62 protein-coding genes (2 of these 62 running past the window's edge) are annotated in these 55,945 nt (G+C 46.6%); 19 read left to right on the top strand and 43 right to left on the bottom strand.

The features are described 5' to 3' along the window. On the bottom strand, window positions 1–522 hold the 5' portion of the coding sequence (locus ACT6NU_RS09830) for a 7-carboxy-7-deazaguanine synthase QueE (RefSeq protein ID WP_445381497.1). The gene continues 111 nt to the left of window position 1, outside the view; 522 of the gene's 633 nt are visible here — the first part of the coding sequence; it begins with the start codon at window positions 520–522; its stop codon lies off the left edge, out of view. A gap of 106 nt (window positions 523–628) precedes the next feature. On the opposite strand from ACT6NU_RS09830, the gene ACT6NU_RS09825 reads away from it, so the two are divergent. The 5 genes from ACT6NU_RS09825 (at window position 629) to ACT6NU_RS09805 (ending at window position 5,287) form a co-directional block, all read left to right on the top strand. Then, entirely contained in the window at window positions 629–2,155 is a 1,527-nt protein-coding gene (locus tag ACT6NU_RS09825) for a helicase HerA-like domain-containing protein (protein WP_445383851.1), read from the top strand. Window positions 2,156–2,189: 34 nt separating this feature from the next. After that, complete coding sequence (locus ACT6NU_RS09820) at window positions 2,190–2,735, top strand: hypothetical protein (RefSeq protein ID WP_445381496.1); 546 nt, start codon at window positions 2,190–2,192, stop codon at window positions 2,733–2,735. A 91-nt stretch (window positions 2,736–2,826) separates the two neighbouring features. Next, window positions 2,827–3,786, top strand: coding sequence for a YybH family protein (locus ACT6NU_RS09815; RefSeq protein WP_445381495.1), 960 nt, complete (start codon window positions 2,827–2,829; stop codon window positions 3,784–3,786). A gap of 149 nt (window positions 3,787–3,935) precedes the next feature. Continuing rightward, entirely contained in the window at window positions 3,936–4,784 is an 849-nt protein-coding gene (locus ACT6NU_RS09810) for an alpha/beta fold hydrolase (protein ID WP_445381494.1), read from the top strand. A gap of 80 nt (window positions 4,785–4,864) precedes the next feature. Then, window positions 4,865–5,287 (top strand): VOC family protein, encoded by a 423-nt coding sequence (locus tag ACT6NU_RS09805; protein ID WP_445381493.1) that lies wholly within the window; start codon window positions 4,865–4,867, stop codon window positions 5,285–5,287. Here ACT6NU_RS09805 and ACT6NU_RS09800 read toward each other — a convergent pair. The 3 genes from ACT6NU_RS09800 to ACT6NU_RS09790 all read right to left on the bottom strand — a co-directional run bounded on the left by ACT6NU_RS09800 (window position 5,256) and on the right by ACT6NU_RS09790 (window position 7,935). After that, window positions 5,256–5,468 (bottom strand): hypothetical protein, encoded by a 213-nt coding sequence (locus tag ACT6NU_RS09800; protein WP_445381492.1) that lies wholly within the window; start codon window positions 5,466–5,468, stop codon window positions 5,256–5,258. The two genes, ACT6NU_RS09805 and ACT6NU_RS09800, sit on opposite strands and share 32 nt — an antisense overlap. A gap of 99 nt (window positions 5,469–5,567) precedes the next feature. Continuing rightward, a complete protein-coding gene (locus ACT6NU_RS09795; RefSeq protein ID WP_445381491.1) occupies window positions 5,568–6,191 on the bottom strand; it encodes a DUF2306 domain-containing protein in 624 nt (207 codons plus the stop codon). A gap of 13 nt (window positions 6,192–6,204) precedes the next feature. Then, on the bottom strand, window positions 6,205–7,935 hold the full coding sequence (locus ACT6NU_RS09790; protein ID WP_445381490.1) for an alpha/beta hydrolase-fold protein: 1,731 nt from the start codon (window positions 7,933–7,935) through the stop codon (window positions 6,205–6,207). 181 nt (window positions 7,936–8,116) lie between these two features. Between ACT6NU_RS09790 and ACT6NU_RS09785 the strand changes: the two genes are divergently transcribed. Beyond that, window positions 8,117–8,239 (top strand): hypothetical protein, encoded by a 123-nt coding sequence (locus ACT6NU_RS09785; RefSeq protein ID WP_445381489.1) that lies wholly within the window; start codon window positions 8,117–8,119, stop codon window positions 8,237–8,239. On the opposite strand, the gene folD is transcribed toward ACT6NU_RS09785, so the two are convergent. The 3 genes from folD to ACT6NU_RS09770 all read right to left on the bottom strand — a co-directional run bounded on the left by folD (window position 8,233) and on the right by ACT6NU_RS09770 (window position 12,962). Further along, the gene (gene folD / locus ACT6NU_RS09780) at window positions 8,233–9,108 is read right to left on the bottom strand and encodes a bifunctional methylenetetrahydrofolate dehydrogenase/methenyltetrahydrofolate cyclohydrolase FolD (RefSeq protein ID WP_445381488.1); all 876 of its coding nucleotides are present in this window, start codon (window positions 9,106–9,108) and stop codon (window positions 8,233–8,235) included. The genes ACT6NU_RS09785 and folD overlap by 7 nt on opposite strands. Window positions 9,109–9,150: 42 nt before the next feature. Then, a complete protein-coding gene (ffh, locus tag ACT6NU_RS09775) occupies window positions 9,151–10,479 on the bottom strand; it encodes a signal recognition particle protein (protein WP_445381487.1) in 1,329 nt (442 codons plus the stop codon). 173 nt (window positions 10,480–10,652) lie between these two features. After that, on the bottom strand, window positions 10,653–12,962 hold the full coding sequence (locus tag ACT6NU_RS09770) for a helix-turn-helix domain-containing protein (protein WP_445381486.1): 2,310 nt from the start codon (window positions 12,960–12,962) through the stop codon (window positions 10,653–10,655). A 311-nt stretch (window positions 12,963–13,273) separates the two neighbouring features. Here ACT6NU_RS09770 and ACT6NU_RS09765 point away from each other — a divergent pair, with 311 nt between their 5' ends. The 5 genes from ACT6NU_RS09765 to ACT6NU_RS09745 all read left to right on the top strand — a co-directional run bounded on the left by ACT6NU_RS09765 (window position 13,274) and on the right by ACT6NU_RS09745 (window position 21,065). Further along, entirely contained in the window at window positions 13,274–16,492 is a 3,219-nt protein-coding gene (locus tag ACT6NU_RS09765) for a SusC/RagA family TonB-linked outer membrane protein (RefSeq protein WP_445381485.1), read from the top strand. 10 nt (window positions 16,493–16,502) lie between these two features. Then, complete coding sequence (locus ACT6NU_RS09760) at window positions 16,503–17,924, top strand: SusD/RagB family nutrient-binding outer membrane lipoprotein (protein WP_445381484.1); 1,422 nt, start codon at window positions 16,503–16,505, stop codon at window positions 17,922–17,924. A 176-nt stretch (window positions 17,925–18,100) separates the two neighbouring features. Then, window positions 18,101–19,402 (top strand): hypothetical protein, encoded by a 1,302-nt coding sequence (locus ACT6NU_RS09755; protein ID WP_445381483.1) that lies wholly within the window; start codon window positions 18,101–18,103, stop codon window positions 19,400–19,402. After that, window positions 19,403–20,350 (top strand): hypothetical protein, encoded by a 948-nt coding sequence (locus ACT6NU_RS09750; protein ID WP_445381482.1) that lies wholly within the window; start codon window positions 19,403–19,405, stop codon window positions 20,348–20,350. Window positions 20,351–20,708: 358 nt separating this feature from the next. Next, window positions 20,709–21,065, top strand: a complete 357-nt coding sequence (locus ACT6NU_RS09745; protein WP_445381481.1) for an InlB B-repeat-containing protein — start codon at window positions 20,709–20,711, stop codon at window positions 21,063–21,065. Window positions 21,066–21,236: 171 nt separating this feature from the next. Here the strand turns inward: ACT6NU_RS09745 and ACT6NU_RS09740 are convergent, their stop codons facing one another. Continuing rightward, entirely contained in the window at window positions 21,237–23,000 is a 1,764-nt protein-coding gene (locus tag ACT6NU_RS09740; protein ID WP_445381480.1) for a hypothetical protein, read from the bottom strand. 159 nt (window positions 23,001–23,159) lie between these two features. On the opposite strand from ACT6NU_RS09740, the gene ACT6NU_RS09735 reads away from it, so the two are divergent. The 5 genes from ACT6NU_RS09735 (at window position 23,160) to ACT6NU_RS09715 (ending at window position 29,766) form a co-directional block, all read left to right on the top strand. Continuing rightward, the gene (locus tag ACT6NU_RS09735; protein WP_445381479.1) at window positions 23,160–23,657 is read left to right on the top strand and encodes an RNA polymerase sigma factor; all 498 of its coding nucleotides are present in this window, start codon (window positions 23,160–23,162) and stop codon (window positions 23,655–23,657) included. 81 nt (window positions 23,658–23,738) lie between these two features. Beyond that, window positions 23,739–25,406, top strand: a complete 1,668-nt coding sequence (locus ACT6NU_RS09730; protein WP_445381478.1) for a formate--tetrahydrofolate ligase — start codon at window positions 23,739–23,741, stop codon at window positions 25,404–25,406. Window positions 25,407–25,631: 225 nt separating this feature from the next. Then, on the top strand, window positions 25,632–26,144 hold the full coding sequence (locus ACT6NU_RS09725; RefSeq protein ID WP_445381477.1) for a hypothetical protein: 513 nt from the start codon (window positions 25,632–25,634) through the stop codon (window positions 26,142–26,144). A gap of 159 nt (window positions 26,145–26,303) precedes the next feature. Next, on the top strand, window positions 26,304–27,215 hold the full coding sequence (locus ACT6NU_RS09720; RefSeq protein ID WP_445381476.1) for a FecR family protein: 912 nt from the start codon (window positions 26,304–26,306) through the stop codon (window positions 27,213–27,215). After that, the gene (locus ACT6NU_RS09715) at window positions 27,196–29,766 is read left to right on the top strand and encodes a TonB-dependent receptor (protein WP_445381475.1); all 2,571 of its coding nucleotides are present in this window, start codon (window positions 27,196–27,198) and stop codon (window positions 29,764–29,766) included. Before ACT6NU_RS09720 ends, ACT6NU_RS09715 begins: the two co-directional genes overlap by 20 nt. On the opposite strand, the gene ACT6NU_RS09710 is transcribed toward ACT6NU_RS09715, so the two are convergent. Next, window positions 29,763–30,650: a Brp/Blh family beta-carotene 15,15'-dioxygenase gene (locus tag ACT6NU_RS09710; protein ID WP_445381474.1), complete on the bottom strand. Its 888-nt coding sequence runs from the start codon at window positions 30,648–30,650 to the stop codon at window positions 29,763–29,765. The two genes, ACT6NU_RS09715 and ACT6NU_RS09710, sit on opposite strands and share 4 nt — an antisense overlap. Before the next feature lie 99 nt (window positions 30,651–30,749). On the opposite strand from ACT6NU_RS09710, the gene ACT6NU_RS09705 reads away from it, so the two are divergent. Then, window positions 30,750–31,478 carry a bacteriorhodopsin-like gene (locus ACT6NU_RS09705; RefSeq protein WP_445381473.1) on the top strand — a complete coding sequence of 243 codons (729 nt, stop codon included), beginning with the start codon at window positions 30,750–30,752 and terminating at the stop codon, window positions 31,476–31,478. A gap of 59 nt (window positions 31,479–31,537) precedes the next feature. Here the strand turns inward: ACT6NU_RS09705 and argS are convergent, their stop codons facing one another. Then, window positions 31,538–33,322, bottom strand: coding sequence for an arginine--tRNA ligase (gene argS / locus ACT6NU_RS09700; protein ID WP_445383850.1), 1,785 nt, complete (start codon window positions 33,320–33,322; stop codon window positions 31,538–31,540). A 231-nt stretch (window positions 33,323–33,553) separates the two neighbouring features. On the opposite strand from argS, the gene ACT6NU_RS09695 reads away from it, so the two are divergent. Beyond that, window positions 33,554–33,982, top strand: coding sequence for a hypothetical protein (locus tag ACT6NU_RS09695; protein WP_445381472.1), 429 nt, complete (start codon window positions 33,554–33,556; stop codon window positions 33,980–33,982). A 36-nt stretch (window positions 33,983–34,018) separates the two neighbouring features. Beyond that, entirely contained in the window at window positions 34,019–35,446 is a 1,428-nt protein-coding gene (locus ACT6NU_RS09690; protein ID WP_445381471.1) for an SDR family oxidoreductase, read from the top strand. Between the two features lie 9 nt (window positions 35,447–35,455). Here ACT6NU_RS09690 and ctlX read toward each other — a convergent pair whose 3' ends face one another. The 33 genes from ctlX to rplD all read right to left on the bottom strand — a co-directional run. Next, complete coding sequence (ctlX, locus tag ACT6NU_RS09685) at window positions 35,456–36,388, bottom strand: citrulline utilization hydrolase CtlX (protein ID WP_445381470.1); 933 nt, start codon at window positions 36,386–36,388, stop codon at window positions 35,456–35,458. Between the two features lie 125 nt (window positions 36,389–36,513). After that, entirely contained in the window at window positions 36,514–37,428 is a 915-nt protein-coding gene (locus ACT6NU_RS09680; protein WP_445381469.1) for a dimethylarginine dimethylaminohydrolase family protein, read from the bottom strand. Between the two features lie 73 nt (window positions 37,429–37,501). Further along, window positions 37,502–38,785 carry a citrate synthase gene (locus ACT6NU_RS09675; protein ID WP_445381468.1) on the bottom strand — a complete coding sequence of 428 codons (1,284 nt, stop codon included), beginning with the start codon at window positions 38,783–38,785 and terminating at the stop codon, window positions 37,502–37,504. Between the two features lie 110 nt (window positions 38,786–38,895). Next, window positions 38,896–40,431 carry a glycogen synthase gene (locus ACT6NU_RS09670; protein ID WP_445381467.1) on the bottom strand — a complete coding sequence of 512 codons (1,536 nt, stop codon included), beginning with the start codon at window positions 40,429–40,431 and terminating at the stop codon, window positions 38,896–38,898. Between the two features lie 74 nt (window positions 40,432–40,505). Next, window positions 40,506–41,798, bottom strand: coding sequence for a phosphopyruvate hydratase (gene eno, locus ACT6NU_RS09665; RefSeq protein WP_445381466.1), 1,293 nt, complete (start codon window positions 41,796–41,798; stop codon window positions 40,506–40,508). 84 nt (window positions 41,799–41,882) lie between these two features. After that, window positions 41,883–43,010 (bottom strand): glutamine-hydrolyzing carbamoyl-phosphate synthase small subunit, encoded by a 1,128-nt coding sequence (carA, locus tag ACT6NU_RS09660; protein WP_445381465.1) that lies wholly within the window; start codon window positions 43,008–43,010, stop codon window positions 41,883–41,885. Window positions 43,011–43,112: 102 nt separating this feature from the next. Next, on the bottom strand, window positions 43,113–43,745 hold the full coding sequence (gene rplQ / locus ACT6NU_RS09655; protein ID WP_445381464.1) for a 50S ribosomal protein L17: 633 nt from the start codon (window positions 43,743–43,745) through the stop codon (window positions 43,113–43,115). Between the two features lie 51 nt (window positions 43,746–43,796). Beyond that, entirely contained in the window at window positions 43,797–44,789 is a 993-nt protein-coding gene (locus tag ACT6NU_RS09650) for a DNA-directed RNA polymerase subunit alpha (protein WP_445381463.1), read from the bottom strand. 18 nt (window positions 44,790–44,807) lie between these two features. Beyond that, entirely contained in the window at window positions 44,808–45,413 is a 606-nt protein-coding gene (gene rpsD / locus ACT6NU_RS09645) for a 30S ribosomal protein S4 (RefSeq protein WP_445381462.1), read from the bottom strand. 92 nt (window positions 45,414–45,505) lie between these two features. After that, entirely contained in the window at window positions 45,506–45,907 is a 402-nt protein-coding gene (gene rpsK, locus ACT6NU_RS09640; RefSeq protein WP_445381461.1) for a 30S ribosomal protein S11, read from the bottom strand. Window positions 45,908–45,977: 70 nt separating this feature from the next. After that, the gene (gene rpsM / locus ACT6NU_RS09635) at window positions 45,978–46,352 is read right to left on the bottom strand and encodes a 30S ribosomal protein S13 (RefSeq protein WP_445381460.1); all 375 of its coding nucleotides are present in this window, start codon (window positions 46,350–46,352) and stop codon (window positions 45,978–45,980) included. 2 nt (window positions 46,353–46,354) lie between these two features. Further along, the gene (ykgO, locus tag ACT6NU_RS09630; RefSeq protein WP_010519235.1) at window positions 46,355–46,471 is read right to left on the bottom strand and encodes a type B 50S ribosomal protein L36; all 117 of its coding nucleotides are present in this window, start codon (window positions 46,469–46,471) and stop codon (window positions 46,355–46,357) included. A gap of 13 nt (window positions 46,472–46,484) precedes the next feature. Next, window positions 46,485–46,700 carry a translation initiation factor IF-1 gene (infA, locus tag ACT6NU_RS09625; protein WP_015753973.1) on the bottom strand — a complete coding sequence of 72 codons (216 nt, stop codon included), beginning with the start codon at window positions 46,698–46,700 and terminating at the stop codon, window positions 46,485–46,487. 3 nt (window positions 46,701–46,703) lie between these two features. Then, on the bottom strand, window positions 46,704–48,044 hold the full coding sequence (gene secY / locus ACT6NU_RS09620; protein WP_445381459.1) for a preprotein translocase subunit SecY: 1,341 nt from the start codon (window positions 48,042–48,044) through the stop codon (window positions 46,704–46,706). 11 nt (window positions 48,045–48,055) lie between these two features. Further along, the gene (gene rplO / locus ACT6NU_RS09615; RefSeq protein ID WP_445381458.1) at window positions 48,056–48,508 is read right to left on the bottom strand and encodes a 50S ribosomal protein L15; all 453 of its coding nucleotides are present in this window, start codon (window positions 48,506–48,508) and stop codon (window positions 48,056–48,058) included. A 12-nt stretch (window positions 48,509–48,520) separates the two neighbouring features. Further along, window positions 48,521–48,700 carry a 50S ribosomal protein L30 gene (gene rpmD, locus ACT6NU_RS09610; RefSeq protein WP_445381457.1) on the bottom strand — a complete coding sequence of 60 codons (180 nt, stop codon included), beginning with the start codon at window positions 48,698–48,700 and terminating at the stop codon, window positions 48,521–48,523. Between the two features lie 11 nt (window positions 48,701–48,711). Beyond that, entirely contained in the window at window positions 48,712–49,236 is a 525-nt protein-coding gene (gene rpsE, locus ACT6NU_RS09605; RefSeq protein ID WP_445381456.1) for a 30S ribosomal protein S5, read from the bottom strand. A 3-nt stretch (window positions 49,237–49,239) separates the two neighbouring features. Continuing rightward, on the bottom strand, window positions 49,240–49,596 hold the full coding sequence (gene rplR / locus ACT6NU_RS09600; protein WP_445381455.1) for a 50S ribosomal protein L18: 357 nt from the start codon (window positions 49,594–49,596) through the stop codon (window positions 49,240–49,242). Between the two features lie 11 nt (window positions 49,597–49,607). After that, the gene (gene rplF, locus ACT6NU_RS09595; protein WP_445381454.1) at window positions 49,608–50,150 is read right to left on the bottom strand and encodes a 50S ribosomal protein L6; all 543 of its coding nucleotides are present in this window, start codon (window positions 50,148–50,150) and stop codon (window positions 49,608–49,610) included. A 27-nt stretch (window positions 50,151–50,177) separates the two neighbouring features. Then, on the bottom strand, window positions 50,178–50,576 hold the full coding sequence (gene rpsH, locus ACT6NU_RS09590; protein ID WP_445381453.1) for a 30S ribosomal protein S8: 399 nt from the start codon (window positions 50,574–50,576) through the stop codon (window positions 50,178–50,180). 19 nt (window positions 50,577–50,595) lie between these two features. Then, window positions 50,596–50,865: a 30S ribosomal protein S14 gene (gene rpsN / locus ACT6NU_RS09585; RefSeq protein ID WP_445381452.1), complete on the bottom strand. Its 270-nt coding sequence runs from the start codon at window positions 50,863–50,865 to the stop codon at window positions 50,596–50,598. Between the two features lies 1 nt (window position 50,866). Then, window positions 50,867–51,418 (bottom strand): 50S ribosomal protein L5, encoded by a 552-nt coding sequence (gene rplE, locus ACT6NU_RS09580; protein WP_445381451.1) that lies wholly within the window; start codon window positions 51,416–51,418, stop codon window positions 50,867–50,869. Between the two features lie 2 nt (window positions 51,419–51,420). Next, window positions 51,421–51,732, bottom strand: a complete 312-nt coding sequence (gene rplX, locus ACT6NU_RS09575) for a 50S ribosomal protein L24 (protein ID WP_445381450.1) — start codon at window positions 51,730–51,732, stop codon at window positions 51,421–51,423. Between the two features lie 11 nt (window positions 51,733–51,743). Beyond that, window positions 51,744–52,112, bottom strand: coding sequence for a 50S ribosomal protein L14 (gene rplN, locus ACT6NU_RS09570; RefSeq protein ID WP_445381449.1), 369 nt, complete (start codon window positions 52,110–52,112; stop codon window positions 51,744–51,746). A 2-nt stretch (window positions 52,113–52,114) separates the two neighbouring features. After that, window positions 52,115–52,372, bottom strand: coding sequence for a 30S ribosomal protein S17 (gene rpsQ, locus ACT6NU_RS09565; RefSeq protein ID WP_445381448.1), 258 nt, complete (start codon window positions 52,370–52,372; stop codon window positions 52,115–52,117). A 13-nt stretch (window positions 52,373–52,385) separates the two neighbouring features. Continuing rightward, the gene (gene rpmC / locus ACT6NU_RS09560; RefSeq protein WP_445381447.1) at window positions 52,386–52,577 is read right to left on the bottom strand and encodes a 50S ribosomal protein L29; all 192 of its coding nucleotides are present in this window, start codon (window positions 52,575–52,577) and stop codon (window positions 52,386–52,388) included. A 12-nt stretch (window positions 52,578–52,589) separates the two neighbouring features. Further along, window positions 52,590–53,012 (bottom strand): 50S ribosomal protein L16, encoded by a 423-nt coding sequence (gene rplP / locus ACT6NU_RS09555; protein WP_445381446.1) that lies wholly within the window; start codon window positions 53,010–53,012, stop codon window positions 52,590–52,592. Between the two features lie 21 nt (window positions 53,013–53,033). Further along, window positions 53,034–53,753 (bottom strand): 30S ribosomal protein S3, encoded by a 720-nt coding sequence (rpsC, locus tag ACT6NU_RS09550; RefSeq protein WP_445381445.1) that lies wholly within the window; start codon window positions 53,751–53,753, stop codon window positions 53,034–53,036. 5 nt (window positions 53,754–53,758) lie between these two features. Beyond that, window positions 53,759–54,166 (bottom strand): 50S ribosomal protein L22, encoded by a 408-nt coding sequence (gene rplV, locus ACT6NU_RS09545; RefSeq protein ID WP_445381444.1) that lies wholly within the window; start codon window positions 54,164–54,166, stop codon window positions 53,759–53,761. A 5-nt stretch (window positions 54,167–54,171) separates the two neighbouring features. Continuing rightward, entirely contained in the window at window positions 54,172–54,450 is a 279-nt protein-coding gene (gene rpsS, locus ACT6NU_RS09540; protein WP_445381443.1) for a 30S ribosomal protein S19, read from the bottom strand. Window positions 54,451–54,462: 12 nt separating this feature from the next. After that, the gene (gene rplB, locus ACT6NU_RS09535; RefSeq protein ID WP_445381442.1) at window positions 54,463–55,287 is read right to left on the bottom strand and encodes a 50S ribosomal protein L2; all 825 of its coding nucleotides are present in this window, start codon (window positions 55,285–55,287) and stop codon (window positions 54,463–54,465) included. Between the two features lie 9 nt (window positions 55,288–55,296). After that, window positions 55,297–55,587: a 50S ribosomal protein L23 gene (gene rplW, locus ACT6NU_RS09530; protein ID WP_445381441.1), complete on the bottom strand. Its 291-nt coding sequence runs from the start codon at window positions 55,585–55,587 to the stop codon at window positions 55,297–55,299. A 6-nt stretch (window positions 55,588–55,593) separates the two neighbouring features. Next, on the bottom strand, window positions 55,594–55,945 hold the 3' portion of the coding sequence (gene rplD / locus ACT6NU_RS09525; protein ID WP_445381440.1) for a 50S ribosomal protein L4. 278 nt of this gene lie beyond the right edge of the window; only the last 352 of its 630 coding nucleotides appear in the window; its start codon lies beyond the right edge, outside the window; the stop codon is at window positions 55,594–55,596.

Below are 55,945 nucleotides of genomic sequence, written 5' to 3'. Positions count from 1 at the left end.
CTGCAGGTATAACAGGCATTCGCTGCTAACCTGCTCTGCTTGCCGGGCAGCAAAAATAAGGTCGTGTTTATTATACACTATTACTTTAAGTTCATGCGCCTTGGCGTGAATCTGCCCTACCGGCAATTTGTTTTTTTTAGGGGATAGGCAAATCCAGTCCCACTGGCCGGTAAGCGGGTAAGCCCCGGAGGTTTCAATATGTATCTTCATCCCTGCAGCCTTGAGGCTGTCCGTAAGCGGGCCCATATCCCAGGTAAGGGGTTCTCCCCCTGTTATTACAATAGTATCGGAATATTTCCGTGCTTCCGCCACGATTTCCTGAATATCGGTGGGTGGGTGTGTTTCTGCATTCCAGCTTTCCTTAACATCGCACCAGTGGCAGCCCACATCGCAGCCCCCAACCCTTATAAAATAGGCTGCAGTACCCTTGTGGTAACCCTCTCCCTGAATGGTGTAAAAAGCCTCCATAAGGGGAAGGAACAACCCCTTTTCAACCTTTTCCATAACCCCTGCTGTTTCCATGCGGCAAAGATAGGAAAAGCAGTTCATGCATCGGACGGGTAATGCAGGGAAAACATCTTTTTTAGAATTCAGGGGAATTCCCCTATTTTTACCCAAAATATCAGCCATGAGCAGGACGGAAGCATTTCGCGAACACATCGAGAAGGGGTATACCTTCAAGGGGGATTACATTACCATGGGTGCTGCCATGCTGGATGGGGAGGCTGTTACTGGGGCCCATATAAAAGTACCCCTTAAAACGCTGAACCGACATGGCCTTATTGCAGGGGCGACTGGTACCGGAAAAACCAAAACCCTGCAGGTTCTTGCCGAGAATCTTTCGGACAAGGGTATTCCGGTACTGTTAATGGACCTCAAGGGTGACCTTAGTGGCCTGGCAGAACCCAGCCCGGGGCATCCCAAAATTGACGAACGCCACCAGAAAATAGGCCTGCCTTTTGAACCTAAGCGGTTTCCAGTGGAAATACTCTCCTTATCCGAACAGGATGGGGTTAAGCTACGGGCTACTGTATCGGAATTCGGGCCGGTACTACTCTCAAGAATCCTGGATCTTTCGGAAGTACAGGAAGGTATTGTGGCCGTTGTCTTTAAATATTGCGACGACAATAAATTACCATTGCTGGACCTGAAAGACTTTAAAAAAGTGCTGCAATATGCCACCGGCGAGGGCAAAAAAGAATTCGAGGAAGCCTACGGGCGTATCAGTACCAGTTCAACCGGGACCATTTTGCGCAAGATCATCGAACTCGAACAGCAGGGGGCTGATTTATTCTTCGGGGAGAAGTCCTTTGAAGTCGAAGACCTTACCCGGATTGACCCGGATGGCCGAGGCTACATCAACATAATCCGGCTTACGGACATTCAGGACCGCCCTAAACTGTTTTCCACTTTTATGCTAAGCCTGCTGGCTGAAATCTATGCCACTTTTCCCGAGCAGGGAGACAGTGACCAGCCGGAGCTCATCCTTTTTATTGACGAGGCCCACCTGATCTTCAAAGAAGCATCCAGGGCCCTGCTGGACCAGATCGAAAGTATCGTTAAACTGATTCGCTCCAAAGGGATCGGGTTATATTTCGTCACTCAAAACCCCACAGACGTGCCCAATGAAGTGCTAGCGCAACTGGGGCTTAAAGTGCAGCATGCCCTCAGGGCATTTACGGCCAGAGACCGGAAAGCCATCAAACTCACCGCTGAAAATTATCCGATTTCCGATTATTACGACACCAAGGAAGTCCTTACCAGCCTGGGAATTGGAGAGGCCCTGGTATCTGCCCTGGATGAAAAAGGCCGTCCCACTCCTTTGGCTGCAACACTGCTGAGGGCTCCAATGAGCCGTATGGACATTTTGACCGAGGCAGAATTGAAATCATTAATTAAAAAATCAAGCCTGGCCCCCAAATACGGGGAGGTGGTTGACAGGGAGAGCGCCTATGAGATTTTGAACGAAAAAATTGAAAAGGCGGAAGCGTTGGCAGAAAAGGAAAAGCAAGTTGCAGAAAGGGAAAAAACGAGCTCATCCTCCCGTTCCTCCAGCCGTAGATCTTATCAGCGGCAAAACCCGGTTGTAAAGGTACTTACTTCCGCAACCTTCATAAGGGGTGTACTCGGGGTTCTTAAAAAAGTTATTCGCTAATATTTTTATTTCAATTTCGTAAGCTTAATACTGTATGAAAACTGTAATGTTTTGGTTATTTGTTATTGCCTTAATCCTGGTTCAGTGTAAAACCGATACCGTAAATCCTTTTGAGATTGGTCCGGATCACGTGGGGAGGTTGTACAAAAAAACACCCGTATCCCAGCTGGACAGTATTTTTGCTAATGATTCAATTATAAGGGATACCTCCCGCCTTAAAATGGGCAGCGGAGGAAGTATTGAGGTTTATGAAAAGGGAGGGAAAGCCCTGATGAGCCTTAGTGCCACAACAGACAGCCTGCCGGTTGTTGAGAATATCCGTATTCTGGACCCCCGCTTTAAAACGGAGAAAGGTGTCGGGCTGCAAAGCACTTATGGGGAGATCAGGAAGCATTATGAAATCCGGAAGGTGATAACCTCCATGAACAATATCCTAATCCTTCTTAAAGGGAGCGATCTGTATTTTACCATTTCCAGAAGTGAATTGCCGGAAGATCTGAGATACACAACTGCCTCCATTGAGGAGGTGCAGATTCCCGATGCTGCCAGGATAAAATATATGATGGTAGGCTGGGAATAGCCCTTTGTTTCCTCTATTTAAAAGTTAAAGCTGATCAAAAAATCCGGGGGACGACTTATTTTTTACTTATTTTAAGGGAAACAACCCGATTATGAGATTTCCGATATGCATCTTTTTAATGATGATGCTGAGCACTGCACTTTCCCAATACAATTATGAACCCAGCGCCCAATTTCCATATGGTTTACCCCATCCGGAAAGCCCTGAAGAACTTCTGGATTTTGCCCCGCTAATCGGAGAATGCCAATGTGAATCAATCACCCGCAACCAGGATAATAGCTGGGCCGATCCTGTTGCGATGACCTGGACTTTCAAATACATTATGAATGGAAAGGCAATACAAGATCAAACGCTTAAGGCGGATGGCAATCATTCTGGGAGCATCCGGCAATTTGATCCCGAGGCTGGAAAATGGAAAGTGCATTATTATTCCAGCCGGAACCCGGTAAGTAATCTCGCCTCCTGGGAAGGTGCCAAATTAGAAAATGGCAATATTGTATTGTATCGCGAACAAAAAGCCCCCAACGGGATGGAAGGGTTTTACAGACTTACTTTCAGCAATATAACAGACGAGGGATATGATTGGATTGGGGAATGGGTCAGTACGGACCAATCCATTGTTTTTCCTACCTGGAAAATCAGTTGTAAAAAAACAGCAGATCCCGACAACACGAAGGCAATAACAGACATTCAACAAAGTGCCTCCTCCTTCTCCCAGGCCTATATGGAGGGTGACCTTGACCAGATGATGGAACTGTACACTGAAGATGCCGTCATATTTCCGCCCGGGGCAACGATTATTTCAGGAAAAGAAGCCATTCGGAACCGCTGGAAGCTGCCGGAAGGCATCCGAATTCTGAAACACCAGTCAGACTCCCAGCACCTGACCATTATTGGAAATACCGCTTACGATTACGGATATTACAGCGGGAAAACCCTACTTAAAAACGGTAAGGAAAGTAACTGGAAAGGAAAGTATGTTATTGTTTGGAAACCGGAGCGTGGTAAATGGCGAATGTATCTGGATATCTGGAATCCGGTAAAAGATTGACCTGAAAATCGCTTTTAATAGAAGTCTGTACCTCCCACAGCTGACCATAAAAATTTAGTCCGTTCCTTCCCATAGGATCGCATTCCTGGTGTATTAAATAATTGTATTTTTGGACAAAATGATACGGGAGTTACTATCTCATCTCCAGCATGCAAAAACTTTCGAACCTTCTGCGCCTTATTGTCATTAAAAGCTACGGGGTCTATTTCAATATACTGGCCTTTTTCAGCATTCACTGGGCCGGCAAACAGGCGTTTCATACTTTTTGCAAAGTACGCAAGGGTCGGGTAAAACCTCAGCAGGCACCTTATTTGAAAAGTGCCAAACACAGCGTGGAACGGGTAGCCAACCACGATATACAGACCTATCAATGGCCCGGCCCCGGCCCGAAAGTCTTACTTATTCACGGTTGGGAAAGCAATACCTTCCGCTGGCGGAACCTGATAAGCCACCTGTCTGATGCCGGGTTTCATATCATAGCCTTTGATGCACCTGCCCACGGGTACTCTTCCGGCACCTACCTGCACGTCCCCCTGTACACCGAATGTGTAGCTTACATGACTCACAAATTTGAACCCAAATACGCCGTGGGGCACTCCGTTGGGGGAATGACAGCCCTGTACTACGCCCATAAACACCCTGAGGACACCGTTGAGAAGATTGTCACCATTGGTTCCCCGTCCGAATTTGAAGAGATAGCAGATTCGTATCAGCAATTATTGGGTTTTAACCAGCGGGTAATGCGGGGCTTTGACCAGTTTATCTTTGAGAATTTTGGTTTTCACATTCATGAGTTTTCCACATCCCGTTTTATAGAGGGCAGCCCTAAAAAAGGCCTTCTGTTGCATGATAAAATGGATACGATCGCGCCGTTTCATGCATCACAAAAAGTACATAATGCCTGGCAGGACAGTGTTTTGATCCCTACTGAAGGCCTCGGGCATTCCATGCATCAGAAAAACGTCAATGAGCAAATTGTCCGCTTCCTGACAGACTAGTCAAACTTCGGAAAATTTGAGGCAAAACCGGCTGCCGACAAATTCCTTTTTGTAATTTTGATATTCAAAAATCTGTAATTATGTCTGCCATTACCCCTTTCCATGTAGCTATCCCAGTCCATAATCTCGATGCCTGCAGAAGATTTTACAGGGAGGTACTGGGGTGTGAAGAAGGCAGGAGCAGTGATCACTGGGTAGATTTCAACCTGTTCGGGCATCAGCTGGTGATTCATTACAAACCCAAATCTGAAGAAGAGTTGCACACCAACCCGGTTGATGGAAAAAACGTTCCGGTCCCGCATTACGGAGTGGTCCTCCCCTGGGAGAAATTCAGCAGTTTTGCAGAGGATTTGAAATCCAAAGGGGTAACTTTTATAATTGAGCCTTATATCCGATTTAAAGGGGAAGCCGGGGAGCAGGCAACCATGTTCTTCCTGGATCCGGCAGGAAATGCCCTGGAATTTAAGGCCTTTAAAGATATGGGGCAGTTATTTGCCAAATAAACCAGCGACCCTTCTTATAACGCTGTCTGGCCCACAATACCAGGGCATAAATCAGGGCAAACACCGCCGCCATGATCCCTTTCTCAGTAAGGGTGTCAGTTGATAAATTTCGTTCCAATATCAGGGAAATGATCAGGAAAGTGAGTCCGGCCAGAAAGGCCTGAAGGTATATTTTTTTCATTTTCAAGCGGTTACATTAGTTAAGCAGGTTATCAGAAACCGGCTCCTGAAAATAAAGGCTGGCTACTCCAATATCGACTCTTGTAATCACGTAACCGACCTAGTCTATTTGCAGCCCCTTTCTTCGAACCCAGAAGAAGGCAAAAATCAGGTTCGGAACCCAGCAAAGCCAGGCAACTATCTTATATGCAATCAGGAATTCTCCCAGCAACAGGATCAGCAGTGGCATCCAAATACGAAGGCACACCGCCGCAAAACAAAGCGCGTAGCTGTAAATCATAAACGCCTCATGCGCAGAAATATCCCTTTTCCTAATCGCCGTATATGCCCGGATGGTAAAGAAAAGCCAGAAGGCCCCGAGTAAGAAAAAGCCCAGGCCTGGAACCAGTCCCCCGGTTGCAAAAAAAGAAAGATAGATGGCGCAGGTTCCGCTTAGCAGTGCTGTCGAAACATAAATTTTCCCTATTGCCCTGTGCCAGGATATATATCGGGTACGCCACTTCCGGCTAAACTGCGTCCAGCCGATGAGCAGTGCAAGCCCCCCGAAGGAAATATGTCCGTAAAAAGCTGTATTCCACAGGGTATCACCCAAAAGTTCCTTGCTCTTGGAAGTAAGCAAGCCCATCTCCTCACCTGAAAAATAATAGGCCAGCGGATACAAACCTATTACCACGGCTAAAAAGGCAAAGGCAAACCAGGCAACTCTGTTTCTTCCGGAATTCATGGCATAAAGTTCTCTATTTATATCTCCAGCTGCTTAAATCAGCCCCTGCCGGTGCTGACTTTCTTATTCGCTCCATAATCTTGGGTACGTACATACTGTTGTATCGCAAACGGCTCAGATGGTTGGGAAGCTCGGGGTCTCCGTTCCAGCAGTGTTCTGCCCGATCCCCATAAAGCACCTCCCCTTCGTAGTAGGGGTCCGTGGTATTTTCGAGGAAATCCTCCATTAGGTAAACCGCATTATTGAGGTAGTAATTGTCCATGTCCCCACAATAAATGTGGATTTTTCCCCTCAGGGAAGGCCCCAGTTTCTCCCAGTCCCTTTCAAGGATATAGCGCAAATCGTAGTTTTCCTGCCAGTACTTCGCTACTTCTTTGTTTATGACCCCACTGCGCTTATCCCAAATACGTTGGGGATACCCGTCTTCCCCCTGGGGGGAATAAGTGGCTTCCCAGATATCCCATTGCTGGCCTGACCGGCTTTTATCGCCCAGCACCAGTTCCAGCTGGTTCTCTTCCCGTACCGTAGATGAAATATGCCCCAGATAATCCCGATGTGCGGGCACTTCCAGTTGTTTATGGTCGCTTTCATACCAGTAGGCGTTATCGTCTTCATAAATATTGGTCAGGCAATAGGCCCTGAAATCAATTGGGTCCGGGCAGGCCGCAAAACAACCGTTGTACTCCTCCGGGTATTTTACCTGTACCGCCAGGGCTTCCCAACCCCCTGTGGAGCCTCCGTAGAGGAAACGCGCCCAGCCTTCCCCCAGCCCCCTGAATTCCTCTTCAATAAAAGGTATGAGTTCGTGGGTAATGGCATCCCCATAAGGACCCTGACTCGCAGAATTGACCGCATAGGAATCATCGTAATAGGGTGTTGGGTGCTGGATTTCAACAATCAGGAAGCGGGGAAAATCAGGTTCATTCCACCGCTTGTAAAAATCGTAAGCTTCCTGTTGCTGAATGATATTATAGCCCTCTACCCCAAAGCGGGCTGAATATTCGGGTTCCATGTTAGGATCAGGCGGAGTGGTTCTGAAACCCCCAAAATCTGAAGGGAAATGCCCGTGAAAAATCATTAGCGGGTAACGGGCTTCCGGATGCTCCTCAAAGCCCTTGGGAAGCAGCACATGGGCGCCAAGATACATATCCCGGCCCCAGAATTCGGATAACTTCTCAGATTTGATGCGTATATGCCGAATCCATTCGGTATCCTCCGCAGGGGTGATGGGTGGTATTTTCTGATCCAGGCTGAGCTCGATGGCACTTATTCCTTCAGGGCCCACCTCAACGGAAACCGGGGTGCTGTATAGATTCCCGGGAGACCGGTTCCACTGCTGCCCCTCCCCATTGTCCATGGGCAGTTTAACCTGATGCCCGGTGGAAAGATTAAAAGTCTCATATACATGTAACAAAGCCTGTACCTGGTAGGTTCCGGGTGGAATCATTCCCAACTTTTCATAGGGAAACCCCAGCGCCTGTGGATCAAAAGAAATGGGTTCACCCTCCTGCATCCCCGCTACGTTCATCCCAAAGATCAGTTGGGTATTTAACCCGGAGTTAATCTGAAAGCGGGGTTCCCCTTCGGGGTCATTGGAAAACATCAGCAAAAGCCGGCCATCCAGAGGAGCCTCGGCTACGCCTTGCTTTATGGAGATAACAATATCCGGTTTATCCTTCAGAGTATTCTCTTTACACCCCAGCAGTAATACGGCAATCAAGGGAAACAACCTATAGGCTCGCATGATCTCAATTTTCAATTAAGATACTCTTTTTTGAAGTTCGTGCCAACATCGAAAAAAGACCAAAGAATATTGGTTTCCTCAAAAAATAAAATAATTGTGAATTGTAACAGGCTGGCATATACCAAAATAGCCCTTTTGGGCGTTATAAATAGAGCCACAGATCTTTAATGTAACCTACATCATGAAAAAATTTGGAATACTCACCCTTTTGCTTACCCTGATGATGCTCGGCTGCCTGAGCAGTTGCACCAATGATGAGGGGGAACCGGAATACGAAACCCTGACTCCTGCCGAAAATCAGTGATGCCTTTTACAGGCCAATAGTGTATTCTTAAGCAACATGGCAATAGTCATGGGACCTACTCCCCCGGGCACGGGAGTAATGTAAGAGGCTTTTTGCTTCACCTGCTCAAAATCCACATCGCCGCAAATATAGTAGCCCCGCTCCCTGGATTCATCCGGGACACGTGTAATGCCCACGTCTATTATCACTGCCCCTTCTTTCACCATATCAGCTTTCAGGAAATTCGGGATGCCCAGTGCGGAAACCACAATATCTGCCTGCAAGGTCAGGGCCTTGATATCCTTTGTCCTGGAATGTGCAAGGGTAACAGTAGCATTGGCTGCCTTCCCTTTCTGGCTGAGCAGGATACTGATGGGCCGCCCCACGATATGGCTGCGGCCAATTACTACTGCATGTTTTCCGGAAGTTTCAATATTGTAACGACGCAGTAATTCCATAATCCCAAAGGGCGTTGCGGATATAAACGTTTCCATATCCAATGCCATCCTCCCGAAATTCGTGGGGTGAAAGCCGTCTACGTCTTTATCCGGGTGTACAGCCAGCAAAATCTTTTCTTCATCGATATGAGATGGCAGCGGCAGTTGTACGATGTATCCGTCAATCTCCGGGTTTTCATTGAGTTCCCCCACCAATTCAAGCAGCTCAGACTCGGTGGTAGACTCCGGGAGTTGTTTCAAAGTAGATTCGAAGCCCACCCGTTTGCAGGCCCGAACTTTACTGCCCACATAGGTCAGGCTGGCACCGTCGTTTCCGACAATAACGGCAGCAAGGTGTGGAACTTTTTCCCCGGCTTCCCGCATAAGGGCCACCTCGGCAGCAATTTCATCTTTGATGTCATTGGAAACTTTTTTACCGTCGAGAAGGACCATATGATTGGATTTTGGAATTTGGAATTTGGAATTTGACTGACTTTAGCGCATATTCTGCATCATTTGCATCATTTTTTTGCCTCCGCCTCCCTGCATCATTTTCATCATTTTGCTCATTTGGTTGAATTGCTTGAGCAATTGGTTGACCTCCTGCATACTGGTACCACTGCCTTTGGCAATGCGTTTCTTACGGCGGGCATCCAGTTTGGAGGGGTTAGACCGTTCATCCGGCGTCATGGAATGTATGATGGCTTCTATATGCTTAAAGGCGTCGTCGTCAATATCCATACCCTTCAAAGCCTTTCCTGCACCCGGGATCATTCCTACGAGATCCTTCATGCTTCCCATTTTTTTGACTTGCTGAATCTGGCTCAGGAAATCATCAAAACCAAATTTGTTTTTGGCAATCTTCTTCTGGATTTTACGAGCCTGTTCTTCGTCAAATTGTTCCTGGGCCCGTTCAACCAGGGAAATAACGTCTCCCATTCCCAAAATACGGTCTGCCATCCTGCCGGGGTGAAAAACGTCGATGGCATCCATCTTCTCACCGGTACCGATGAATTTAATGGGCTTTTCGACTACCGAACGGATAGAGATAGCTGCCCCCCCGCGGGTATCCCCGTCTAGTTTGGTGAGCACCACCCCGTCAAAATCCAGCACTTCGTTAAAGGCTTTTGCAGTATTAACTGCGTCCTGTCCGGTCATGGCGTCGACCACAAAAAGCACTTCCTGTGGTGAAACGGCCTCCCGGATATTGGAAATCTCGGTCATCATCTGCTCATCCACCGCCAGGCGCCCGGCCGTATCGATGATCACAACATTATGGCCATTGGCTTTTGCGTAGTCCAGCCCCGCTTTTGCAAGGGCGACCGGGTCCTTATTTTCTTTATCCGAATAAACGGGTACATCAATCTGATCCCCTACCACATGCAACTGGTCTATGGCCGCAGGACGGTACACGTCACAGGCAACCAGCAGGGGGTTCTTGCTTTTTTTGCGTTTTAAAAAATTGGCGAGCTTCCCGGAAAAGGTTGTCTTACCGGAACCCTGCAGGCCGGACATCAGAATAACCGATGGATTTCCCGACAGGTCTATCCCTTCTGCATCTCCACCCATTAGCTCGGTAAGCTCGTCCTTGACGATTTTCACCATCAGCTGCCCGGGTTGCAGGGTAGTCAGCACATTCTGCCCCAGCGCCTTCTCCTTTACCTTATTGGTAAATTCCTTGGCTATTTTGAAATTCACGTCCGCATCCAGCAGGGCGCGGCGTACCTCCTTGGTAGTTTCGGCTACGTTGATTTCCGTGATTTGCCCGTGTCCCCTCAGGACGTGCAGGGCTTTATCCAGTTTCTCGCTTAAATTGTCAAACATCTTCTGCAGAATTATTCAGGAGTTGCAAAGATAAGAATCTGTAATGGAATGGAGAAGCTGTCAGACAACAGGAAAAACCCTGAGTTCTTCCCATAAAACCGGATTTTGGGAAACAGAATATATCCTGTAAATACAATGTGAAACGGACTAGCGCAATTTCAAATTTTCCATAATTACAAAACCTCATCCCACTTGGGATCCCAACTTCCTTCTTCCTTCAGGTATTCAATAACCTCCAAACGCATGCGGTGGGTCTCTTGCTCAATCTCTTTATAGAGTTGCTGGTATTCCGGATACTCCTCAAAGGAGGCAAACTTTGAGCTTTTTAAATGACTGTAAATCGCCAGGCGGTGTCCATCTTCAAAAAAGGTTTTATTTAGCCGGTTAAGAAACCCATTTATGTCATTTTTTACATAAAAACAGTTCAGCGGATAAAATGTATTGGCCCACATGCTACGCTTACCGTGTGTTTGGTAGTAAGAACATAAATAGTCCGCAAACACCGAAGCTTTTTCCATCTCAGCAGCTGTTCTCAGGACTTCAATATACGTTCTGATTGGGCCAATATCTGTAGGCTGTATGCTTCCGATGCTTAACTCCCCGCTTTGAATATCCTGATACATTTCGGAAAAATGACGGAGCAGGATGTCCCTGGATTTTTCAAATTCTCCTTTCAAATAGTACACCCTTGCCAGATTGGAATACCCAACTTTTTTATCCAGACCTTTATCTTCCAACCAAATTTTGGTCAGATCCAGTGCATCTTCGTATCGCTTCTCGATGATACATATCTGAAAGGCCGGTTCATAGGTGTATATAGGGTTATCCGGGAATCTTATTTGATTAATTTGGGTGAATTTATTTGCCATGTGCAATAAATCCAGATCCAGGGCCAGGAGTCTTCCCCAGAATAAAAAACCGTATGTGTACGGCTGTTCTCTTAGGGCATCATTTATCATTTTGAACGCAGACAGGTAGTCTCCCCCGGGTTGGTCTGCCAGCATTAGAGCTTTAAAATAAATCGATCCCCGGCTAGGAATTTCTTTTGATGCTTGTTCAAGAATGATCTCAAAAGCTTTTTCCCGCTCATCCCATTTCCAGAAAAGATCCCTGGCATATACGTTATTGTACAAAGAGTTTAGCGGGTCCAGCGCCAGGGCATTTTCCAGATACGTATGGGCAGAATAATACTTTCCGATACTCCTGAGCGCCTGGTACAGCCTGTAAGAGCTCCGGTGATTGCTGGGATTGATATCAAGTACCCTGCGAAAGGCAGCAATAATTTTAGATGAATCCTTTAACAAGTTTCCATGTTTATAATCAAAGTCCGCCTTAGCCAACAGCACCTCAGGACTTTCAGCGTTTAATTCAAGGGCCATGGCCAAGTATTTATTCATCATTCTGTCCCGCTCCTCCAGATTCAAACTGCCGTAATAATGCAACTGGCCATATAAAAATGAAAGCTCCGCATAGGCTTCGGCAAAATAGGGGTCCAATTCCACGACCTTATCAAGCCACCGAATGGCCTGGGTAATCGAATCTTCATACCGAACTTCTCCTTTTTTAACAGCCCTGAGGTATAGATCTAAAGCCTCCATATTGGCGGTTCTGCTTTGCCTGATCAAATCCCTTACATCCTTAGGTAAGGAACGTTTCAATTTAGAGGCGACTTTATTGGAAATATCCTTCTGCATTTTAAAAATCGCCTCAGAATCTTCCTCGAATGATTCAGACCAAAGCTGAATTCCCGTTTTGGCATCTATTAGTTTAACCGAAGCCTTAAGTTGATTTCCCTGTTTAGAAAGGGATCCGTCCACCAGATAATCAACCCCCAGCCTTTTGCCAATTTTTGAGCAGGCTTCCCTTTTGTCAACCTGAAAGGAAGAGGATGCAGTCACCACCTTTAACATGCTCAGGTTACTCAGGGAATTGAGGACTTCGTCTGCCAGAGCGTGAGCCATATAGGTTTGAGTAGAATCGCCCCCTAGATAATCGAATTTGAGCACGGCCAGGGATTTTTCTCCTTCAGGGATATTGCTTCCTACCACGGCAGGTATTGCGAAAACTGCAATCAGCATTGCCATAGCACCAATAATCAGCAGAAGTATCACTTTCCTGGCCCTGAAGGGTTTAGGGACGTTTATAACCTCAGAGGTATGTCCGTTCTGGTCCGCCGTACTGGGGGAGTACCCATAATATTCCTTAAAGCAGGTAGAGAAATAGGTCGGGCTGTTAAAGCCAACCATGTAAGCGATTTCGGTAATCGAGTACTGGTCCGTTTTCAGGAGCTCCAGGGATCGCTCAAGCCGGATCTCCCGGATAAATTGGCTGGCGGATTTCTGCTCCTCATTTTTGATTCTCCGATACAATTCGGATCGACTGATGCCTAGTTCCTTGGCAAGGGAAGATACCCCGAACTGGGGGTTCAAAAGGTTGTCCAATACAACCTGTCTGGCTCTGGATGTAAACCCATTGGAAGGCATATCACTTTGACTAAGGGGAGCTTATCCTTAAATATAGGATTTTTGAAAAAAAGTTAAAAACGGCTGCTGTCCCAAATCAAAGTAAGCTCCAAATATCACACAATCTACCTGTTGGCGGAATATTCAGGCCTCGGATACGGAATTCACAACATAAATGAAAACTTTAAATTTTTTTTTAAGGTGACCGAATCATGCGTGAAATGAGGTCTTGAAGGGATTGGTGAACTTCATATTACCAGTTAACTAACAATTGACCGAACCGATACGAACCTCCTGCCCCAGGTACGAAGTATCTCATAAAATTAAATAATATGCCAACTACCTTACGGGGCTTTCTTACGGTTGCATTCCTGTTTTCATTCAACCTCTTCAATGCCCAGCAAAAAACTATAAACGGTACCGTATATGATTCGGAAGGGGTGCCGCTTCCCGGAGTAAACATTGTCGCATTGGGCACCACTACAGGGACTCAGACTGATTTTGACGGGAATTATGTCATACGGGTTGATAATAATGCGACATTGAGATTTACCTATTTAGGATTTCTTCCGGTTGAAGAAGCGGTCGGGAACAGAAATGTAATCAACATTATTTTCGTTACCGATGCAACGGAATTACAGGAAGTAGTGGTTACCGCCTTAGGTTTGAGCCGAGAAAAGAAAAGCCTGGGGTACGCTACCCAGGAGGTGCAGGGAGATGCAGTAGCCAAAGTAAAAACACAGAATTTCCTGAATTCCCTTTCGGGCCGGGTAGCCGGGCTGGATATCAAGAGTTCGGGAACCCTGGGAGGCAGTGCCAATGTGGTGATTCGCGGGAATAGTTCCATACAGGGAAATAACCAGGCCCTTTTTGTGGTAAATGGGGTGCCCGTCAACAACGATACAGGCAACACTAGGGGGCAACAAGTAGGTTTCGGCGGTTATGACTATGGAAATGCTGCCTCGGACCTGAACCCGGATGATATTGAAACCATCAACGTACTGAAAGGTGCTGCTGCAACAGCCCTCTATGGATCCCGGGCTGCCAATGGGGTGATCATGATCACCACCAAAAAAGGCAGTAAACAAAAGGGGCTTGGAATTACTATAAATTCGACATATACTTCAGGAACTGCCGACCGTAAAACACTACCGAAATACCAGAAAAAGTACGGTGCTGGCTATGGCCCATTTTATGATGGACCAGGATTTTATTTTGGCTTGGCAGATATTGATGGGGACGGCTCCGATGACCTTACCACCGTCTTTTCCGAAGATGCATCCTATGGGGCTGCCTTTGATCCCAGCCTGTTAATCTACCAGTGGAATTCACTTTATCCTGGATTAGACACCTATCAACAGGCAACTCCCTGGGTGGCTGGCGCCAATGATCCTAATTCTATCTGGGAAACTGCCGGGACCTTTATCAACTCCATCTCCCTGGACGGGGGTACAGACAAGAGCTCCTTCAGGCTTGGGTTTACCAACCTGTTGCAGGAGGGCAACCTCCCAAACAGCCAGCTAAAGCGTAACACCATCAACCTTTCAACTTCCCATGATTTTAATAACCGTCTTTCAGCCTCGGCTAACATTACTTTTACCAAGAACGATGGTCGTGGACGTTACGCTACTGGCTACAGCGGTAATAATGATATGACCTCATACCGGCAATGGTGGCAGGTAAACGTAGATGTAAAAGAATTACAGCAGGCCTATTTCGCTACCCGGGAAAATGCAACCTGGAATCCCTTTAGTGCAGACAACACTTCCCCTATTTACTGGAACAATCCCTATTGGACATTCTATGAAAATTACCAGACAGATTCGCGAAACCGCTATTTCGGGAACGTTGCACTCACCTACAAAATTACTGACTGGTTGACCGCCCTGTGCCGTTTCACCTTCGATACTTACAGCGAGCTTCGGGAAGAACGAAAGAATGTGGGAAGTGAAGGAGTGGCAGGATATACGCGCTTCAATCGCAACCTGGCTGAATATAATTACGACCTTATCCTGAGTATCGACAAATCCCTGACGGAAGTCCTGAACCTGACGGGGACTCTCGGATACAACCTCAGGCGGAATGAATGGGACAACATTACTGCATCCACCAGTGATGGCCTGCTGTTGAAGGATCTGTTTGCTCTGTCTAATAGCGTGGGCCCGGTGAATACAAACGAGTTCGACGCCACCAAGATGGTAGACGGCCTCTATGCGCAGGCTAGCCTGGGCTATGATTCTTTTGCCTATCTGGAAGGGACATACCGCAGGGATCGGTCCTCCACCCTCCCAGTTGCCAACAATACTTACGATTACTGGTCCGTTAGCAGTTCCCTGATTTTTTCGGAACTGGTAGATGCTACCTGGATATCGTACGGAAAACTGCGGGCCAATTACGGAGTAGTTGGAAACGACACTGGGCCATACCGCACAGAGAATACCTTCGTTATTGTAACCCCTCCCTTTAATGGAGGGTTGGCCACCAATCCGTTCACAGCAAACAACCCCCAGCTAAAACCTGAGGAACAACAAAACTGGGAAATTGGCCTGGAGATGCTGTTCCTGAAACGTCGGATTGGATTCGATATAACCTATTACCAGGCCAAAAACTTTAACCAGATAACCAGCGTCCCCGTTTCCAACAGCACCGGTTTTGGAGCGGCGCTCCTGAATGCAGGCACCATACATAACCAGGGCTGGGAGGTGCAACTGAATGCCACCCCTGTGAAGCTTTCGGATTTCCAGTGGGAGACACGGCTAAACTGGGCCCGGAACCGAAGTAAAGTTGTAGAACTACTTGGAGGCATCGATAACCTCGTGCTTGGATCCTTCCAGGAAGGAATCTCCCTCAATGCAACCCCCGGGGAGCCCTACGGCATCCTAAGGGGGACCGACTACGTTTATCATGAAAATGGACAGCCTATTGTAGGGAACGACGGTTTTTACCTGGTCTCAGAAACCAATAACGAGGTGATCGGCGATATTAACCCGAACTGGACGGCTGGGCTGTACAACAGCTTTACGTATCGGAATATCAACCTGAGTTTCCTCCTCGACATGCAACAGGGAGGGGATGTCTTCTCCCTGGACATGCTGTACGGTTCTGCTACCGGTATCTACCCGTATACGGCTGCGAACAACGACCTGGGTAATCCTGTCAGGGATCCTGTAACCGCAGGGCCGGACAGCGGAGGCGTAATTCTCAACGGGGTACAGGCAGACGGCTCTCCCAATACCATCCGGGCTGATGCCAGTTCTTACGCCAACCCTTGGGGATGGTTCGGGCCCCAGAAACAGCATGTCTACGATGCGGGTTTTATTAAACTCCGGGAAGCCAGCCTTACCTACAATTTCGGGCCCGATCTCATCAGCAAGGTTGGGCTTACCGGGGCAAGCCTTTCCATAATTGGAAGGAACCTTTGGATCATCGACAAGAACCTGCCCTTTGCAGACCCGGAAGCCGGCCTGAGCGCGGGAAACATCCAGGGCTATCAGGTAGGCGCCTATCCTGCCATTCGGGAAATCGGGGTGAATGTTCAGGTCAAATTTTAATACCATTGCCATGAAAAAAAGAATCTTCATCCTCCTTATAGTATTCCTGGGAACCTCCTGTGTCTCGGATGAACAGTACGAAGCCTATAACGAAAATCCCAAACAGCCCATTGAAGTAAGTCCGGAACTCCTTTTCAACTTTGCCCTGAAAACCCTATCAGACCAGATGGCCGCTTCCAATATCAACATCAATGTGTTTCGGTTCCTGTCCCAGTACTGGACGGCCACCACCTACCCGGATGAGACGAACTTTGTCTTCAACAACAGAAGGATCCCACAGAACCATTGGTCCCGCCTCTACCGGGACGTGTTGCTGGACCTGGATTCAGCTGGCAACTTTCTGGTGGAAGACTCGAATCTATCAGAACCCGAAAAAGCCAGCCGTCTGGCACAGATTGAGGTGCTGGCCGTATATTGCTGGCAGGTGCTGGTGGATACTTTCGGGGACATTCCCTACTCCCAGGCGCTGAACACAGTAGCCTATCCCCTGCCGGCCTATGACGACGCAGCCACTATCTATGAAGATCTCATCGCACGCATCGATACGGCCATCCCCAACCTATCAGGTACCGGTTTCGAAACGGATAACCTCTATTTTGGGGACCTGCAGGCCTGGCAGAAATTTGCCGCCTCCCTGAAACTACGGCTGGGCATCCGCCTTGCTGATGTAAATCCTGCGTTGGCCTCCGCTACTGTTGAAAGCGCCTTCGCAACAGGTGTATTTACCTCCAATAACGACAACGCAAGCTTTGCCTACCTGGGAATCTCCAACCCAAACCCGGTTTGGACGGATATTGTGCAATCCGGCCGCAAGGACTTTGTGGTAGCCAACACCATTGTGGATATCATGAATACCCTGAACGATCCCCGTCGCAGCATCTACTTTGCAGACAATCTGGGGCCGGATATCTATGAAGGGGGAATTTATGGAGCAAACAACACCTATGAGAATTACACCCACATAGGGCCTGCCCTGCTGGAACCCACTACCCCGGCCTCCTTATTAGACTTCGCAGAGGTATCCTTCTATCTGGCTGAGGCCAGTGCCCGGGGGATCAATGTAGGGGGCACCCCTGAAGAGTACTACAACCAGGCCATCACGGCCTCCTTTGATTACTGGGGCGTTCCGGATATCGCCACCTACCTTGCCCAGCCGGAAGTTGCCTATTCCACGGCATCCGGAGACTGGCGTGAAAAAATCGGCCTGCAGTTCTGGCTGGCCATGTACAACCGGGGCTTTGAAGGATGGACCGCCTGGCGCACTTTTGATACCCCTGTCCTGAACCTGCCGGCCATCACCGGGAATCCCATACCCACCCGGTATACCTACCCAATAAATGAACAAAATTTAAATGAACAGAACTGGCTGAATGCATCAGAAGCGATTGGAGGCGATACACAGACCACGCGGCTGTTCTGGGATACACAATAGAATTAAAAAGAGGGGAGTGTGCGGGGTGTTTGCTTAAATAAAGTAAGGATATAAGATTCAATGAGTAATGTCAGGGAGCAGTCACAGTTGGCAGTTTAGCTACAATCAGAATCTCGAGTTTAATTATTTAAATACTGCCAACTGCCAACTGCCAACTAAATTAAAAGATGACAACTATGAGCAATTTCTTCAACGAGCTTAAAAACCGGAACGTCTATAAATCAGCCACCGCCTACGTGGTCACTGGGTGGCTCATCATGCAGGTGATGGACACCATGAGCAACAACCTGGAATGGCCCCCAGAGATCGCCTCCTGGATCACCAAGATCCTGATCGTGGGCTTTCCCATTATCCTGGTCATTACCTGGTTGTATGAAGTAACCCCTCAGGGACTCAAGCGAACGGGCGCTATACAGGAAGACACCCCCGAAAACCGGCGGTCCGGCAAACGCCTGAATCATCTCATCATCGGGGCCCTGGCCATAACTATCTGCTTTCTGCTGGTAGAGCGCGTCTTTTTCGCCGGGGCCACCAGTATCAATAAAAGGCAACAGGCGAGTATTGCGGTGTTGCCCTTTGTCAACATGAGTGCTGAAGCGGAAAATGAATATTTTGCCGACGGCCTGACCGAGCAAATTCTGGATGAGTTAGCCCAGCTGAGCGGCATGCAGGTGACCGCCCGTACATCTTCCTTTAAATTCAAAGACAAAAATGAAGATGTCCGGGAAATCGCAAAAACCCTTGGGGTGAATTATATCCTGGAAGGCAGCGTTCAGTATGACAGTCAAGGGAACCGGATCAAGATTACTGCCCAGTTGATCAATGCCAACAACGGCTATCATTTGTGGTCGGGCACCTATGAAGATGATTTTGTAAAAATATGGGGCATCCAGGAAAATGTAAGCAGGAATGTTGCCTCGGAATTGCGTGTTCGCCTGTTGCCAGAAGAGGAAGAGGCACTTGCCACAAAGCTCACGGAAAACACGGAGGCCTATAAATATTATGTACAATCCCGCCGGTTTTCAGTTGAAAGGAATGACCGGGACCTCGACAAGGCCATTGAACTCCTGAATAAGGCTGTAGATCTGGATTCAACATTTGCGGAAGTCTATGCAGAACTGAGTTTCCTGTATGGTCAGAAACACTTCTACGGGAACCTTAGCAGGAACGAACGGGACAGGTTGATGAAGCTTAACCTGGAAAAAGCGTTACGGCACGGATCTGAAAAACCTGAAGTACTATGGGCTAAAGCTCATCATTACCGCCTTTTTGGCAGCAGCAAAGACTCAAGTCTAGCCATCAAAAATTTAAGACAGGCCATCAAACTTAAACCTAATTATGCTGATGCATATTTTATGCTTTCGTCGGCATTGGGCTGGGCCAATCAACCGGACCTCTCGACTCAAGCCATGGAAAAAGCGGTGGAACTGGACCCACTTAGTCATTATAAAGCCATGCTGGCACAGCGCTACTTCTAGATGTATGGCCGCCATGAGGAAGCACTGGAAATGGTGGATGAAGTGATCCGGTCAGATCCTGCGGGTGGTCGCTACAAGCTAAAGTCGCGCATGCTGCGGTCCGCCCCCTATGGGGATGATGTAGAAGGGTTCAAACTCATCCACAGAATGCTAAAACCAAATCAATTCAATCGCGTGGACTTAACACACCTGATCATGTATTCCATGGATCTGGACTTGCCCCCCCTGGCCCAGAAATATTTGAATCTGGCCCAGTTAAAAGCTCAGGACAATCCACAAATTCTAAACAGGACTATAGAGGTTAATTGCTTTTTGGGCAAGCATAATGAGAATATCGATCTAATTACCATTTGGGCGAACGATAAGGGAATGGATCCCAAAGAAAAGGCGCGCTTACTTACCTGGGAGTATTTTCACCTTGATGACTACCAAAGGGCAGAGGAAACCCTGCGAAGCGAGTACGGCGAACTATTGAATCAGTGTGATGCTATCACCGATATCCCACAGCTCAAAATCGACTTCGACAATCGCGGTATGGTCGCACTTTATGCCACGTTGGTACGAGACAAAGGAGAGACCGGAAAAGCGGAGATCCTGGCCGATCTGATATGCGCTTTCCAGCAAAGCCGCAAGGAGATCCTCCCATCAGCTGCTTCAGGTCCCGATAAGGATACCTGGGATATGAACTGCCTGGCGCTTAAAGGAGACGGAGACGGCCTGGCGGCAAAACTGGATTCTATATTCTTTATCGATAAGAATCGATTAACCGATGTATTCTATGCTCTTAAGCTTGGTGCTTACCAAGAATTTGAGAGCAATCCGAACTTCCTTAATGTAAAAAACAGGATCACCAAAGAAACCCACCGCCAGAGGGCCGAAGTCATCGCTTACCTGAAGGAAGAAGGGGATTGGGATCCGGCATGGGATAAAGAGCTTGGTTTGGAGTAAATAGTTGGCAGTCGCAGTTTGCAGCAGGTAGTGGAAATGTTCGAACCCCGATCAAGGTTCAAAAATTATGGCTGCCCACTTCTTCTGCCTTCTGGAAATGTCATCGGCAATGATTTCTCTCCCTCAACTACCGACCTGAACCATAATTTAAAACCTCAAATAATCTTTTAAGGCTGAGAGCACATAGCTGCATTGGTTTTTGAGTCTTTTTATGCAGCTTTAATAGAAGGCCACCAGTCATTAGCAATTATTCCATATAGACAATTATTCAACCCTTATAAACCAACCTTGTATTTAAGAAAAGTCAATCGGATCAAAACCCCCGAAAAAACTATTGTTTCACTAAAATCAATGAATTATGAAAAGGTTGCGTTTTTTCAAAGTTTTGGGCGTGTTTGTTCTGTTTCTCCTCGTTAATTGTTCCAGTGACAGCGGAGATGATGACAGTTTTGAGGAATTATCCGGGGAAAAGGTCCGTTTGACTATACATATCATCCCGGAAGGAAGTGGGGCTGTAATGCCCGGATCAGGGAGTTATACAAAAGGACTTGAAATGACTTTAAGGGCCCTGGCTAACGATGGTTACTTCTTTAGTTACTGGGAAGGGTCCGTTGCGGGAAGCAATAATACACACAATATTACCATGCACTCCAATATGACGGTCACAGCAGTATTCGCAAAAACAAATAATGACTTTGGCGGTCCGCAACAATGATAGTGGTTTTTGGGTATGGACAAATTATTCTGTGGTTGGTTTCGTCTAAAACAATTAGCGGATAGTGCCAGGTCAATAAAAAAAAGGAAGACTTCCAAGATTGGAAGCCTTCCTTAACAAATTGGGGGCAAAAAAGGATTATCAATGAAGCTTAAGGCTTCTTAAATATGCTTACGGATTGCGCTTAAATACAAGGATATCAACTGTACCGTCACCGCTCTCGTCGCGCAGTTCAATGCGGCCTTCTGTGATACTGTAGATATCCCAGTCGTCTGTGAACTCTGATAGCGCATCATTGTCATCTCCAAGGTTCAGATAAACTTTGAGTTTACCATCGTTATCGCGTATCACTCTCCAGAATCCTGTTTTAAGTGGATCCATATTGGTGCTCACTATTAGCCGGTGTTCTGTCTCGAAGGTGAAATCCATTCCCTCGTAATTGATGGTTTCTTCCATTCCAGAATCGATGTACTGGTCTACCATCCAGTCTCCCATCATCAGGAAACTCCTGATCTCTGTAATATCTCCATCATTTGTGGATGGACAGGCGCGCAGCAAGGTAAGCTCATAATCTATAGATTCGATTTCGAACCTCAGGCGATTTTGCAACAGCTCACGAAGGGGCCACTGAAAGGAAATGGCTGAGTCTTCAGGCATATTGATATTCAGGACCAGAATTCCTTGTGCATTGGTTCCTATTTCCCAGGTTCCGTTGATGGTATTCACGCCATTGGAAAGGGTTACCACGTTTTCAGCCTGGAATTTAAACTCCCATCCGATCAGGCGGTCGATTTCCTCACCATCGTTTTTAACCCTTTTAATGATCCACGCACATTCACGCAGGATTTCTCTTAAGGTATTCGGGTCTGTATCTACGCTGTCACAGATACTCCTCATGATAATACGGTTCCCATCTCCACTGAAGAGTTTGATCTTCCCTTCTTCAAGCTCGTAGACTTTCCATTGCAGAGTGAAATCTACCAGCACATCAAATGAGAGGTTCAGGGCCGCATAGTGATCCAGCATGGTTACTTCCCAGGTTCCGTTGAGTACATTTCCGGCACGGTCTTTTACAGTTACTTCACCGCTCTCGAAGAAATTCATCAAATAAGCCTCGTATTGATCGGACTGGTTAACACCATCGCGTTCTACTGAAAGGACTACCCACGGACATTCAACCAGCACGTGTTCCAGTCGTTCCAAAGTAAAATCGTCATCATTATAATCATCATCGTCATCTTCATCGCACTCATCTTTGGCGATTTCCAGTGCTGCAGCCAACTGGGCATTATTATCTACCCGTACTTCGGTTCCATCAAATTTTATGAGGGTAATCGGGAAATCAATGCTGATGATATCGTCATCCTCAAGCTCATCCAGGAAATATTTCAGTTCCCTGTCGCTGTTTACAGTTACCTGTCCGGTTTGCTGATTATTAATATCAAAGGTGTAGAAGGTTACAGGATATACGAAATCGATACATTCTATATCGTCGTCACCTCCTCCTTCAATACAATCACGAGCAAGCTCTACCAGTTCTTCCTTATTGTTAATCACAAGTTCAGTATGATCTGCAAGGGTGATGGTGATTGGAAAGAAGATTTCCAAAACGTCTACATCCTCGTCAAATTCATCAAAGATTTCCTCAATCAGCCTGAGGTCTTCAATAGAATCAATGGTAATATCCAGCCCGTTTACATTAACGGTATATGGAAAATTCAAGGCAAAACAGCTGGATCCGTCAACAATGTTATCGAAGGAGCCATCACGCTGAGCCGTTTTCTCAATAAGTACGGCCGTATTGGAACTGGCCATAAAAGATTCGCCCTGAGCATCTGAGGTATTGACTTCCTCAAATTCCTCCTGGCATGCGGTAAATGATAGTGCCCCGATTAGCAAGAGGGACCAGGACACTTGTTTTAAGAACTTTTTCATAACGATATTGGATTATTATTTTGTTGTACACCCTTAAAACAACTATCTTTTAATTTACCCTACCTCAAATGTTAATTTTTTCAAATATCTTTGAGGAAAACGGCTTTGCCCCGGCTAATTAAAAACGGAGCGCCCTGATACCCCTGTAAAAAATACACTATGGATAACGTTTGCGATGACCAGGTATACAGCCAGTTGTTCCGCACCCATTCTAAAACGATATTCAACTTCATATATTATAAGTTCGGCAATGAGGAAAAGGCATATGACGCTGTTCAGGAGGCCTTTGTGAAACTTTGGGAGAATTGCGCTAAAGTGGCACCCGATAAGGCTAAATCCTATGTTTACACCGTAGCAAACAATTTGTACCTCAATGTAATCAAGGCTGAGAAGGTTCGGTTGAAACACGCAAACGGGAATACCAACACTTCCCATGAAACACCTGAATTCCTGATGCAGGAGAAAGAATTCAAGGCAAAGCTGGACGCGGCATTGAATGCCCTGCCGGAAAACCAGCGAACCACCTTCCTGCTCAATCGGATCGATGGGAAGAAGTATGCGGAAATTGCCGAAATGGAAGGGGTGAGCGTCAAGGCCATTGAAAAACGGATGCACCTCGCTCTCAAATACCTGAGGGAACATATAGATGGCATATAGGAGCTACCGGAAACTGCAGGCAGATTCAGTCGATTTTTAGTACCTTAATTCCTATAACTGAATTTCTCATCAAAACCGACCATGACCGACCTTCAAATATCCCAAAGCGTTTCGCAAAAGCACATCCGTGATATTGCGGCAAAACTGAACATCCCCGAACAGCAGCTGGAATACTATGGATCCAACAAGGCAAAGCTCCCTTTATCCCTTATTCAGAAGAATAAAGTGGACGCTGCCAATCTGATATTGGTCACAGCCATCACCCCTACCCCTGCAGGTGAGGGAAAGACTACTGTTTCCATCGGCCTGGGAGACGGATTGAACCATATTGGCAAAAAAGCACTAACTGTAATAAGGGAACCCAGCCTGGGGCCCGTTTTTGGGATTAAAGGCGGTGCTGCCGGGGGCGGCTGGAGCCAGGTAATTCCAATGGTCGACATCAACCTGCACTTTACAGGAGACTTCAATGCCATAGAAAAAGCAAATAATCTGCTGGCTGCCCTGATCGATAATAACATTCAGGCACGGACGGGGAACCTGGGGATAGATCCGAGGACCGTTTTATGGAAGCGCTGTATGGATATGAATGACAGGGGGCTTCGAAACATCATTGCAGCCCTGGGGGGCAAGGCAGGGGGTGTCCCCAGGGAAACAGGTTTTAATATCACGGCCGCATCCGAAATCATGGCAATTTTATGCCTGAGTGAAAATTTTGAAGACCTCAAGAAGAAATGCGGGAACATCTACCTGGCCGACAGCTGGGACGGGAAACCCATTTACGCCCGCGACCTGAAGGCAGAAGGTGCAATGGCAGTATTGCTTAAAGATGCTATTAAACCAAATCTGGTGCAGACCCTGGAGGGAAACCCGGCTATAATTCACGGCGGACCTTTTGCAAATATTGCTCAGGGGACCAATTCCATTATCGGGACCAAAATGGGGATGTCACTGGCAGATTACGTGGTTACGGAAGCGGGATTCGGTGCAGATCTGGGAGCAGAAAAATTCATGAATATCAAATGCAGGATTGCAGGTATATCCCCGAAGACAATCGTTTTGGTGGCAACCATCAGGGCTCTGAAATACCATGGGGGTAAACCCCTGGCTTCCCTTACGGAAGAAGATACTGATGCCCTGCGGGCCGGCTTACCGAATCTGGAACGCCATGTAAGCAGTTTGAAAACCTTTGGTATCCCTATTGTTGTTGCCATCAATAATTTTAAGAATGACACGGATGCGGAACGCCGGTTATTACAAGAACATTGTAAAAAGCTGGGGGTCTCCGTTGCGATTAGCGATGGATGGGCCGAAGGCGGTAAGGGATGTGCTGCTCTGGCCGAAAAAGTTGCAGAAGCCGCAGCTGGCTGTAAGGCGCCTTTTACACCCACTTATTCCCTTGAAGACAGCCCGCGGACCAAGATGGAAAAGATTTGCCAGACCATTTACGGGGCAAAACACGTTATCCTTTCCAATAAGGCCAAACGGCAGCTAAAACGCTTCGAGGAACTGGGATACGCCGGGCTGCCGGTTTGCATGGCCAAAACACAGAAAAGTCTGAGCGACGATGAGAAACAACTTGGGCGTCCGGAGAATTTTGATATCAACATACGCGAACTGGAGATTGCGGCAGGAGCCGGATTTATCATCCCCATTGCAGGCAATATCCTCCGCATGCCGGGACTGCCCGCGCATCCTGCCTCAGAGCAGATAGGGATAGACAAAAATGGGGAAATCAGCGGCTTATTTTAGCAAATACCACCTGTTACAAAGGTGAAAGCGAGCAACTTCTACAGACCCGGTAGTCGGTTATCTTCCTTTAGATCAGCTTTTTATACCGTTGCTCGTAAAAATTAGTGCTTTTACCGAAATTTGATCGACCAACAACACTGTTTAATCGGTCGATGCATAAATTTTCCTACATTTAAAGCCCTTAATGCATTGCAAATGCAGTGCCCTGAGGATTTTATTTACTAAATGATGCGCCCCACTTACGATCATTTAAATACGCTGGATAATCCGCAATTGATGGATATAGTCAGGAACTATAGACTTCACGGTTATCCGGAATCCATGCGCTCCAAGGCTCTTCAAATCCTGGAACTGCGCGGAATGGACCAAACCCTGCTCAGAAGGCTGGGTTATTTAAATAATCGTCAGTTTGAAGCAGCCCTTAAACCCTATCTGTTGTTTCGCAGAAATTCGAAAATCGGGTTTGGTATATACCTCTTCTTTTTATTTGTAATGGGCCTGAGTTTCCTGACGGAGCCCAATATGCTCATTTCAATACTGCTGCTCAGCAGCTTTTTGGGTTTCGTAAGTTTCCTTTTATTGTCCTTCGAATCGCAGGATCGCTTTTTCAACAATATAGGTAAAACAGGCGGTTCCGGAAGTGCCCTGGTTTTTTTCTTTATGGGGATGCCGCTCTATTTCCTGATGTACTATCACTTTAAAAATATAATGCGGCAGGAACTCCTGAAGCTGCCCTGAATTTTGGAGAATGCCCGGCACTTCTCTCGAAATCCTTATCTGTTGAGCCCTCTGAAAGTTCATTTTGATATCTTTACGGTACCGTTTACAAAAAAATTTATCGATAAACGGTAGGGTTTTTATTAATTGGATTGTTATAAAGGGGTAAAGGCAAATGCCATGAAGGAAAATTACTTAGCAAAATGGTTGAATAACGAGCTCTCCGAAGCGGAGTTGGAAGCATTCCGCAAGTCGGAAGCTTTTAGCACCTATGAGCGGATTGCAAAGGCTTCAGCCGGGCTGCAGGCTCCGGAATTTGACTCCGAAAAGGCGCTGAATGAACTCAGGGAAAAGAGAACTTCCCGTACTTCCAAAGTCATCCGCATGAGGACACCCGGATACTGGCTTAAAATTGCAGCAGCAGTTATAGTACTGATTGCAGTACCCTATTTCTATATAAATTCACTTTCCGAAAAGATCCAAACGGATTATGCCCAAAGGACTGAGGTTCAGCTTCCGGATGCATCCGAGGTAATCCTCAATGCAGGTTCCAGCCTTTCTTTCAGCGAAAAGAAATGGGATGAAAACCGAAATGTTCGGTTGGAAGGGGAAGCATATTTTAAGGTTGCCAAAGGAAAGAAATTTACGGTGCAGACTAAAAAGGGAGACGTTACAGTACTAGGTACACAGTTCAATGTGGTCCAGCGGGGTGATATCTTTATAGTTCGATGTTATGAAGGCCTGGTAAGGGTAGATCATTTAGATAAAAAAATAGAACTGCCTGCAGGCCACAGCTATCGTTTTGTGAACGGACAGGCAGTGCAATCTGATCAGCTGGCCGCAACCGCTCCAAGCTGGATTGGTGATGAAAGCAGTTTCCAAAGTATGCCTCTTTCTTATGTGCTCAGTGAATTGGAAAGGCAATACAATATTAAGGTGATTACCAAAAATGTTGATCTGCAGGAGGTTTTTACCGGTACGTTCAGCAACACAAATATGAATTTGGCGTTACAAAGTATAAGTGCCCCATTACAACTTAAATTTAGTATAAATGGGAACAAAGTGCTTTTATATGCCGAAAACACTCCCTAAGGTTCGCAGCCTTTGGCTGATCCTCATTATTTGCAGTTTCCTGGCAATGCGGGGGCAGGATCCCTCCAAAAATAATGGCCGGGAACTGGTATCTCTAATACCACTACTGGAAGAGCGCTACGAAGTCAAATTCTCTTACGTAGATGAAGACCTTGAGGGGATATTGGTGTATCTGGACACCTCAGACCCCCTGGAGCAGCTTTTAGAAGAACTTCGGCAACAAACGCAACTGCTCATCCGGCAATTAAATGATCGTTACTATACGATCTCCAAATCCACAACTGTGGATATATGTGCAAAGGTCCTCGATAATTTTGAGCAAAACAACATCCCCGGGGCCACAGTGGAAGTTATGGGCAGCAGTATAGCCGTGACAACCAATACAGATGGTTCCTTTTCCCTGAAAGAAATTCCCAGAAAGGCCACCTTAAAGATTCGATACCTCGGTTATAAAACCCTTTATATCACAGCAGACCGCCTGCTCAGGAATAACCCCTGCACCACCCTGATGCTCTCTGTACTCTATCAGCAGTTGGACGAAGTAATTGTCTATAAGTATTTAACCTCTGGGCTATCGCAGCAATCCGACGGGAGTATTCTAATGAAACCGGGGGATTTTGGTCTGTTACCGGGCCTGACCGAGCCGGATGTGCTTCAAACCATCCAAGCCCTCCCGGGAATCAAAAGCATAGATGAAACAGTATCTAACATCAATATCCGCGGCGGCACCAATGACCAAAACCTCTTGTTGTGGGATGGAATACAAATGTATCAGTCCGGGCATTTCTTTGGGCTCATCTCCGCATTCAATCCCTATCTGACAGAAGAAGTAAGCATCATAAAAAACGGATCCAGCGCACGCTACGGAGGAGGGTTGAGCGGGATCATCAGCATGCAGACCTATGATGAAGTGCAGCGAACCTATTATGGCGGGGCTGGTATTAACCTGATTGGAGGTGATCTGTATGCCCATATCCCGCTAAGCGATCGTCTCGCTTTTCAATTTTCTGCCCGAAGATCCGTCACCGATTTTTTAAATACTCCTACCTATTCTGAATTTTTTGACCGCGCCTTCCAGGATACTGAAATAAGCGGTCCCGGAAGCATCAATACGGATCGCATAGCCAGCAGGGATGAGAATTTTTATTTCTATGACTTTAGCGGGAAAGTATTATACGACCTGGGGGATCGCCACAAACTTAGACTGAACTTTCAGAGTGTTACCAATGACCTGACCTATTCCGAAATCCTCTCTGCCGATGACAGCGAAAACCGTTCGAATCTGGATCAGACCAACCTCAGTTTCGGAGCCAGGCTCAGCAGCAACTGGAACCAGGACCTCAGCACCCGGATACTGATCTACCATACCGAATACGAACTGGACTCCGATGTGTTTTCAGAAAGCAGCGGGCAGGCACTTTTCCAATTGAACCAGGTAAACGAAAACGCGCTGAAAACAGAATTGGGTTATCGTTTCAACGATCAGTTAAGATGGATTGCCGGGTATCAGTTTTTTGAAACAGGTATTACCAATACCACCCGGGTAAACCTCCCCTTTTTTGAAAGCAGTATCAAGAACCTCCTGTACACCCATGCAGCATTTACCGAATGGCAATACACCGGCCCCGGTAAAAAATTATTGGGTAACGCTGGCCTGAGGTTGAATTACCTTCAAAACCCGGGGAATTTTGATGAAGTATACCTGGAACCCCGTTTGAGTTTGGGGTATGCCGTCTCAGATGCCTTCCGGCTGGAGGTGCTGGGAGAAATGAAAAACCAGGCAACACATCAGATCATTGATCTGGAACAAAACTTTCTGGGAATTGAGAAGAGGCGGTGGGTACTGGCGGACGGCAGTTCCCTTCCGGTTGCCCAAAGCAAACAGCTTTCTGCCGGACTGCATTTTGACAAAGGCCATTGGCTGGCAGGCCTGGAGGTTTTTTACAAGGAGGTTGACGGGATTAGTACAGATACACAAGGGTTTCAGAATGAAAATCAGTTCAGTGGAGAAATTGGCCGTTATAGGGTGAATGGGATAGAGGCCCTGCTCAATTACAAAAGCGAACAATGGAGCAACTGGGTCAGTTATGCCTATAATCGGAATAATTATACTTTTGAAGATTTGGATACCCCGCCTACTACTTTCCCCAATAACCTGGACATCAGGCATACACTGACGCTGGGTTCTAATTACACCTATGATAATTTCAAGATTGCGATTGGCCTGAATTATCGCACCGGCAGGCCCTTTACCGAGCCGCAGCCAGCGCCAAACGATATCAATACCACGGCCGTCCCCGCACGGATAAATTACCAGCAGCCCAACAGCAGCCGGCTGCCGGATTACCTGCGGATGGATGCCTCCCTGGTCTACAGCTTCAGGCTTTCAGAAGGCATTCAGGCAAATGCCGGGGCTTCTGTTTTAAACCTGAGTGGCCGAAAAAATATCCTGGACACCTACTTCCGCCTGAATGATCAGGATGAAATTGAGCGGGTTGAAAATATTTCCCTTGGACTGACCCCCAATCTGAGTTTCCGAATCCGTTTTTAGTCCTGATACAACCTGGAAATAACCAGGACGTGAGGAAAGGTGATGGCCGCAAGGAAAGAAAAAAACAAGGGTAAAAACTCAGATTCACTGTCCCTGAAATACAGGAAAGCTGCTGCAAGGGTGATCAGCGCAGCAACCCAGTAGATAGCTGAGGTCCTTAAATACTTTAATGCTGCGTTCAGGTTTATCTTCCCATATAGCTTTTTAATCTGGTCTGCCAGGGAGGGAATGGAATGCCAGAGGATAAAATAAATGGCAAAGGCCCAGATCAGGGAGGCGGTGTGAAAAACTATAAAGAACACCGCCAGCAGAAATAACTCAAAGGGTAAAAATTTCAGGAGCTTTTTCCATTCAATACTCAAAAGCAGGGCAATTAAGAAGAGGCCCAGGAACAACAGTGTTACCCATCCGAACAGCTGCCCGGATAGCTGGTAATTTGCAATCTCATAAATCACCTGGGAGACCTGTTCGGAATGGGCCATAAACAGTGTATTGAGAACCACCATCCCGTAGCTGAAAAAAGTGAGTTTGCGAAGCGGCCCCTTGCGAAGCGGGCGGTCTATCCAGTGTTGTTCCCCAAAATGGTAAGCACTAAAAAGAATAAAAAATAAGAGTGCGGCTATGGGAAGGATGTAAAACAACAGGGCGCAAACCAAGACAAAACCGATGTACAACAATATTATTCCATAGGGAGGGAGGAGGCGCCGGCTGCCCTCGGCAGTCCTGAGGATATGTATGTCATTGGCTCCGTGGACAATACCGAAGCTAAAAATAAGGATAAAGGCCAGCCACTCCTCTACCCGGTCACTAAAAAAAATGGAGACCCACAAGAAGAAAAAGGTCAAAACGATCATCCCATTTCTCAAATCTGCTATCCGCAACATACTTTTTTCTGCTTGTTTAAATATTTTATGATTTTTTTATACAAAATGTGTTTAACATTATTTAAATTTACTTAGACAAATCAAATAAAACTAATTATTATGGAGCTTTTAACTAATTTCTCGTGGGTGGCGAAGATAGCTACTGACGATTATGTCGGGTTTACCTTCTTCGTTGGCTGTATGGCCATGATGGCTGCCTCGGCATTCTTCTTCCTATCCATGAATTCCTTTGACAGGAAGTGGAGAACTTCCATCCTGGTCTCAGGGTTGATTACTTTTATCGCTGCCGTACACTACTGGTACATGCGCGATTACTGGGCCTCTTTTGAAGAATCACCTACCTTTTTCAGGTATGTGGACTGGGTTCTGACTGTACCGCTAATGTGCGTGGAATTCTTCCTGATTCTTAAGGTAGCCGGAGCCAAGCGTTCGCTGATGTGGCGTCTTATTTTCCTCTCAGTGGTAATGCTTGTAACGGGTTACTTCGGAGAAGCCGTAAATCGTGACCAGGCCTGGTTGTGGGGATTGGTTTCAGGTATCGCCTACTTCGCTATCGTTTACGATATCTGGTTAGGATCTGCGAAAAAACTTGCCGAATCTGCTGGGGGCGCTGTACTGAGTGCTCACAAAACGCTGTGCTGGTTTGTATTGGTAGGATGGGCAATCTATCCGATCGGATATATGGCTGGTACCCCTGGATGGTATGAAGGTATCTTCAGTGGATTAGACATGGATGTTATTTACAACATTGGAGACGCCGTAAACAAAATCGGTTTCGGACTGGTTATTTATAACCTGGCTGTAAAATCTTCTTCCGACAAGGCTTAAGCCTGAACTTACAATTGCTATGAAAAGAGAAAAGCTTCCCGAAACGGGAAGCTTTTTTTTTACATACGCTCGGGAACCTGAATCCCCAATAAGCCTATCGCAGAAGCGATAACCTCCCCTACTTTTTTGGAGAGCTGGGTCCTGAAGCTCCTCAGGCCGGTATCCGGCTCTGCAAGGATTGGAACCTGCTGGTAAAAGGAATTGAAGTCTTTTACCAGATCATAAGTGTAATTAGCAATCAGGGCCGGGCTGTACTGCGCTGCGGCAGCCTGAATAAGTTGTGGGAATCCTTCGAGATCCTTTAGTAACTGTTTTTCCTTATCCTGCAGGCCTTCAATTTCTTCTGCCGGGACGTTATCAGTAAAGTCAAAATCTGCCTTTCTAAGTATGGATTGGATACGGGCATAGGTGTACTGTATAAAAGGTCCTGTATTTCCCTGAAAATCCACAGATTCCTCCGGGTTGAACAGGATTCGTTTTTTGGGATCTACTTTGAGGATATAGTACTTCAGGGCACCCATCCCAATCATATGATACAGTTGTTTTTTCTCCGCCTCCGTATATCCTTCCAGTTTTCCCAGTTCGGCGGCTATGCTCCCGGCTGTTTCGGACATTTCTTCCATCAGGTCGTCGGCGTCCACCACTGTCCCTTCGCGGCTCTTCATTTTACCGCTGGGTAGATCCACCATTCCATAACTGAGGTGATACAGGTTTTCAGCCCAGGAATATCCCAATTTCCTTAAAATCAGGAAGAGCACTTTAAAGTGGTAATCCTGTTCATTCCCCACAGTGTAAACCATCCCGGTTATATCCGGAAAATCGGTAACCCGCTGTATGGCTGTCCCGATATCCTGCGTCATATATACGGCGGTGCCGTCTGAACGCAAAACAATCTTTTCATCCAGCCCTTCTTCGGTAAGGTCTATCCAAACACTTCCGTCTTCTTTTTTGTAGAAAATTCCCTTTTCCAGGCCTTCGGCCACCACATCTTTTCCCAGCAAATACGTTTTGCTTTCGTAATACAGCCGGTCAAAATCTACTCCCAGGTTTTTATAGGTTGTTTCAAAGCCGTCGTATACCCAGCCATTCATCATATTCCAGAGGGCAACCACATGCGGATCACCCGCTTCCCACCTGCGTAGTAATTCCTGTGCTTCTTTCAAAATAGGTGCTTCCTTTGCCGCCTCTTCTTCTGACATCCCCCTGGATTTTAACTCCAGCATTTCATCCTTGTAGGCACGGTCAAAAGCCACATAGTAGTTTCCTACCAGCTTATCGCCTTTAAGACCACTACTTTCTGGGGTTTCACCCTTTCCAAATCGTTCCCAGGCAAGCATACTCTTACAAATATGGATACCCCTGTCATTGATTATCTGGGTTTTATATACTTTTTTTCCGGCCGCCTTCAGAATTTCAGCAACCGAATACCCCAGTAAATTGTTCCGGATATGACCCAGATGTAAGGGTTTATTGGTATTTGGGGAAGAGTATTCCACCATAATGGCTTCATTCTGCCCCCCGCTGGCAAAGCCATACGACTCGTCCGTGCGGATCCCGTTAAAGAAGTTGAGATAATAGGCATCGCCGATTACCAGGTTTAAAAATCCCTTGATAGTATTAAAAGAGACCACCTCCTGAACTTCCTTTTCCAAATACTCACCCACCGCATTCCCTATTGCAGCGGGATTGCCCTTCAGGAGTTTGAGCATTGGGAAAACCACTACCGTGATATCCCCTTCGAACTCTTTGCGGGTTGGCTGTAATTCAACCGATTCGAGCGATATACCGTAGATGGCCTCAACAGCTTCCTTTACCTTTTGAGTTATCAGGTTTTCCAAATGCATTTCAGGTGAATTAGAAGCTGCAAAATTACAATTTTTCATCCGTATTCGGCTTTTACCCGGTTCATTTCAAGGTTTTGGTCATTTTGGCTACCTTTATAAAAAAAGCTATGACCTCAAAGAATGTTAGGGATTTTGATATAGTTTCCCGCAAAACCTCAGCGCAACCGGGGCAGGGCTTCGCATCTGCCCATCCGGAAGGAGTTTTTCGAATAATGTTCCAAACACTGAGTTATGCTGGTTAATGTATCTTATAATAACCGGGAAATCACCCAAAAAGTAGACCAGCTGGTTGGGAAGCCTTTTACCCTGAGAAAGCGCTGGGAGATGAAGGGAATAGGGTCCCCCAAACTTTTTATTACTGCTGCCAGTGTGGAAATAAATAATTTATTGTTACTGGATAACAATCGCAATAGCTGCAATGTGGAACTTCGGCCAGAAGGCATAATTGTTCGGTTTCGCTCTCTGCTGGAGACTTTTGCACTGGTTATTCCGTATTACAAGTTAACTTTATATAAGGGGGACCTGGGTATTTACAGCATCTATATGGACCATCATTTTATCAAAGTAGAGGCCGATACCAAGGCGGTGCAGAAGTTTTTTGTAAAACTGCTTGGCTATAAGGCGGATTACTCGGCCCAAAGGCAGGATCCATTACCATAACCCGAACTTGCGGGATAAGCTGACTATATTTAAGGGATGAAAATACTACTGACTGGAGCCAATGGTTATATCGGGATGCGATTGCTTCCGCAACTGCTCGATGAGGGCCATGAAATAGTCTGTGCCGTGCGGGATGAAAAGCGCCTCTCCATCGATGCAGAAACCCGATCGCAGATTAGCGTGGTTGAAGTAGATTTTCTTAAAGAGCCGGAAAAAGGCAGAATCCCGGAAGATATTGATGCTGCCTATTACCTGATCCACTCCATGAGTTCTTCCACCTCGGATTTCGACGAGCAGGAGGCACGGGCAGCAGAAAACTTCAATGCCTACATGGAATGGGTGCGTCCAGAGCAGGTAATATATCTGTCTGGTATTGTAAATGAGGAGAAACTCTCCAAACATTTAAAATCCCGTAAAAATGTGGAAGACATTCTCTATACCGGTCCCTATGCACTAACCGTCCTCCGGGCAGGGATAATTGTAGGCTCCGGCAGTTCCTCATTCGAAATCATTCGGGATCTCTGTGAAAAACTCCCCGTAATGGTCACCCCAAAATGGGTCCTTACCAAAACACAGCCCATAGCCATCCGCGATGTAATTCGATTTCTGACCGGGGTTCTGGGCAATACGGACACCTATAATCAGTCCTTTGATATCGGTGGGCCAGATGTACTTACTTACAAGGAAATGCTACAGGTCTACGCAAAGGTCAGGGGCTTTAAAAACTGGATTTTTACGGTACCTGTAATGACTCCAAAACTCTCCTCCTACTGGCTGTATTTTGTAACCTCCACCTCCTATAAGCTGGCGGTAAATTTGGTGGACAGTATGAAGATGGAGGTAATTGCCCGGGATAATAAGTTGCAACAACTCCTGGGTATTTCCACACATTCCTACGCAGAAGCCATTGATATGGCCTTTAAAAAGATCGAACAAAATCTGGTAGTAAGCAGTTGGAAGGACAGCATGATCAGCGGCCGGATGAGTAAAAACCTCGAAAAATATATACAGGTGCCCAAATACGGGGTGCTTACTGACAGTAAATCAATGCAAATTGAGGATCGGGAAGCTGTTCTGCAAAACATCTGGAAAATCGGGGGAGAAAATGGCTGGTACTACGGAAACTGGCTTTGGAAAATAAGAGGCTTCCTGGACAAACTCAGCGGAGGGGTTGGCCTGAGACGCGGCAGGACCCATCCGGATCGCATTTATACCGGCGATTCCCTGGATTTCTGGAGGGTATTGCTGGCAGACCGCAAAAAAGCACGCCTCTTACTCTTTGCCGAGATGCGGTTGCCGGGTGAAGCCTGGCTGGAATTCAGAATAGACGAGAACAACGTCCTGCACCAAAACGCCACCTTCCGCCCTAAGGGCCTGAGGGGTCGCTTATACTGGTACAGCATTCTGCCCTTACATTATTTTATATTCGGTGGGATGATCCGCAATATTGCTAAAACAAAATAGGCCAGGGGCCTAATGTTGCCGGGGCAGGAACACTTCTGCCATCATACATCGGGCGCTGCCACCCCCACAAGTCTCTATAGTGGTAAGCGGGCTGTATACAATTCTGGAGCTTTTTTCCAATACCGAGAGCTGGTCTGGGCGGAGCGATTCATAAGCGGCCTGGCTCATCACCAGGAGGCGCTCTTCATTTTTCCCCAGAACCTGCAGCATATTTCCCGCGAACTGATGCATTTGGGATTCTGTAATATTCACTACTTTTTTACCGTCCATTCGCAGGTGGTCCAGCACATTCTTCCGTTCTTTTTTATCGTCGATTGAATCCAGGCAAATCACGGCAAAATCTTCCCCCAGGCACATCATTACGTTGGTGTGGTAAATGGGTAACCTTTTCCCGTCTACAGACTGATTGGCAGTAAAAATCACCGGGGTGACTTCGAAATCCTCGCAAAATTCGATGAAAAGTTCTTCATCTGCCCTGTCCGAGAGGGCGCAATACGCTTTCTGGTGTACCCTGTCCATCAAAATGCTCCCGGTAGCTTCCAGAAACACCCCTGCCTCTTCTGCAGCCGTATAATCGATTATCTGTTTTATCTCAAACCCCTGCTCTTCCAGAAGATCAAAGATGTCCATCCGGCGCTCCTTCCTCCGGTTTTCGGCATACATGGGATAGATGGCAACCGTCCCGTTCCGGTGGAAGGAAACCCAGTTATTGGGAAAAATGGAATCAGGGGTATCCGTCTCCAGCCGATCCTCTACCACTATCACGTTTACACCGGCCTCCCGCAGTATTTTCACAAAAGCATCGAATTCTTCCTGGGCCCGCTGGTTGATAAGCGAATTGCGGAGGTCCAGATCTTCCTGGAAAAAATTATTCACGGCCGTTTGCTCATTCATTCTAAACTGCACCGGACGTATCATTAAAATGGTATTGGTAATTTGCATTAATGCCTGAAATTAGTGCGATAAATGTAGGTATTTCTTAAGGTTTTACACTACTAATATTCCCTTGAATTCAAGCAAAAATACACCAGCTAACCCGCCCACTATACGGCAACTAAATCAGCTTGTCAGGCCCGCTCCAGCGGGAGCGTACTGCATCGCAATAAGCCTTCCTGTTTGGCAATTTCAGAATAAGGCACCTCTTCCACTTTGAGGCCTTTGGAACGCAACCAGTTGTTCAGGCGGGTAAAGGACTGCTCCGATACCACTACCTCCGGGGAAATTGAAAAAACGTTGCTGAACATACGGTACATTTCCTCTTTATCTATTTCAAAAACCTTGTCCGGACCAAAATAGTTCCGCAACCATTCGTATTGCTCTTCTAAGAGAAAACCATTCTTATGCAGAATGCACATGTCTTTGCCGACCGGTTGAAAACAACAGTCCAGGTGGAGGGCATTTTCACGGGCATTTGTATTGGATTTTCGAAGTTCAAAGGATTTAACAATGCGATGCGGGAATTGTTCCTGTAAGTAGGCAACTGCCTCTTTATTGGTTCTGGCCGTTATATAGTCCGCATAATCAGGAGCCGAGTAGGTTCCCACAAAAAGGTATTCATTCCAGGGCATCACATCCCCTCCCTCCACATGAACCGCTTCAGGGGGGGTCAGGATTTGATCGGAATCAATACGATCCAAAACGTGTACTATTGCCTCGAATTCCCTTTCCCGCTCCGGGAGGATGTTTGCTTTCACCAGTTTATCATCTACCACAAAGGCAATATCCCTCGAAAAGATCTGATTACAGTTGGCAATGACCTCAGGCCTGAAAACTTTTACACCATGCCGTTTCAGCACTGCTGCGAAAGCCTCCATTTCACCAACCATATCGACCTCCCTGGGATAGGTACCGGCCAGGATATGCTCCAGGGATTTCGGATCATAAGCCTCCTCAGGCCGGGGCACCGGGCCATTACTCTCTGCAGTACCCAGTACCACAGATTTAAGCTGGGCGGTTTCATCTTTGATGTTTAAATCTATCATGAGGCTTGAATTAAACCCGGTAAATTAAAAAAAGGGCCTGCGTACAGTCCCTTTCTGATTATCTGTGCTGATCTTAACGATCACTCAGTTTCTTGAACGGACGGTGGTTTTCTCCTATATAAACCTGTCTGGGTCTTCCGATTGGCTCCGATTTCAGGCGCATTTCACGCCACTGAGCAATCCATCCCGGCAATCTTCCCATAGCGAACATAACGGTAAACATTTCAACAGGAATATCCATGGCCCTGTAAATAATCCCCGAATAAAAATCAACATTCGGGTAGAGTTTCCGCTTTACGAAATAGTCATCTTCCAGGGCTTCTTTTTCAAGTCCTTTGGCAATGTCCAGAATGGGATCTTCAATCCCCAGGTCTCCCAAAACTTCGTCTGCAGCCTTTTTGATAATCCGGGCCCTGGGGTCGAAATTTTTATAGACCCTGTGACCAAAGCCCATCAAACGGAAGGGGTCATTTTTGTCCTTGGCCTTTTTCATGTATTTATTGGTGTCTCCCCCGTCTGCATGTATGGCCTCCAGCATTTCCAGAACAGCCTGGTTCGCTCCACCGTGAAGCGGGCCCCACAGCGCTGATATCCCGGCAGAAATGGAGGCAAAGAGCCCCGCATGGGAAGACCCCACTATTCGCACCGTAGAGGTAGAACAATTCTGTTCATGGTCTGCATGCAGGATAAGGAGCTTATCCAGGGCATCTATGACAATCTTGTTTTTCTGGTATTCCTTGTTAGGCCGCTTGAACATCATCTTATGGATGTTTTCCACGTAACCCAGGGAATCGTCTCCGTAATCCAGGGGCAACCCCTTTTTCTTTCTCAGAGTCCAGGCCACCAAAACAGGGAACTTGGCCAGCAGACGTACAATGGCGTGGTACATGTCTTTTTCAGAAGACACGTTAACCGAGGTAGGATTAAAGGCGATCAGGGCAGAGGTCAGGGAAGAAATCACTCCCATGGGATGGGCAGACTTGGGAAAGCCATCCAGGATTTTCTTCATTTCTTCGTCTACGTGGGATTCGGCCTTGATATCGTGGTCAAATTTGGCCAATTCTTCCTTATTGGGAAGTTCTCCGAATATCAGTAAATAGGCAACTTCCAGAAAATCGGCCTTTTCCGCAAGCTCTTCGATGGAATATCCCCTGTAACGCAAAATCCCCTTTTCACCGTCCAGAAAGGTAATGGCGCTCTCGCAGGAACCCGTATTCTTATATCCCGGATCAATAGTGATCATCCCCGTGGAGGAACGAAGGGTTTTGATATCTATAGCCAATTCATTTTCTGTTCCCTTTACAACGGGAAATTCAAAGGTTTTTCCCTTGTAGCCCAGGCTTGCTTTATCTGACATGCGTAGAATTTTTTTTTTAATTGAAAGTCTTGTAAAAATACGAAAACACTCGCGTTTTAACAATTCATGCAGCCGCTATTTCAGGCATTTCAACAAGACCTGAGGAAGCTTTATGCGGTATATAGTTTTTCGTAGTATTCATCCACAGATTTCTTCCAGGTAAAGCGCATACGGGCAGCGTTTTCACGAACTTGTTGCCAGGTTTCCGGCTCATTGAAATACAGGTCCAGGGCCTGGTTGAGGACCTCCTGCAGGTTTTGAAGTTTTTCGGCATAGGTGTCCCCACCAAAAAGGAAGCCTGTGCGCATATGTTCGATTGTATCTTTCAGCCCGCCGGTAGCATGGGCCAGGCAGGGGTTGCCATTTCGCATGGAAAGCATTTGGCTGATACCGCAGGGTTCAAAAAGGCTGGGCATCAGGTAAAGGTCGGTCTCCAGGTACATAGAGTCGATCAAGTCTTCAGATTGGCCGTTTGTAAAAATAAAATTGGGGTATTCGTAACTGATTTCACGAAAGAGGGCCTCGTAATTGGGGTCTCCGGTTCCCAAAAGCATAAAGATGCCGTCCACTTCTTTGAGCCTTTCCAGTACCCCTTTGAAAACCTCCGGGGAATTTTTAAAGAAGTAAAATTTTTGTTCTGTCAGGCGGGCCACGCTCGAACAGATAAACTTTGGAGGGTGCAGCAGCAGTTCGATCACTTTTTCTCCCGTATGTGCCAGGAAATCAGCCTTGTATTTTTTTGATTCTTCCTGCAGCCAGCCAAAAATCCCACGGATGGTATTGGCATAGAGTGACCCTTTCTCAGCGGTCCTGATATTCTGATAGTTAGAGCCGTTAAGAATACCAAAAAGCCTGCCTTCTTCAAAGGCCACCTGCAAATCTGATTCCAGTCCTTCTCCACCTATAAATTCTGGGGGGCGGCTGGGTTGCATGATATCCTCCATATAAGAAGGAGAAACTGTATGAACAGCATCGGCAAACCGTATCCCCACCGCCATCAGGTTGATACAGTCCGGATAGCGTATATCCAGCAGGGCATCTGCTGAATAGTCCATTTCAGGAAACCAGGTCTCCAAAGAGGAGTAATTGTCTGCAAAAGGACGGATCCCCTGTATGGCCAGGTTGTGAATACTGTAAACAAATCGCAGCTTGCCCAGTGCCTTATAGCGTTTGTGATATTCTCGCAACACCAGCAGCATACTGCTGTGCCAGTCATGCAGGTGAACTATCTGAGTGCCCCCGAAGATATCTGCCCGGAGGCATTCGGCCACGGCAGTACAGAAGATGGTATATTTAATGGCATCCGTATAAAAGGGTTCTTCCGGGTCATTGTGATAGATATGCGCAATATCACCCCCTTGTATTTCCGGATGGTGAATAACAAAGTGCCTGATCCCGGCAACCTCCTTTTTGGGGGGAACTTCGAAAACTTCCACCCTGTAAGAGGTACCCCTTAGCGGAACCACCAATTCGGACAACAGCGTACCTCTTTTGTGCAAACGACCATAAGCAGGGACCACCACGTCTACCTGGTCGCCCCTGGCGGCAATTTCCCTCGGTACATCGCGTACCACATCTCCCATTCCACCGGCCTTGCAGGCCGGGATAGCATCGTTCTCCGCAGAAACAAACAAGAAGCGTTTCATCCTTTAGTATTAAAGGGTAAGTATAAAAAAAAGGCCTTGAAACGCAAGGCCTTTAAATATAAAGTTTCCCTAAATTAAGAGCCTACCTTAAAAGCTGCTGTCCCGGGGAAATAGGCTACAGAGCCCAGTTCCTCCTCTATACGCAATAATTGATTGTACTTGGCCATACGGTCAGAGCGGGAAGCAGATCCGGTCTTAATCTGGCCGGTGTTCAGAGCCACTGCCAGGTCGGCAATGGTATTGTCTTCCGTTTCTCCGGAACGGTGAGACATAACAGAGGTATAGCCCGCATTCTTGGCCATATTTACAGCCGAAATCGTTTCGGTAAGCGTCCCGATCTGGTTTACCTTGATCAGGATGGAATTAGCGATTCCCTGCTCAATTCCTTTGCCAAGTCGTTCCACATTGGTTACAAACAGGTCGTCTCCCACCAATTGCACGCGGTCCCCTACCTTTTCGGTAAGCATCTTCCAGCCGTCCCAGTCATTTTCGTCCATGCCGTCCTCAATCGAGATAATGGGATATTTGTCACAAAGTTCTGCCAGGTATTCGGCTTGCTCCCGGGAGGTTCTGACCGCCCCGGAGTCCCCTTCAAATTTTGTATAATCGTATTTCCCGTCCACGTAGAATTCGGCGGCAGCGCAATCCAGGGCAATCATCACTTCCTCGCCCATTTTGTAGCCAGCTTTTTCTACAGCCTTGGCTATGGTATCCAACGCATCCTCGGTACCGTCCAGGGTAGGTGCAAACCCACCTTCATCCCCAACTGCAGTACTCAGGTTACGGTCGTGCAATACTTTTTTAAGGTTGTGGAAGATCTCAGTCCCCATCTGCATGGCATGGGTAAAATTCCTGGCCTTTACAGGCATTACCATGAATTCCTGAAAAGCAATAGGGGCGTCTGAGTGGGAACCCCCGTTAATAATATTCATCATGGGTACCGGAAGGGTATTGGCACTCACGCCGCCTACATATCTGTATAAAGACATTCCCAATTCATTCGCAGCCGCCTTTGCAACTGCCAGGGATACGCCCAGAATGGCATTAGCTCCTAATTTTGATTTGTTAGGGGTGCCGTCTAGTGCAATCATGGCCTGGTCGATCTTATTCTGATCAAAAACCAACATTCCGCGTACCTTATCTGCAATAGTCGTATTTACGTTTTCTACAGCCTTGCTGACTCCTTTCCCCATATAGGCCTTTCCTCCATCGCGCAACTCCACGGCTTCATGTTCGCCGGTAGAGGCCCCGGAAGGGACTGCTGCCCTGCCCAGAACACCATTTTCTGTGATTACATCCACTTCAACGGTGGGGTTTCCTCTCGAATCCAGGATTTGTCTGGCATGTATGTCTAGTATGATACTCATAAAATTAAATCTGTAGTTATTAGGATTATTAAAGATACAAAAGCTGAGCTAGCCTGCCTTTGTTTTCAGGCAGAAAAGCCGCCGTCAGACCTCCGTTTCCTTGGGAACGGACTGGCGAATAGCTTCGAAAAACTGATCGAAGAGGTATTCGGCGTCATGCGGGCCCGGACTGGCTTCGGGGTGGTACTGAACCGAAAACACATTCTTGTTTTTCATTCGGATCCCGGCCACCGTCTGATCATTGAGGTGTACATGTGTAATTTCGAGCTCTGGATGGGCCTCCGTTTCTTCCCTGTTAATGGCAAATCCATGATTTTGGGACGTAATCTCACCTTTTCCACTCAGCAGGTTGATTACCGGATGGTTAATGCCCCGGTGTCCGTGGTGCATCTTGTAGGTGCTTACCCCATTGGCCAGTGCAATTACCTGATGCCCCAGGCATATCCCAAAGAGTGGTTTGTCTGAAGCAATAATTTGGCGGGCGGTTTCAACTGCTTCCTTTAAAGGTTCAGGATCGCCGGGGCCATTGGAAATAAAATAGCCGTCCGGGTTCCAGGCTTGCATCTGCTCAAAAGAGGTGTTGTGCGGAAAGACCTGAATATACGCCCCCCTTTTGGACAGGTTTCTGAGAATATTTTTTTTGATCCCGATATCCAGGGCAGCAATTTTAAGATCAGCTTCAGGGTCCCCCACGAAATAGGGTTCTTTTGTGGACACTCTGGAAGCCAGTTCAAGGCCTTCCATACCGGGAACTTCCGCCAGTTCCTTCTTTAGGGTATCCAGCTCATCCACACGGGTTGAAATTACCGCATTCATGGCCCCGTTATCGCGTATGTAACTGACAAGGGCGCGGGTATCAACATCCGAAATAGCAAATAGCTTATTGGCGTTTAAAAATTCCTGCAGGCTGTAATCCGCATCGTATCGGCTGTATTCATAGCTGAAATTTTTACAAATCAGTCCGGAAATTTTAACTCCGTCGGATTCAGATTCTGCTGATTTCGCACCGTAATTTCCGATATGTGCATTGGTCGTTACCATTAATTGACCATAATAGGACGGGTCGGTAAAAATTTCCTGATATCCGGTCATCCCGGTATTGAAACAAACCTCCCCAAAGGCTGTACCCGCCTGATCTCCAACGGATTTTCCGTAAAAAATAGTTCCGTCTGCAAGTAATATCAGCGCCTTACGTTTAGCCAGATACTTCATAAATACATTACTGTTTTAGGATTCATAACAAATTAACATAAAAAAAAGGATAGCCATTCAGGACTATCCTTTTCTTGTTTATAACTTTTAAAAAACTGTAGCCTATTCTTTGGCATCTTCATCTTTGGCTTTAGATTCTGCCTTAGGCTTCGCTTCCTTCGGTGCCTCAGCTTTTGGAGCTTCTTTTTCAGGAGCTTTCTGTTCTTCAGCAACCGCTTCTTTTTTCGCCTCAGCTGCAGGCTTGGCTTCTGCTTCAGAAGCTGCCGTTTCAGAAGCTTTGGCCGGTTCTGCTTTAGACTTGGAGCGTCGGCTTCTTCGGGTGCTCTTCTTGGATGGCTTCCCTGCGTTGTACAGCTCATTAAAGTCTACCAGCTCGATCATTGCCATATCTGCATTATCCCCCAGGCGGTTTCCAAGCTTTATAATCCTTGTATATCCTCCCGGACGATCCGCAACCTTCTCAGCGACTGCGCTGAAAAGCTCTGTAACGGCCTCCTTGGAACGCAGGTTTTTAAATGCAATCCTGCGGTTGTGGGTTCCTTTTTCCGCAGTCTGGTTGTTCTCAGCTTTGGACTTAGTGATCAGCGGCTCAATGAATTGCTTCAGGGCTTTTGCCTTGGCTACTGTGGTATTGATACGTTTATGTTCTATCAGGGAACAGGCCATATTAGCCATCATGGCTTTCCTGTGTGCCGTTTTTCTTCCCAGATTGTTGACTTTCTTTCCGTGTCTCATCGTTCTCTTGTAATTTGGCTATGCATTGGTTTCCAATCCTGAGCCTTATGCTTAGTCTTTATCCAGTTTATATTTTGACAGATCCATCCCGAAATTCAGGCCCTTGTTAATTACAAGCTCTTCCAGCTCTGTAAGGGATTTTTTTCCAAAATTCCTGAATTTCATCAGGTCGTTCTTGTTGAATGAAACCAGGTCTCCCAGTGTATCCACTTCTGCTGCCTTCAGGCAATTCAGGGCTCGTACAGACAGGTCCATATCTACCAGCTTCGTTTTGAGTAACTGCCTCATGTGCAGAGATTCCTCATCATAGGTCTCTGTCTGAGCAATTTCATCTGCTTCCAGGGTAATTCGCTCATCGGAGAACAGCATAAAGTGGTGTATGAGAACTTTAGCCGCTTCAGTTAAAGCGTCCTTTGGATGTATAGATCCATCGGTAGCGATTTCAAAAACCAGTTTCTCATAATCGGTCTTCTGCTCTACCCGGTAATTTTCGATGCTGTACTTTACATTTCGCACAGGGGTGAAAATGGAATCTACTGCGATGCTTCCCAGGGGAGCATTGGATTTTTTGTTCTCTTCAGCAGGAACATAGCCCCGGCCTTTCTCAATAATGATCTCCATATTGATATTCACCTTGGGATCCATGTTGCAGATAACCAGGTCAGGATTCAATACCTGAAAACCGGATATAAACTTCTGGAAATCTCCTGCGGTGAGCTGTTCTTTCCCACCAACTGATATGGAAACCGTTTCTTCGTTTACATCGTCAATCTGACGCTTGAAACGAATCTGTTTCAGATTTAGGATGATTTCGGTTACATCTTCCACAACACCTTCTATCACCGAAAACTCGTGTTCTACCTTGTCAATCCGCACTGAGGTAATTGCAAAACCTTCCAAAGAAGCCAGCAAAACCCTTCTGAGTGCATTCCCGACAGTAAGACCATAACCTGGTTCCAGCGGCCGAAATTCGAACTTTCCTTCGAAATCGGTGGAATCGATCATTATTACTTTATCGGGCTTCTGAAAATTAAATAATGCCATAATCGGATCTGTGTTGTTTTATTTAGAGTATAACTCGACAATTAATTGTTCCTTGATATTCTCAGGAATCTGCAGCCTTTCCGGTACTGCGACAAAAGTTCCTTCCTTCTTGTCTGCATTCCAGCTGATCCATTCGTATACGCTGCTATTGGATGAAAGAGATTCTTCGATACTCTGAAGGGATTTGGATTTCTCACGTACCCCAACAACATCTCCTGCTTTCAGGCTGTATGACGGGATGTTTACCAGATCGCCATTTACGGTGATGTGCCTGTGGGAAACCAGCTGACGGGCAGACCTTCTGGACGGGGCAATTCCCATTCGGTAAACTACATTGTCTAAGCGGGATTCGCAAAGCTGTAGTAAAACCTCCCCGGTTACTCCTTTGCTTCGGTTGGCCTGCGCGAAAAGGTTGCGGAACTGACGCTCCAGAATACCATAAGTATACTTGGCCTTTTGTTTTTCCTGCAACTGAATAGCGTATTCAGACTTTTTTCCCCTCCGGCGGTTGTTTCCGTGTTGCCCGGGAGGGTAATTCTTTTTTTCAAATGCTTTGTCGTCTCCGAAAATCGCCTCGCCAAATTTGCGGGCTATTTTAGACTTTGGTCCTGTGTATCTTGCCATCTTCTTTAAATTAGAAAGAGTGATTATGAATTAAGGCGAATCCTTCGATAACCGTAACTACCCTTTCAGTGAAAAATTAATTAATTGAATACTTAAACTCGTCGCCGTTTGGGTGGTCGGCAGCCATTGTGTGGCAGTGGGGTTACATCTATAATCTCTGTAACCTCTATACCAGAGTTGTGAATTGTTCTGATAGCAGATTCCCTGCCGTTTCCAGGACCTTTCACATAAGCCTTAACCTTCCTCAGGCCTGCTTCGTGAGCCGTTTTGGCACATTCCTCAGCAGCCACCTGAGCAGCGTAAGGAGTGTTCTTCTTAGAACCTCTGAAGCCCATCTTACCAGCGGAGGCCCAGGAAATCACATCCCCTTTTTTATTGGTCAGGGAGATAATGATATTGTTGAAAGAAGCTGTAATATGAGCTTCTCCGGTAGATTCTACCGATACCTTCCGCTTTTTGGTTGTTTTTGTCGTTTTTGAAGCTGTCTTTGCCATTCTTTTAGAATCTAGTCATTAGTAGTGCTGCACTGGGCCTGTAATTCAGGCACATTCGGCTTTACTAAAATTATTTGGTAGCTTTTTTCTTGTTAGCCACAGTTTTACGCTTTCCTTTACGGGTACGTGAATTGTTCTTAGTCCGCTGTCCCCGAAGTGGAAGTCCGGAACGGTGACGAATGCCACGGTAGCATCCGATATCCATCAATCGTTTGATATTCAACGAAGTTTCAGAACGGAGCTCTCCCTCAATGGTATAGGAAGAAACCGCTTCACGGATACGTCCAATTTCGTCATCAGACCAATCCGATACTTTCGTGTCTTCGCTAACCTTGGCTTTCTCAAGGATTTCCTTAGCCCGGCTTTTCCCCACACCAAAGATGTAAGTAAGGGCTATGACGCCTCTTTTTTGTTTTGGTATATCTACCCCTGCGATTCTTGCCATAACTACCCTTGTCTTTGTTTAAATCTTGGATTCTTTTTGTTGATTACGTAAAGTCTGCCCTTGCGTCTTACAATTTTGCAATCGGCACTTCTCTTTTTTATGGATGCTCTTACTTTCATCTGATGCAGTTTCTTAGTATCTGTATGTTATTCTTGCCTTGGTAAGGTCATATGGACTCATTTCCAATTTGACCTTGTCTCCCGGAAGCAATTTGATATAGTGCATACGCATCTTTCCGGAAATATGCGCCGTTACCACATGGCCGTTCTCCAGCTCAACGCGGAACATTGCATTGGATAAGGCTTCTATTATGGAACCGTCCTGTTCTATAGGAGCTTGCTTGGCCATATATTATGCTACTTTTCTGTTTTTACCTGTTTTCATCAATCCGTCGTAATGACGATTCAGCAAATAGGAATTAACCTGTTGAACCGTATCTATGGCGACCCCTACCATAATCAGCAGGGAAGTACCTCCAAAGAAGAGTGCCCAGTTGGCCTGAATATCCATGAGTTTTACCACTATAGCCGGGAAAACCGCAAGGAATGCCAGAAAAATGGAACCAGGAAGCGTTATCAGAGACATAATCCTGTCAAGGAAGTCTCCTGTTTCCTTCCCGGGTCGTATCCCTGGGATAAAGCCACCACTGCGCTTAAGGTCATCTGCCATCTTGTTGGTCGGAACCGTAATGGCCGTATAGAAATACGTAAAGATGATGATCAGCACGGCAAACAATATGTTATAAGCAAGGCCAAAAATATCCTGAAACTGAACTTCCATCCACTGGCCCACGGCAGTATCATTAAATGTACTACCCAGCAGCCCTGGTGCAAACATAATTGCCTGCGCAAAGATGATAGGCATAACCCCGGAGGCATTTAACTTCAGGGGGATATACTGACGGGAACCCATCACATTCTTTTCATATCCGCCGGAAGCGGTTCGTCTGGCATACTGAACCGGAATACGTCTTGTAGCCATCACCAGCAGGACGCTGGCCAGAATCACTACAAACCATAGAATCAATTCCACCAGAATCAGCATGGGTCCTCCATTTCCGTTTAAACGGGAGGCGGCCTCCTGTACAAAGGCCTGAGGCATGGTCGCGATGATCCCGATCATAATCAGAAGGGAAATCCCGTTACCAATACCTTTGTCCGTAATCTTTTCCCCAAGCCACATGGCAAAAACACAGCCTGTTACCAGGATGATTACAGAGGGTATAATGAAATTGAGACCTTTTCCCAGCAAAAAAGCAGAATCCGGAACACCCAGGGCACCCAGACTATACAAATAGGCAGGAGCCTGTACTATACAGATTGCGATGGTGAGCCATCTTGTAATCTGATTCTTGGTCTTCCGCCCGCTTTCGCCTTCCTTGTCCAGCTTTTGTAAATAGGGAACCGCAATTCCCATTAACTGTACAACAATGGAAGCGGAGATATAAGGCATAATTCCCAGTGCGAAAACAGAGGCATTCGCAAATGCCCCTCCGGTAAACGCATTGAGGATTCCCAAAATACCCTGCTCCGTATTGGAGGATAATTCAGCCAGCTGCGAGGTATCAATTCCGGGCAGTACCACCTGGGCACCAAAACGGTATACCAGCAGCAGACCGAGGGTGATCAGGATTCTGGACCTGAGCTCCTCTATCTTCCAGATATTTGTTATGATCTCAAAAAATTTCTTCATAACGGCTTGGCTTATAAACTTATAGCTTCTCCTCCGGCAGCTTCAATAGCGGCTTTGGCAGAGGCTGTAAACTTATGAGCGCTCACTTTTAAAGACGCCTTTAACTCACCGCGTCCCATTATTTTAACTAAATCATTTTTATGTGCCAGTCGCAGGGCTACCAGATTTTCCACAGTAACTTCCTTCTTCAGGCTGCCATTATCTACAAGTTCCTGTAGGGTATCCAGATTGATTCCCCTGTATTCAGTCCTGTTGATATTGGTAAAACCAAACTTGGGAACACGTCGCTGCAAAGGCATTTGCCCTCCTTCAAACCCTATTTTCTTAGAGTATCCTGAACGCGATTTGGCTCCTTTGTGCCCACGAGTTGCAGTTCCGCCTTTCCCGGATCCCTGCCCGCGACCTACGGTTTTTCCTGCTTTGTGAACCGCCCCTTTTGCCGGTTTTAAACTCCCTAAATCCATACTACCTTTATTTTAGGCTTCAACTACTGAAACCAGGTGTTTTACTTTTTCAATCATTCCGAGGATACTGGGTGAACCTTCGTGTTCGGCCACCTTTCCAATCCTGCCCAGCCCTAAAGCCTCCAGTGTCCTTTTCTGGTTCTGAGGCTTCTTGATGCTGCTTTTTACTTGCTGTACTTTAATTTTTGCCATGGTTCGCCTGCTTATCCGTTGAAAACTTTATCCAGAGAAATACCTCTTTGTTTGGCTACCGTATTGGCATCCCTCAGTTGCAACAGAGCATCAAAGGTTGCTTTTACCACGTTGTGCGGATTGGAAGAACCCTGGGATTTGGACAGTACGTCCTGTACTCCAACAGCCTCCAGTACCGCGCGAACAGCACCACCGGCAATAACCCCGGTACCGTGAGAAGCTGGCTGGATATATACCCGTGCCCCTCCGTATTTGCCTTTTTGCTCGTGTGGCAGGGTGCCTTTGTTCAATGGGATTCTGATCAGGTTTTTCTTGGCATCTTCTATTGCCTTTGCAATAGCTGTTGCCACCTCCTTGGATTTCCCCAAGCCATGACCGACCACACCGTTCTCATCTCCTACCACAACAATGGCAGAGAATCCGAAGGCCCGGCCTCCTTTGGTTACCTTGGTAACCCGTTGAACACCAACCAGACGGTCTTTTAATTCAAGACCACCGGGCTTTACAGTTTCCACATTTTTGTATTTCCCGTACATATATTAAAATTTTAAGCCGCCTTCTCTGGCACCTTCTGCTAACGATTTAACTCTTCCGTGATACTGATAGCCGCCGCGATCAAATGCAACCGCTTCTATTCCGGCAGCCTGGGCTTTTTTAGCCAGCGCCTTGCCAACTGCAACGGCGATCTCAGACTTTGTTCCTTTGGCTTTTTCCAACTCCTTGTCTCTGGAAGAGGCCGCAACCAGGGTTTCCCCTGTTACATCATTAATGATCTGCGCATAGATCTCCTTATTGCTTCTGTAAACAGATAAGCGAGGTCTTTCGGTTGTACCGAAAGATGTCTTGCGTATGCGTCTTCTAATTCTGTTCCTTCTTTCAGGCTTCGTTAGTCCCATTCTACTTTATATTAAGCTGATTTACCTGCTTTTCTTCTCAGTTGCTCTCCTACAAACTTGATCCCTTTTCCTTTGTATGGTTCAGGCTTGCGGAAGGAGCGGATTTTAGCGGCGATCTGACCTACCAGCTGCTTGTCGTGAGAGGTAAGTTTGATGATCGGGTTCTTTCCCTTTTCCGAAGTCGTTTCAACTTTCACCTCAGGTGCCAGGTCAAACACTATATTGTGAGAGAACCCAAGGGCCAAATCTAATTTCTGTCCCTGGTTGCTGGCACGATATCCAACCCCAACCAATTCCAGTTCCTTGGTCCATCCAATGGTAACCCCTTTGATCATATTGTTGATCAGGGAGCGATACAGGCCGTGTTTGGCTTTGTGTGCCTTGGATTCAGTATTGCGGTTTACAACCACTTCTCCATCGGCAACCGAAACCGTTACATCAGAAAATTCCTGGGTCAGTTCCCCAAGCTTCCCCTTTACGGTTATCAGGTTATCTGAAACCTCAACGGTAGCTCCTTCGGGAATGGCTATCGGATTATTACCTATTCTAGACATGCTTCTGAAACTTTATAATTCTTTCTATTAATACACGTAGCACAGAACCTCTCCGCCTACTTTTTCTTTTTTAGCCTGCTTGCTTGTCATTACCCCGTGAGAGGTTGAAACAATAGCAATACCGAGGCCGTTCAAAACGCGGGGCAGCTCTTCAGACCCGGAATATTTCCGGAGTCCTGGCTTACTGATTCGCTGTATTTTACGAATAACCGGCTCTTTGGTCATCTTATCGTATTTCAAAGCGATCTTGATACTCCCCTGAGCCTGGTCATCCTCGAATTTATAGCTGAGGATATACCCCTGATCAAATAATATCTTGGTAATCTCCTTTTTCAAATTGGAAGCCGGAACCTCCACTACCCTGTGACCTGCCCTGCTGGCATTTCGGATTCGGGTCAAATAATCTGCGATTGGATCTGTAAACATCTTTCTTCGTATTATGCGATTACCAACTTGCTTTCTTTACACCTGGAATCAATCCCTGGTTTGCCATTTCGCGGAACATCACCCTGGAGATTCCGAAAGTGCGCATGTATCCCTTAGGACGTCCGGTGAGCTTACAACGGTTGTGCAAACGTACCGGGGAGGCGTTTTTTGGCAATTTCTGCAATGCTTCGTAGTCGCCGGCTTCTTTCAGAGCCTTGCGCTTCTCTGCATATTTTGCTACCATTTTGGCCCTTTTGCGTTCACGGGCTTTCATTGATTCTTTAGCCATACTAATTCTTTTTAAAGGGTAACCCCAGTTCGCTTAATAGTGATTTCGCTTCCTTGTCAGTCTGAGCTGATGTTACGAAGGTTATATCCATCCCGTTGATGCGGTTGATCTTGTCAATATTGATCTCGGGAAATATGATCTGCTCGGTAACCCCTAAGTTATAATTTCCACGCCCGTCAAACCCGGTAGCCTTGATGCCCTGGAAATCACGAACCCTTGGCAAAGCCGTGGTAACCAGCCTGTCCAGGAATTCATACATCCGTTCTCCCCTGAGGGTCACTTTTGCACCAATAGGCATGCCTTTCCGCAGTTTGAATGCAGCCACGTCCTTTTTGGACATTGTGGATACTGCTTTCTGTCCGGTGATCATGGTCAGTTCGTCCACCGCATGGTCTATGAGTTTTTTGTCTGCTACTGCAGCTCCGACTCCGCGGCTTACAACTATTTTCTGCAGCTTGGGCACCTCCATAACATTGGAATAGCCAAACTCCTCGGTAAGCGCCTTCATGATGCGCTCCTTGTATTCTTTCTTTAATCTTGGTACGTAGGCCATAACTATATTACTTCATTGGATTTCTTGGCAACGCGAACTTTTTTCCCATCGCGCATTTCGTAACCTACCCGGGTTGCATCCCCTGATTTAGGGTCAATCAGCGAGAGGTTTGAAATATGAATAGGCGCCTCTTTCTTGACAATGCCTCCTTGCGGATTGCCGGCACTGGGCTTTTCGTGCTTGGATACAATGTTCACATCCTCCACGATGGCCTTGTTCTTATCCCGCAGGATTCGGACAACCTTGCCTTCGCTACCTTTATGGTCTCCGGCAACGACGCGGACAGTATCTCCAGATTTAATCCTAATTTTCATTTCAGTCTTCTTTATAGTACCTCGGGAGCCAAGGAAACGATTTTCATAAATTGTTTATCTCGCAATTCCCGTGCTACAGGGCCAAAAACCCTTGTACCGCGCATCTCCCCCTGAGGGTTCAGCAATACACAGGCATTGTCGTCAAAGCGGATATAAGATCCGTCGGGTCTGCGAACTTCTTTAGTGGTTCGGACCACTACGGCAGTAGATACTGCACCTTTTTTGATGGTTCCGTTCGGAGTTGCCTCCTTAACAGTTACCACGATCTTATCTCCCAGGGAGGCATACCTTCTTTTGGTTCCCCCCAGCACACGGATGGTCAAAACTTCTTTTGCCCCGGTGTTATCTGCTACTCTGAGTCTTGATTCTTGCTGTAACATAATTATTTGGCTCTTTCAAGGATTTCTACCAATCTCCAACACTTGGTCTTGCTCATAGGGCGGGTTTCCATGATTTTCACGGTATCCCCTATGTTACAATCATTGGTTTCGTCGTGTGCAACATATTTTTTTGTCCGCAGTACGAATTTCCCGTACATAGGGTGCTTTACCCGCTTGACTTCAGCCACAACTATGGATTTCTCCATTTTGTTGCTGGTCACAACGCCTACTCGTTCTTTTCTTAAATTTCTGTTTTCCATAAAGCAACACCAATTATTGGTTCTCCCTTTTTGTTATTTCAGTTGCCAACCGGGCTACGGTCCTTCTCATCTTTCTCAATTGCAGCGGGTTTTCTAGCGGAGTTACTGCGTGGGCCATTTTAAGATCCTCGTATTGTTTCTTAAAATCGCTTATTTTTTCCGCCAGCTCCTCTGCTGACATTTCTTTGATCTCTGACTGTTTCATCGTCCTGGATTATTATGAGGGATCGTAATCCCTGGCCACTATAAATTTTGTTTTAACCGGTAATTTCTGAGCTGCCAGTCGCAGAGCCTCCTGAGCAATATCCAAAGGCACTCCGGCAACCTCAAACATGATACGGCCCGGTTTTACCACGGCCACAAAATATTCCGGGGCTCCTTTACCTTTACCCATACGTACCTCCAGCGGTTTTTTGGTTATCGGTTTATCCGGGAAAATCTTGATCCATAGCTGTCCCTGACGCTTCATGTAACGCGTGGCAGCAATACGGGCTGCTTCAATCTGACGGGAAGTGATAAAACAGGAATCCAACGATTTGATTCCGAACATCCCGTTTGAAAGCTGATGCCCTCTTTGAGAATTTCCTTTCATCCGGCCTTTCTGCGCCTTCCGAAACTTGGTTCTTTTTGGCTGTAACATGGTTCTTTACGCTTCTTTAAATTACTTTCTGCGACGTTTTTTTCCTCCTTCAGGCTTCCCTGACTTGCTGCCTCCCGTTCCTTTGGACATTCCAACTAATGGGGAGAGCTCGCGCTTGCCGTATACTTCACCTTTCATGATCCACACCTTCACTCCCAGTCTTCCGTAGGTAGTGTGTGCTTCGTGCAGCGCATAATCGATGTCTGCACGGAAAGTTGACAACGGGATCCGACCGTCTTTATAGGTTTCCGAACGCGCCATTTCAGCTCCGTTCAAACGTCCTGAAATCATCACTTTAATCCCTTCCGCGTTCATACGCATTGCAGCGGCAATAGCCATCTTGATTGCGCGGCGGTAAGAAATCCGGCTTTCGATCTGTCTGGCGATACTGGCCGCAACCAGGTTCGCATCCACTTCGGGCCTTTTGATTTCAAATATGTTGATCTGGACTTCCTTGTCCGTAATCTTTTTTAATTCTTCTTTAAGCTTGTCAACCTCCTGGCCGCCTTTCCCGATAATGATTCCGGGGCGTGCCGTTGTAATGGTTACAGTTATAAGCTTCAGAGTCCTTTCAATGATCACCCTGGAAACACTGGCCTTAGCCAGACGGGCGTGGATATACTTACGGATCTTATCGTCTTCTGCCAATTTGTCTCCGTAATCATTTCCTCCGTACCAGTTGGATTCCCAACCACGGATGATTCCCAGACGATTACCTATCGGATTCGTTTTTTGTCCCATATTTCTTAACTATCTGCGTTATTTCTGGCTCCCAATACCAGGGTTACATGATTGGATCTCTTTCTGATTCTGTGTGCTCTTCCCTGAGGGGCTGGACGCAATCGCTTCAGCATGCGCCCGCTGTCTACACGGATTTCCTTCACAAACAAATCCGCCTCCTCAATATTGGCATCTTCGTTTTTGGCCTGCCAGTTAGCAATAGCTGACAAAAGCAGTTTTTCGAGCCTTCGGGAAGCTTCTTTTGGGTTGAATCGAAGAATAGCCAAAGCTTTCTCCACTTCTTCGCCACGCACCAGGTCGGCAACCAATCTCATTTTCCTTGGAGAGGTAGGACAATTGTTCAGTTTGGCAAACACCAACTGTTTTTTCTCCTCTTTGATTCTCTCCGCCATCTGTTTTTTGCGAACACCCATAGCGTTTATCTTTTACCTTTATTTTTAGCCCCAGCATGTCCTCGGAACGATCGGGTTGGTGAAAACTCACCCAACTTGTGACCTACCATGTTCTCCGTAACAAATACAGGAACAAATTGCCGTCCATTATGTACTGCAATTGTCTGCCCCACAAAATCCGGGGTGATCATCGATGCTCTTGACCAGGTCTTGATTACCGTTTTCTTTCCGGAGTCCAGGTTTTGCTGAACTTTCTTATCAAGACTGTAATGAACGTATGGTCCTTTTTTTAGGGAACGTGCCATTTATAATTCGTTTTATTTCTTTCTGCGTTCTAATATATATCGGTTGCTGTCCTTGGTTCTGGAACGGGTCCTGAAACCTTTGGCAGGAATACCTTTTTTGGATCTTGGATGTCCTCCGGAGGCACGACCTTCTCCACCACCCATTGGGTGATCTACAGGGTTCATGGCTACCGGACGAGTACGCGGCCTTCTTCCCAACCAGCGGCTGCGACCGGCTTTCCCGGATACGATCAGCTGGTGATCAGAGTTTGAAACCGCTCCAATGGTTGCCAGGCAGTTTACCAAAATCATCCGTGTCTCACCTGAAGGCAGTTTTATGGTGGCGTATTTGCCCTCCCTTGCCATTAATTGTGCAAAGGTTCCTGCGCTTCTGGCCATCACGGCGCCCTGTCCGGGGCGTAGCTCTATCCCTGAGATAATAGTTCCCAGAGGAATTTCCGAAAGCGGAAGAGCGTTTCCAATTTCAGGCGCAGTACCGGAACCGGCTTTAATCTGCTGCCCTACCTGCAGTCCGTTAGGAGCAATGATGTAGCGTTTTTCGCCATCAGTGTATTCAACCAGAGCGATAAAAGCAGTACGGTTTGGATCGTACTGAATGGATTTGACTTCTGCAGCCACATCCTGCTTATCCCTTTTGAAATCGATTACACGATATCTTCTTTTGTGACCACCACCTTTGTAGCGCATGGTCATCTTCCCCTGCTTATTACGTCCTCCTGATTTTTTAATCGGAGCAAGCAAGCTCTTTTCAGGCTTATCTGTAGTAATCGCATCGAATCCGTTTACTACTTTAAAGCGCTGTCCGGGGGTTATTGGTTTTAATTTTCTAACTGACATGCCGTGTCTTTATAGATTACTGTAAAAATCAATTACATCACCATCCTCCACGTCTACAATGGCTTTTTTGAATGCGTTGGACTTTCCTTGCTGCAATCCCGTTTTAGTGTAGCGGGTTTTGCGGGAGGGTCCGTAATTCATGGTGCGCACTTTGGTAACCGAAACACCGTAAGTCTCCTCTACTGCTGCTTTAATCTGCAGTTTGTTGGCAGATGGATCCACGATGAAACCATAGCGGTTGTACAACTCACTATCAGAGGTCATTTTCTCAGTAATGATGGGTTTAATCAACACACTCATGATTTCTTAATTATTTAGATTCGTTTCGATTCCTTCTAAAGCACCTTCCAACAAGACCACGCTATTTGCGTTTAATATTTTATAAGTGCTTAATTCTGAGTTTGTTACAACTTCAGACCCTTTGAAATTACGCGACGACAAATATACGTTATTATTTGAATCGCCCAACACTATCAGGGACTTTTTGTTCTCCAGGCCCAGTGCTTTGAGAACCGCAGCAAAATCTTTGGTCTTGGGCTGCTCAAAAGTGAAGTCTTCCACTACCATGATGGCATTTTCCTGAGACTTCATGCTCAATGCCGATTTACGGGCAAGGCGCTTTACGTTTTTGTTGAGCTTCTGGGTATAATCTTTAGGC

It is taken from the genome of Robiginitalea rubriflava (genome assembly GCF_052540725.1).
This window is presented reverse-complemented; position numbering and strand designations above follow the sequence as displayed.

Excerpts from the sequence above, each read along its gene's own strand:
- ACT6NU_RS09825 (WP_445383851.1), top strand. The coding sequence starts at position 629 with ATGAGCAGGACGGAAGCATTTCGCGAACACATCGAGAAGGGGTATACC.
- ACT6NU_RS09820 (WP_445381496.1), top strand. The coding sequence starts at position 2,190 with ATGAAAACTGTAATGTTTTGGTTATTTGTTATTGCCTTAATCCTGGTT.
- ACT6NU_RS09815 (WP_445381495.1), top strand. The coding sequence starts at position 2,827 with ATGAGATTTCCGATATGCATCTTTTTAATGATGATGCTGAGCACTGCA.
- ACT6NU_RS09810 (WP_445381494.1), top strand. The coding sequence starts at position 3,936 with ATGCAAAAACTTTCGAACCTTCTGCGCCTTATTGTCATTAAAAGCTAC.
- ACT6NU_RS09805 (WP_445381493.1), top strand. The coding sequence starts at position 4,865 with ATGTCTGCCATTACCCCTTTCCATGTAGCTATCCCAGTCCATAATCTC.
- ACT6NU_RS09800 (WP_445381492.1), bottom strand. The coding sequence starts at position 5,468 with ATGAAAAAAATATACCTTCAGGCCTTTCTGGCCGGACTCACTTTCCTG.
- ACT6NU_RS09795 (WP_445381491.1), bottom strand. The coding sequence starts at position 6,191 with ATGAATTCCGGAAGAAACAGAGTTGCCTGGTTTGCCTTTGCCTTTTTA.
- ACT6NU_RS09790 (WP_445381490.1), bottom strand. The coding sequence starts at position 7,935 with ATGCGAGCCTATAGGTTGTTTCCCTTGATTGCCGTATTACTGCTGGGG.
- ACT6NU_RS09785 (WP_445381489.1), top strand. The coding sequence starts at position 8,117 with ATGAAAAAATTTGGAATACTCACCCTTTTGCTTACCCTGATGATGCTC.
- folD (WP_445381488.1), bottom strand. The coding sequence starts at position 9,108 with ATGGTCCTTCTCGACGGTAAAAAAGTTTCCAATGACATCAAAGATGAA.
- ffh (WP_445381487.1), bottom strand. The coding sequence starts at position 10,479 with ATGTTTGACAATTTAAGCGAGAAACTGGATAAAGCCCTGCACGTCCTG.
- ACT6NU_RS09770 (WP_445381486.1), bottom strand. The coding sequence starts at position 12,962 with ATGCCTTCCAATGGGTTTACATCCAGAGCCAGACAGGTTGTATTGGAC.
- ACT6NU_RS09765 (WP_445381485.1), top strand. The coding sequence starts at position 13,274 with ATGCCAACTACCTTACGGGGCTTTCTTACGGTTGCATTCCTGTTTTCA.
- ACT6NU_RS09760 (WP_445381484.1), top strand. The coding sequence starts at position 16,503 with ATGAAAAAAAGAATCTTCATCCTCCTTATAGTATTCCTGGGAACCTCC.
- ACT6NU_RS09755 (WP_445381483.1), top strand. The coding sequence starts at position 18,101 with ATGAGCAATTTCTTCAACGAGCTTAAAAACCGGAACGTCTATAAATCA.
- ACT6NU_RS09750 (WP_445381482.1), top strand. The coding sequence starts at position 19,403 with ATGTATGGCCGCCATGAGGAAGCACTGGAAATGGTGGATGAAGTGATC.
- ACT6NU_RS09745 (WP_445381481.1), top strand. The coding sequence starts at position 20,709 with ATGAAAAGGTTGCGTTTTTTCAAAGTTTTGGGCGTGTTTGTTCTGTTT.
- ACT6NU_RS09740 (WP_445381480.1), bottom strand. The coding sequence starts at position 23,000 with ATGAAAAAGTTCTTAAAACAAGTGTCCTGGTCCCTCTTGCTAATCGGG.
- ACT6NU_RS09735 (WP_445381479.1), top strand. The coding sequence starts at position 23,160 with ATGGATAACGTTTGCGATGACCAGGTATACAGCCAGTTGTTCCGCACC.
- ACT6NU_RS09730 (WP_445381478.1), top strand. The coding sequence starts at position 23,739 with ATGACCGACCTTCAAATATCCCAAAGCGTTTCGCAAAAGCACATCCGT.
- ACT6NU_RS09725 (WP_445381477.1), top strand. The coding sequence starts at position 25,632 with ATGATGCGCCCCACTTACGATCATTTAAATACGCTGGATAATCCGCAA.
- ACT6NU_RS09720 (WP_445381476.1), top strand. The coding sequence starts at position 26,304 with ATGAAGGAAAATTACTTAGCAAAATGGTTGAATAACGAGCTCTCCGAA.
- ACT6NU_RS09715 (WP_445381475.1), top strand. The coding sequence starts at position 27,196 with ATGCCGAAAACACTCCCTAAGGTTCGCAGCCTTTGGCTGATCCTCATT.
- ACT6NU_RS09710 (WP_445381474.1), bottom strand. The coding sequence starts at position 30,650 with ATGTTGCGGATAGCAGATTTGAGAAATGGGATGATCGTTTTGACCTTT.
- ACT6NU_RS09705 (WP_445381473.1), top strand. The coding sequence starts at position 30,750 with ATGGAGCTTTTAACTAATTTCTCGTGGGTGGCGAAGATAGCTACTGAC.
- argS (WP_445383850.1), bottom strand. The coding sequence starts at position 33,322 with ATGCATTTGGAAAACCTGATAACTCAAAAGGTAAAGGAAGCTGTTGAG.
- ACT6NU_RS09695 (WP_445381472.1), top strand. The coding sequence starts at position 33,554 with ATGCTGGTTAATGTATCTTATAATAACCGGGAAATCACCCAAAAAGTA.
- ACT6NU_RS09690 (WP_445381471.1), top strand. The coding sequence starts at position 34,019 with ATGAAAATACTACTGACTGGAGCCAATGGTTATATCGGGATGCGATTG.
- ctlX (WP_445381470.1), bottom strand. The coding sequence starts at position 36,388 with ATGCAAATTACCAATACCATTTTAATGATACGTCCGGTGCAGTTTAGA.
- ACT6NU_RS09680 (WP_445381469.1), bottom strand. The coding sequence starts at position 37,428 with ATGATAGATTTAAACATCAAAGATGAAACCGCCCAGCTTAAATCTGTG.
- ACT6NU_RS09675 (WP_445381468.1), bottom strand. The coding sequence starts at position 38,785 with ATGTCAGATAAAGCAAGCCTGGGCTACAAGGGAAAAACCTTTGAATTT.
- ACT6NU_RS09670 (WP_445381467.1), bottom strand. The coding sequence starts at position 40,431 with ATGAAACGCTTCTTGTTTGTTTCTGCGGAGAACGATGCTATCCCGGCC.
- eno (WP_445381466.1), bottom strand. The coding sequence starts at position 41,798 with ATGAGTATCATACTAGACATACATGCCAGACAAATCCTGGATTCGAGA.
- carA (WP_445381465.1), bottom strand. The coding sequence starts at position 43,010 with ATGAAGTATCTGGCTAAACGTAAGGCGCTGATATTACTTGCAGACGGA.
- rplQ (WP_445381464.1), bottom strand. The coding sequence starts at position 43,745 with ATGAGACACGGAAAGAAAGTCAACAATCTGGGAAGAAAAACGGCACAC.
- ACT6NU_RS09650 (WP_445381463.1), bottom strand. The coding sequence starts at position 44,789 with ATGGCATTATTTAATTTTCAGAAGCCCGATAAAGTAATAATGATCGAT.
- rpsD (WP_445381462.1), bottom strand. The coding sequence starts at position 45,413 with ATGGCAAGATACACAGGACCAAAGTCTAAAATAGCCCGCAAATTTGGC.
- rpsK (WP_445381461.1), bottom strand. The coding sequence starts at position 45,907 with ATGGCAAAGACAGCTTCAAAAACGACAAAAACAACCAAAAAGCGGAAG.
- rpsM (WP_445381460.1), bottom strand. The coding sequence starts at position 46,352 with ATGGCAAGAATCGCAGGGGTAGATATACCAAAACAAAAAAGAGGCGTC.
- ykgO (WP_010519235.1), bottom strand. The coding sequence starts at position 46,471 with ATGAAAGTAAGAGCATCCATAAAAAAGAGAAGTGCCGATTGCAAAATT.
- infA (WP_015753973.1), bottom strand. The coding sequence starts at position 46,700 with ATGGCCAAGCAAGCTCCTATAGAACAGGACGGTTCCATAATAGAAGCC.
- secY (WP_445381459.1), bottom strand. The coding sequence starts at position 48,044 with ATGAAGAAATTTTTTGAGATCATAACAAATATCTGGAAGATAGAGGAG.
- rplO (WP_445381458.1), bottom strand. The coding sequence starts at position 48,508 with ATGGATTTAGGGAGTTTAAAACCGGCAAAAGGGGCGGTTCACAAAGCA.
- rpmD (WP_445381457.1), bottom strand. The coding sequence starts at position 48,700 with ATGGCAAAAATTAAAGTACAGCAAGTAAAAAGCAGCATCAAGAAGCCT.
- rpsE (WP_445381456.1), bottom strand. The coding sequence starts at position 49,236 with ATGTACGGGAAATACAAAAATGTGGAAACTGTAAAGCCCGGTGGTCTT.
- rplR (WP_445381455.1), bottom strand. The coding sequence starts at position 49,596 with ATGGGACTAACGAAGCCTGAAAGAAGGAACAGAATTAGAAGACGCATA.
- rplF (WP_445381454.1), bottom strand. The coding sequence starts at position 50,150 with ATGTCTAGAATAGGTAATAATCCGATAGCCATTCCCGAAGGAGCTACC.
- rpsH (WP_445381453.1), bottom strand. The coding sequence starts at position 50,576 with ATGTTTACAGATCCAATCGCAGATTATTTGACCCGAATCCGAAATGCC.
- rpsN (WP_445381452.1), bottom strand. The coding sequence starts at position 50,865 with ATGGCTAAAGAATCAATGAAAGCCCGTGAACGCAAAAGGGCCAAAATG.
- rplE (WP_445381451.1), bottom strand. The coding sequence starts at position 51,418 with ATGGCCTACGTACCAAGATTAAAGAAAGAATACAAGGAGCGCATCATG.
- rplX (WP_445381450.1), bottom strand. The coding sequence starts at position 51,732 with ATGAAAATTAGGATTAAATCTGGAGATACTGTCCGCGTCGTTGCCGGA.
- rplN (WP_445381449.1), bottom strand. The coding sequence starts at position 52,112 with ATGTTACAGCAAGAATCAAGACTCAGAGTAGCAGATAACACCGGGGCA.
- rpsQ (WP_445381448.1), bottom strand. The coding sequence starts at position 52,372 with ATGGAAAACAGAAATTTAAGAAAAGAACGAGTAGGCGTTGTGACCAGC.
- rpmC (WP_445381447.1), bottom strand. The coding sequence starts at position 52,577 with ATGAAACAGTCAGAGATCAAAGAAATGTCAGCAGAGGAGCTGGCGGAA.
- rplP (WP_445381446.1), bottom strand. The coding sequence starts at position 53,012 with ATGTTACAGCCAAAAAGAACCAAGTTTCGGAAGGCGCAGAAAGGCCGG.
- rpsC (WP_445381445.1), bottom strand. The coding sequence starts at position 53,753 with ATGGGACAAAAAACGAATCCGATAGGTAATCGTCTGGGAATCATCCGT.
- rplV (WP_445381444.1), bottom strand. The coding sequence starts at position 54,166 with ATGGGTGTTCGCAAAAAACAGATGGCGGAGAGAATCAAAGAGGAGAAA.
- rpsS (WP_445381443.1), bottom strand. The coding sequence starts at position 54,450 with ATGGCACGTTCCCTAAAAAAAGGACCATACGTTCATTACAGTCTTGAT.
- rplB (WP_445381442.1), bottom strand. The coding sequence starts at position 55,287 with ATGTCAGTTAGAAAATTAAAACCAATAACCCCCGGACAGCGCTTTAAA.
- rplW (WP_445381441.1), bottom strand. The coding sequence starts at position 55,587 with ATGAGTGTGTTGATTAAACCCATCATTACTGAGAAAATGACCTCTGAT.